The organism is Streptomyces sp. NPDC054786, from assembly GCF_053611685.1.
Genome location: NZ_JBSHAW010000023.1, coordinates 1 through 57168, shown reverse-complemented (window position 1 = coordinate 57168; position 57168 = coordinate 1). Strand labels below are relative to the sequence as shown.

Annotated in this window: 48 protein-coding genes (1 of these 48 only partly in view); 25 read left to right on the top strand and 23 right to left on the bottom strand. The window is 72.3% G+C overall.

The window, feature by feature from the left end:
* A protein-coding gene (locus ACWGI6_RS20375) for a DNA polymerase Y family protein (protein WP_453268813.1) crosses the window boundary here: on the top strand, nt 1–490 show its 3' portion. The gene continues 608 nt to the left of window position 1, outside the view; 490 of the gene's 1098 nt are visible here — the last part of the coding sequence; the start codon falls outside the window, past its left edge; it ends in the stop codon at nt 488–490.
* 23 nt (nt 491–513) lie between these two features.
* Here ACWGI6_RS20375 and ACWGI6_RS20370 read toward each other — a convergent pair whose 3' ends face one another.
* The gene (locus ACWGI6_RS20370; protein WP_453268812.1) at nt 514–1161 is read right to left on the bottom strand and encodes a pyridoxamine 5'-phosphate oxidase family protein; all 648 of its coding nucleotides are present in this window, start codon (nt 1159–1161) and stop codon (nt 514–516) included.
* Between the two features lie 297 nt (nt 1162–1458).
* On the opposite strand from ACWGI6_RS20370, the gene ACWGI6_RS20365 reads away from it, so the two are divergent.
* The gene (locus ACWGI6_RS20365) at nt 1459–2313 is read left to right on the top strand and encodes an esterase/lipase family protein (protein ID WP_453268811.1); all 855 of its coding nucleotides are present in this window, start codon (nt 1459–1461) and stop codon (nt 2311–2313) included.
* 70 nt (nt 2314–2383) lie between these two features.
* Here the strand turns inward: ACWGI6_RS20365 and ACWGI6_RS20360 are convergent, their stop codons facing one another.
* Nucleotides 2384–2971 carry a TetR/AcrR family transcriptional regulator gene (locus tag ACWGI6_RS20360; protein ID WP_453268810.1) on the bottom strand — a complete coding sequence of 196 codons (588 nt, stop codon included), beginning with the start codon at nt 2969–2971 and terminating at the stop codon, nt 2384–2386.
* 77 nt (nt 2972–3048) lie between these two features.
* Here ACWGI6_RS20360 and ACWGI6_RS20355 point away from each other — a divergent pair, with 77 nt between their 5' ends.
* Nucleotides 3049–3531, top strand: a complete 483-nt coding sequence (locus tag ACWGI6_RS20355) for an SRPBCC family protein (RefSeq protein WP_393907022.1) — start codon at nt 3049–3051, stop codon at nt 3529–3531.
* 306 nt (nt 3532–3837) lie between these two features.
* Here ACWGI6_RS20355 and ACWGI6_RS20350 read toward each other — a convergent pair whose 3' ends face one another.
* Nucleotides 3838–4845: a lytic polysaccharide monooxygenase gene (locus ACWGI6_RS20350; RefSeq protein WP_453268809.1), complete on the bottom strand. Its 1008-nt coding sequence runs from the start codon at nt 4843–4845 to the stop codon at nt 3838–3840.
* Nucleotides 4846–5305: 460 nt separating this feature from the next.
* Here ACWGI6_RS20350 and ACWGI6_RS20345 point away from each other — a divergent pair, with 460 nt between their 5' ends.
* Nucleotides 5306–6709 carry an MFS transporter gene (locus ACWGI6_RS20345; protein WP_453268808.1) on the top strand — a complete coding sequence of 468 codons (1404 nt, stop codon included), beginning with the start codon at nt 5306–5308 and terminating at the stop codon, nt 6707–6709.
* Nucleotides 6710–6773: 64 nt separating this feature from the next.
* Here ACWGI6_RS20345 and ACWGI6_RS20340 read toward each other — a convergent pair whose 3' ends face one another.
* Nucleotides 6774–9290: a SpoIIE family protein phosphatase gene (locus tag ACWGI6_RS20340; RefSeq protein WP_453268807.1), complete on the bottom strand. Its 2517-nt coding sequence runs from the start codon at nt 9288–9290 to the stop codon at nt 6774–6776.
* A gap of 195 nt (nt 9291–9485) precedes the next feature.
* On the opposite strand from ACWGI6_RS20340, the gene ACWGI6_RS20335 reads away from it, so the two are divergent.
* The 4 genes from ACWGI6_RS20335 (at nt 9486) to ACWGI6_RS20320 (ending at nt 13353) form a co-directional block, all read left to right on the top strand.
* The gene (locus ACWGI6_RS20335; protein ID WP_453268806.1) at nt 9486–10682 is read left to right on the top strand and encodes a methyltransferase domain-containing protein; all 1197 of its coding nucleotides are present in this window, start codon (nt 9486–9488) and stop codon (nt 10680–10682) included.
* Between the two features lie 437 nt (nt 10683–11119).
* Nucleotides 11120–11509, top strand: coding sequence for a GntR family transcriptional regulator (locus ACWGI6_RS20330; protein WP_393907017.1), 390 nt, complete (start codon nt 11120–11122; stop codon nt 11507–11509).
* Between the two features lie 35 nt (nt 11510–11544).
* Nucleotides 11545–12321 (top strand): dimethylargininase, encoded by a 777-nt coding sequence (gene ddaH, locus ACWGI6_RS20325; RefSeq protein WP_453268805.1) that lies wholly within the window; start codon nt 11545–11547, stop codon nt 12319–12321.
* Nucleotides 12322–12390: 69 nt separating this feature from the next.
* Nucleotides 12391–13353, top strand: a complete 963-nt coding sequence (locus ACWGI6_RS20320) for a pirin family protein (RefSeq protein WP_453268804.1) — start codon at nt 12391–12393, stop codon at nt 13351–13353.
* Between the two features lie 34 nt (nt 13354–13387).
* Here the strand turns inward: ACWGI6_RS20320 and ACWGI6_RS20315 are convergent, their stop codons facing one another.
* A complete protein-coding gene (locus ACWGI6_RS20315; RefSeq protein WP_453268803.1) occupies nt 13388–14500 on the bottom strand; it encodes a DUF5925 domain-containing protein in 1113 nt (370 codons plus the stop codon).
* Between the two features lie 127 nt (nt 14501–14627).
* Here ACWGI6_RS20315 and ACWGI6_RS20310 point away from each other — a divergent pair, with 127 nt between their 5' ends.
* The gene (locus ACWGI6_RS20310) at nt 14628–15974 is read left to right on the top strand and encodes a xylan 1,4-beta-xylosidase (RefSeq protein WP_453268802.1); all 1347 of its coding nucleotides are present in this window, start codon (nt 14628–14630) and stop codon (nt 15972–15974) included.
* Between the two features lie 132 nt (nt 15975–16106).
* Here ACWGI6_RS20310 and ACWGI6_RS20305 read toward each other — a convergent pair whose 3' ends face one another.
* The 6 genes from ACWGI6_RS20305 to ACWGI6_RS20280 form a co-directional block, all read right to left on the bottom strand.
* Nucleotides 16107–19610, bottom strand: a complete 3504-nt coding sequence (locus tag ACWGI6_RS20305; protein ID WP_453268801.1) for a lipopolysaccharide biosynthesis protein — start codon at nt 19608–19610, stop codon at nt 16107–16109.
* A gap of 72 nt (nt 19611–19682) precedes the next feature.
* The gene (locus ACWGI6_RS20300; RefSeq protein ID WP_453268800.1) at nt 19683–20486 is read right to left on the bottom strand and encodes a polysaccharide deacetylase family protein; all 804 of its coding nucleotides are present in this window, start codon (nt 20484–20486) and stop codon (nt 19683–19685) included.
* Complete coding sequence (locus ACWGI6_RS20295) at nt 20483–21565, bottom strand: glycosyltransferase family 2 protein (protein ID WP_453268799.1); 1083 nt, start codon at nt 21563–21565, stop codon at nt 20483–20485. The genes ACWGI6_RS20300 and ACWGI6_RS20295 overlap by 4 nt, the downstream gene beginning before the upstream one ends.
* Complete coding sequence (locus ACWGI6_RS20290) at nt 21562–22377, bottom strand: glycosyltransferase family 2 protein (RefSeq protein ID WP_453268798.1); 816 nt, start codon at nt 22375–22377, stop codon at nt 21562–21564. The genes ACWGI6_RS20295 and ACWGI6_RS20290 overlap by 4 nt, the downstream gene beginning before the upstream one ends.
* Before the next feature lie 476 nt (nt 22378–22853).
* Nucleotides 22854–23948 (bottom strand): GNAT family N-acetyltransferase, encoded by a 1095-nt coding sequence (locus ACWGI6_RS20285; protein ID WP_453268797.1) that lies wholly within the window; start codon nt 23946–23948, stop codon nt 22854–22856.
* Nucleotide 23949: 1 nt separating this feature from the next.
* A complete protein-coding gene (locus tag ACWGI6_RS20280; RefSeq protein ID WP_453268796.1) occupies nt 23950–24312 on the bottom strand; it encodes a hypothetical protein in 363 nt (120 codons plus the stop codon).
* 309 nt (nt 24313–24621) lie between these two features.
* Here ACWGI6_RS20280 and ACWGI6_RS20275 point away from each other — a divergent pair, with 309 nt between their 5' ends.
* From ACWGI6_RS20275 to ACWGI6_RS20265, 3 genes are all read left to right on the top strand, one after another.
* On the top strand, nt 24622–25332 hold the full coding sequence (locus tag ACWGI6_RS20275; protein ID WP_453268795.1) for a YoaK family protein: 711 nt from the start codon (nt 24622–24624) through the stop codon (nt 25330–25332).
* A 240-nt stretch (nt 25333–25572) separates the two neighbouring features.
* Nucleotides 25573–26379: an SGNH/GDSL hydrolase family protein gene (locus tag ACWGI6_RS20270; RefSeq protein ID WP_453268794.1), complete on the top strand. Its 807-nt coding sequence runs from the start codon at nt 25573–25575 to the stop codon at nt 26377–26379.
* 271 nt (nt 26380–26650) lie between these two features.
* Entirely contained in the window at nt 26651–26914 is a 264-nt protein-coding gene (locus ACWGI6_RS20265; RefSeq protein WP_453268793.1) for a hypothetical protein, read from the top strand.
* A gap of 302 nt (nt 26915–27216) precedes the next feature.
* Here the strand turns inward: ACWGI6_RS20265 and ACWGI6_RS20260 are convergent, their stop codons facing one another.
* Nucleotides 27217–28476, bottom strand: coding sequence for a type ISP restriction/modification enzyme (locus tag ACWGI6_RS20260; protein WP_453268792.1), 1260 nt, complete (start codon nt 28474–28476; stop codon nt 27217–27219).
* A 217-nt stretch (nt 28477–28693) separates the two neighbouring features.
* Here ACWGI6_RS20260 and ACWGI6_RS20255 point away from each other — a divergent pair, with 217 nt between their 5' ends.
* Nucleotides 28694–30085, top strand: a complete 1392-nt coding sequence (locus ACWGI6_RS20255; protein ID WP_453268791.1) for an MFS transporter — start codon at nt 28694–28696, stop codon at nt 30083–30085.
* Nucleotides 30086–30135: 50 nt separating this feature from the next.
* Here the strand turns inward: ACWGI6_RS20255 and ACWGI6_RS20250 are convergent, their stop codons facing one another.
* Both ACWGI6_RS20250 and hmgA read right to left on the bottom strand, forming a co-directional pair.
* Nucleotides 30136–30882, bottom strand: a complete 747-nt coding sequence (locus tag ACWGI6_RS20250) for a GntR family transcriptional regulator (RefSeq protein WP_453268790.1) — start codon at nt 30880–30882, stop codon at nt 30136–30138.
* Nucleotides 30883–30898: 16 nt separating this feature from the next.
* Nucleotides 30899–32224: a homogentisate 1,2-dioxygenase gene (gene hmgA, locus ACWGI6_RS20245; protein WP_453268789.1), complete on the bottom strand. Its 1326-nt coding sequence runs from the start codon at nt 32222–32224 to the stop codon at nt 30899–30901.
* Between the two features lie 139 nt (nt 32225–32363).
* On the opposite strand from hmgA, the gene ACWGI6_RS20240 reads away from it, so the two are divergent.
* From ACWGI6_RS20240 to ACWGI6_RS20215, 6 genes are all read left to right on the top strand, one after another.
* On the top strand, nt 32364–33047 hold the full coding sequence (locus ACWGI6_RS20240; protein ID WP_453268788.1) for a TetR family transcriptional regulator: 684 nt from the start codon (nt 32364–32366) through the stop codon (nt 33045–33047).
* A gap of 233 nt (nt 33048–33280) precedes the next feature.
* Complete coding sequence (locus ACWGI6_RS20235; RefSeq protein ID WP_453268787.1) at nt 33281–34729, top strand: CitMHS family transporter; 1449 nt, start codon at nt 33281–33283, stop codon at nt 34727–34729.
* Nucleotides 34730–36007 carry an MFS transporter gene (locus ACWGI6_RS20230; protein ID WP_453268786.1) on the top strand — a complete coding sequence of 426 codons (1278 nt, stop codon included), beginning with the start codon at nt 34730–34732 and terminating at the stop codon, nt 36005–36007.
* A 154-nt stretch (nt 36008–36161) separates the two neighbouring features.
* Nucleotides 36162–37556, top strand: coding sequence for an aldehyde dehydrogenase family protein (locus tag ACWGI6_RS20225; RefSeq protein ID WP_453268785.1), 1395 nt, complete (start codon nt 36162–36164; stop codon nt 37554–37556).
* Between the two features lie 148 nt (nt 37557–37704).
* On the top strand, nt 37705–38787 hold the full coding sequence (locus ACWGI6_RS20220; protein WP_453268784.1) for a Zn-dependent alcohol dehydrogenase: 1083 nt from the start codon (nt 37705–37707) through the stop codon (nt 38785–38787).
* 186 nt (nt 38788–38973) lie between these two features.
* Nucleotides 38974–40359 carry an MFS transporter gene (locus ACWGI6_RS20215; RefSeq protein ID WP_453268783.1) on the top strand — a complete coding sequence of 462 codons (1386 nt, stop codon included), beginning with the start codon at nt 38974–38976 and terminating at the stop codon, nt 40357–40359.
* Between the two features lie 70 nt (nt 40360–40429).
* On the opposite strand, the gene ACWGI6_RS20210 is transcribed toward ACWGI6_RS20215, so the two are convergent.
* Nucleotides 40430–41077: a TetR/AcrR family transcriptional regulator gene (locus ACWGI6_RS20210; protein ID WP_453268782.1), complete on the bottom strand. Its 648-nt coding sequence runs from the start codon at nt 41075–41077 to the stop codon at nt 40430–40432.
* 74 nt (nt 41078–41151) lie between these two features.
* Between ACWGI6_RS20210 and ACWGI6_RS20205 the strand changes: the two genes are divergently transcribed.
* Entirely contained in the window at nt 41152–42303 is a 1152-nt protein-coding gene (locus tag ACWGI6_RS20205; protein ID WP_453268781.1) for an acyl-CoA dehydrogenase family protein, read from the top strand.
* Nucleotides 42304–42425: 122 nt separating this feature from the next.
* Nucleotides 42426–43076, top strand: coding sequence for a TetR/AcrR family transcriptional regulator (locus tag ACWGI6_RS20200; RefSeq protein ID WP_453268780.1), 651 nt, complete (start codon nt 42426–42428; stop codon nt 43074–43076).
* An 82-nt stretch (nt 43077–43158) separates the two neighbouring features.
* Here ACWGI6_RS20200 and ACWGI6_RS20195 read toward each other — a convergent pair whose 3' ends face one another.
* The gene (locus ACWGI6_RS20195; protein ID WP_453268779.1) at nt 43159–43620 is read right to left on the bottom strand and encodes a MaoC family dehydratase; all 462 of its coding nucleotides are present in this window, start codon (nt 43618–43620) and stop codon (nt 43159–43161) included.
* A gap of 186 nt (nt 43621–43806) precedes the next feature.
* On the opposite strand from ACWGI6_RS20195, the gene soxR reads away from it, so the two are divergent.
* A complete protein-coding gene (gene soxR / locus ACWGI6_RS20190) occupies nt 43807–44364 on the top strand; it encodes a redox-sensitive transcriptional activator SoxR (protein WP_453268778.1) in 558 nt (185 codons plus the stop codon).
* 52 nt (nt 44365–44416) lie between these two features.
* On the opposite strand, the gene ACWGI6_RS20185 is transcribed toward soxR, so the two are convergent.
* The 5 genes from ACWGI6_RS20185 to ACWGI6_RS20165 form a co-directional block, all read right to left on the bottom strand.
* On the bottom strand, nt 44417–45859 hold the full coding sequence (locus ACWGI6_RS20185) for an amidase (RefSeq protein ID WP_453268777.1): 1443 nt from the start codon (nt 45857–45859) through the stop codon (nt 44417–44419).
* A 94-nt stretch (nt 45860–45953) separates the two neighbouring features.
* On the bottom strand, nt 45954–46067 hold the full coding sequence (locus ACWGI6_RS20180) for an MFS transporter small subunit (RefSeq protein WP_453268776.1): 114 nt from the start codon (nt 46065–46067) through the stop codon (nt 45954–45956).
* The gene (locus ACWGI6_RS20175; protein ID WP_453268775.1) at nt 46064–47443 is read right to left on the bottom strand and encodes an L-lactate MFS transporter; all 1380 of its coding nucleotides are present in this window, start codon (nt 47441–47443) and stop codon (nt 46064–46066) included. The genes ACWGI6_RS20180 and ACWGI6_RS20175 overlap by 4 nt, the downstream gene beginning before the upstream one ends.
* A gap of 22 nt (nt 47444–47465) precedes the next feature.
* On the bottom strand, nt 47466–48194 hold the full coding sequence (locus ACWGI6_RS20170; RefSeq protein WP_453268774.1) for a 3-keto-5-aminohexanoate cleavage protein: 729 nt from the start codon (nt 48192–48194) through the stop codon (nt 47466–47468).
* Between the two features lie 88 nt (nt 48195–48282).
* Nucleotides 48283–48897, bottom strand: coding sequence for a hypothetical protein (locus ACWGI6_RS20165; protein ID WP_453268773.1), 615 nt, complete (start codon nt 48895–48897; stop codon nt 48283–48285).
* Between the two features lie 280 nt (nt 48898–49177).
* Here ACWGI6_RS20165 and ACWGI6_RS20160 point away from each other — a divergent pair, with 280 nt between their 5' ends.
* Nucleotides 49178–52039 carry a penicillin acylase family protein gene (locus ACWGI6_RS20160; RefSeq protein WP_453268772.1) on the top strand — a complete coding sequence of 954 codons (2862 nt, stop codon included), beginning with the start codon at nt 49178–49180 and terminating at the stop codon, nt 52037–52039.
* Between the two features lie 315 nt (nt 52040–52354).
* Complete coding sequence (locus tag ACWGI6_RS20155; protein WP_453268771.1) at nt 52355–53377, top strand: LysR family transcriptional regulator; 1023 nt, start codon at nt 52355–52357, stop codon at nt 53375–53377.
* A 21-nt stretch (nt 53378–53398) separates the two neighbouring features.
* On the opposite strand, the gene ACWGI6_RS20150 is transcribed toward ACWGI6_RS20155, so the two are convergent.
* Both ACWGI6_RS20150 and ACWGI6_RS20145 read right to left on the bottom strand, forming a co-directional pair.
* Nucleotides 53399–54733 (bottom strand): MFS transporter, encoded by a 1335-nt coding sequence (locus tag ACWGI6_RS20150; RefSeq protein WP_453268770.1) that lies wholly within the window; start codon nt 54731–54733, stop codon nt 53399–53401.
* Nucleotides 54734–54836: 103 nt separating this feature from the next.
* A complete protein-coding gene (locus tag ACWGI6_RS20145) occupies nt 54837–56114 on the bottom strand; it encodes an exo-beta-N-acetylmuramidase NamZ family protein (protein WP_453268769.1) in 1278 nt (425 codons plus the stop codon).
* A gap of 173 nt (nt 56115–56287) precedes the next feature.
* On the opposite strand from ACWGI6_RS20145, the gene ACWGI6_RS20140 reads away from it, so the two are divergent.
* Entirely contained in the window at nt 56288–57058 is a 771-nt protein-coding gene (locus ACWGI6_RS20140; RefSeq protein WP_453268768.1) for an SDR family oxidoreductase, read from the top strand.
* Nucleotides 57059–57168: the final 110 nt, after the last annotated feature.

The following is a 57168-nucleotide window of genomic DNA, read 5'->3' as shown; positions in this document are numbered from 1 at the left end:
CTCGATGGGCGCGGAACACCGCTTCGTCCACGATGAGCTGGACCCGGCCAGGCGCCGCCGGGCGCTGCTCTCACTCGCCGACGAGCTCGGTGCCCGGATGCGCGCGAGCGGGCAGGTGGCCCGTGCGCTCACCCTCACCGTCCGCTACGCCGACCGCTCCACCACCACCCGCACCCGGCGGCTGGACGGGCCGACCGCGCACGGGCCCGCGCTGACCGGGGCGGCCTACGCGCTGCATGCCGCGCTCGGACTGCAGCGCGCGCGGGTACGGTCCGTGGCGCTGCGCGCGGAGGACCTGTGCCGTGCCGAACTCGCCGCGCGGCAGCTGACCTTCGACCCGTCCGACGACAAGGCGCACCGCATCGAGGCGGCCGTCGACCGGGCCAGGGCGCGCTTCGGTGCCGGGAGCGTACGGCCCGCGGCGACCCTCGGCCGTACACTCCCGCCCCCGGGCGCCAAGCCGCTCGGCCCCGGGGCCGCCCGGCCGTAACACCCAGGACCCGCGCCGCGGCCTCAGCCGTAGAGCTTCTCCGCATATCCCGGGCCGTAGTGCTGCTCCAGCTCCTCCAGCGGCTCGTCCTGCGCCTCGACACCCTTGACGATCCGGGCCCGCGAGGGCAGTGCGTCCGGCTGCCAGGTCTCCGGATTCCACAGCTCCGAGCGCAGGAACGCCTTGGAGCAGTGGTAGAAGACCTCCTCGACCGCCACCAGCAGCGCCAGCCGCGGGCGGTTGCCCTTGACGGTCAGCTCGTCGAAGAACGGGGCATCGCGCAGCAGCCGGGCGCGGCCGTTGATCCGCAGGGTGTCACCGCGCCCCGGGAGGAAGTAGTTCAGCCCGACCTGCGGATTGCCGAGGATGTTCACCATGCCGTCCAGGCGCTTGTTGCCGGGGCGGTCCGGGATCACGAGGGTGGTGTCGTCCAGGACATGGGTGAAGCCCGCGGGGTCGCCCTTGGGCGAGACATCGCACCGGCCCTGCGCATCCGCGGTGGCCATCACACAGAACGGTGAGTGGGCCAGCCACTGACGGTCGAGGTCGTGCAGCCGGTGCCGGGTCTTGTTCGCCGCATGGGAGCTGGGCTCCCCGATCAGCTCGCGCAGCTCCGCCTCCGAAGCGACCTCCACGACGCCGGTCACCTCCGTCGTATCTGCCGTCCCCATCGCTGTCCCCCTCATGTCACATCGCTGGTCAGGGCGTTGTCGACTGTACGGGACGGCTCCGGAGTCCGAGCCGGCCGCGACGTACACCACCGGGCGCAGGCACACAACCGGCGCTGCGCACCCCGGACGTCCGGTGAGGGTCATGTGTGGCTTCCTTCACCGTCACACCGCTGGTACACCGTGCTTACCCGGCCGTAACTTACTTGCCAGTCAACTGCATTGGCCCTTGCGATCCGGATCGCAGGTGAACGGCTCACCGAGCACTTCGGAGTCCCCTCACCCCGCAAGGAGCATCGTATGAAGCTGCGCTGGTCAAGAACGCTCACCCTCCTCCCCGCCCTCGCCCTGGCCCTCGGTGTCACCACCACCGCGCCCGCCGCCGCCGACGCCCCCACCGTCCGCAGCGGCTGGAACAACTACTCCTGCAAGCCCTCCGCCGACCACCCGCGGCCGGTGGTCCTGGTACACGGCACCCTGGGCAACGCCATCGACAACTGGCTCGGCCTCGCGCCCTACTTGGTGGCCCGCGGCTACTGCGTCTTCTCCCTGGACTACGGGCAGCTGCCCGGCGTCCCGTTCTTCCACGGGCTGGGGCCGGTCGACGCCTCCGCCCAGCAGCTCGCCGACTACGTCGACCGGGTGCTGGCCGCCACCGGCACCTCCAAGGTCGATCTCGTCGGCCACTCGCAGGGCGGCATGATGCCGCGGGTGTACATGAAGTTCCACGGCGGTGCGGGCAAGGTGAACGCGCTGGTCGGGCTGGCTCCCGACAACCACGGCACCGACCTGGACGGCCTGACCCGTCTGCTGCCCTACTTCCCCGGCGCCCAGCAGTACCTCGAAAAGCTGACCCCGGGACTGTCCGACCAGATGGTCGGGTCGGACATCCTCAACCGCCTCAACGACGGCGGCGACACCGTCCCCGGGGTGCACTACACCGTGATCTCGACCAAGTACGACGAGGTCGTCACCCCCTACCGGACCCAGTTCCTCAACGGCCCCGATGTGCGCAACGTCGTGCTCCAGGACCTGTGCGCCGCCGACATCTCCGAGCACGTGGCCATCGGCCTCGTCGACCGCGTCGCCTTCCACGAGACGGCCAACGCGCTCGACCCGGCGCACGCCACCCCGACCACCTGCGCGTCGGGCTGACCGGGAGCCGGTCCGGCCCGCCGCCCGCGCGGGGGCCGGACCGCGCTCCGTACGGGGCGGACGGCTTCCGTCAGCCGACGGCCAGCAGGGCGTCGGTGCACTGCTCCGCCAGATCCTCGGCGTGCGGGGGCAGCGGCGATCCGCCGCGCAGATGGCGGCGTACCAGCGACAGCGGGAGATCGATGACGGCGAGCGTCACCCGGTCCAGGCCCGGTCTGCCGTGCAGCCCCAGCGCCCCCGCGAGCGCCGCCACGGCCGCCCGTACCCGCATGTTCCCCTCCTCCGCGCGGAGCAGATGCTCGTCGGACCAGCCGTCCCGCCCGAAGTCATGGGCCCCGTACAGAAGCAGCGAGGCCTCCGCCGGGTGGGTGCGGCTCCACGCCACGATGTGCCGGGCGGCCGCCCGGCCCCCGGTGCGCGGGTCGTCCGACGATTCAAGGGCCTCGAAGTAGCCCTCCTGGAAGTCCTCGACGGTACGCAGCCACACCTCGGCGAGCAGTGCCGAGCGGCCGGCGAAGCGGTGGTAGAGCGAGCCGCTGGGTGCGCCGACGGCCGCCGCGACCGCGGACATGGTGACGCCCGAGGGACCCGACTCGGCTGCCAGCCGTACGGCGGCGTCGAGGAGCTGCGGCGTATCGAAGCGGGGTGGCCTGGCCATGTTCTAGAGGGTACTCTCCACTATATTGGAGATGTTCCTCTAGAACGAGGTGCTGACCAGGTACGGGAGGGGGCGCGATGGGCGTCTACAACGTGCACGAGAGGGTGCTGCCGGTGCCCCGGGCCGAGGCCGGGCTGCTGATCGACGGCCTGTCCGGCGACGCCGACCGGCTCTGGCCGCGCCGCGACTGGCCCCCGATGCTCTTCGACGGCCCGCTGGCGCCGGGCGCGGCCGGCGGCCACGGCCCGGTCCGCTACACCGTGGCGGCCCATGTCCCGGGCCAGTGGGTGCGCTTCACCTTCAGCGCACCGCGCGGCTTCCACGGCTTCCACGAATTCACCGTCCACCCGCTCGGCCCGGACCGCACCCTGCTGCGCCACACCCTCGCCATGCACGCCCGCGGCCCGGCCAGGCTCAGCTGGCCGCTGGCCTTCCGGCAGCTCCACGACGCGGCCCTGGAGGACAGCCTGGACCGCGCCGAACGCGCCTGCACGGGCACCGTCGCCCGGCCCGCCCGCTGGAGCCGCTACGTCCGGCTGCTGCGGCGGCTGACCGGCTGACCCGGTCTCGGCGGATCACCCGGCGTGGCGTCGGAAAGCAGCGCGCCGGGCCCGCGGGGTTCGGGGCGAAAGGCCGGCCCGGCGGCAGCGCACCGGCGCACACGCCGCACCACAGGGGAGTGCGGCGCGGGCAGCGGCAGCGGTGCGGCGGTCGGGCCGAAGCGGGGCGCTGCCGGACGGCCGGCGGCGCCCCGCGCGCCGGCCCTCGTCGGGAGCCGCTGCCGCCGAACGGCTCACAACAGGGCGACGCCGCCCCCGAGGCGAAGGAGGGGCGGCGTCGCTTACCGGAGGGCCGGGGCGGCGGAATCAGCCGCGGTGGCGGGCGGCCCTGCGGCGGGTGGTGGTGAACAGCACCCCGGCGCCCATGGCCAGGACGGCGGCGCCGCCGATGGCCATCGGGGCGGTGGAGCCGTCACCACCGGTCTCGGCCAGCTGCTGCCCGCCGACCGGCTTGCCGGCACCCTTGGGCTGCGCGGCGTTGCCGTCGCTCTTCGAACTGCCGCCCGGCGCAGGGGCATCGGCGCCCGCCGGCGCCACCGCATCGGTGTGGGTGCCCGCCGCGCTCCCCTTGTGGCCGTGCCGGCTCATGTCCATCGACGACTTGTCGGCGCCCGCCGCGAGCTGGGTGGTGGTCGGCGCCGAGGCGCTGGGCGCGGGCTTCGCCGCGGAACCCCCGCTGTCCTTCCCGAAGACGACGTCCGAGCAGGTGTAGAACGCCTCCGGGCTGTCCGACCGCTGCCAGATGCTGTAGATCAGATGGCGCCCGGACCGCGCGGGCACCTTGCCGTCGAAGACGTACTCCCCGTTGGTCAGCTTCGGGTCGGTGACCTTGGCGAACGGCTTCGACTCCAGGTCGGACCACTTCAACGGCTTGGCCGGGTCATAGCTGCTCTTGGTGAGGTACAGCTCGAAGGAACCCCGGTGGGGCGCGGTGGCCTTGTAGTGGAAGGTGTGGCCGCCCGCCTTCATCGCGGACGAGGGCCAGTCGGTGCGGGGCAGGTCCAGGCCCTTGTACTCGGGGCTGTTGGCGCTGCACAGCTTGCCGTCCGGGATGCGGGTCTTGGACCGGCCGCCCGCATTGCCGTCCCGTACGCCGTTCCAGTCGTAGAGCGCCTGGGCGCCGCCGGCCTGCACGGCCGCCTTGCACGCCGCGGACTTCGGGTTCTCCGGCCCCTCCGCGAAGCAGGCCGAGACCCGGCTGACGGGGTCCGTCATCGAACCGTGCGCGGCGGCCGGGCTCGCGGTGAGCACGGTGAGCACGAGCGGGCCGATACCGGCCAGCGCGATCCCGGTGGCCTTACGGCGAGCGGTCATCGTGGGGGTCTCCTTCATTCGTTGCGTCGAGCGGGGGCGCGAGGCAGCACAGTGGTGGGGGGTCGGGACACGGGCCACGGCGCCGTCCCCCGGTGAGCGGCGCCGACGGCCCGCAGCGCCGCCTTACGAGAAGCACGCTAGCCCCGCTGAACAGCGGATTTGCCCCTCGTGGACCGTTCCTGAGGATCTTTATGGCGGAGTTAAGGAGCGGCTAAGCGGGGCCACAGACAGGCGGGCAGGAAACGGGCATCAGGGGCTGGGAACGCTCCGTGAGTTGCTCGTGAGCGTCTGTGTGCGGTGCGTGCGTGCGGGTGCGTGCGCCTCGTGTGGCCCCCGGGTGGTGCCGCTCGACAGCACCAGCTGACCCTCGGCTGCCGCGTCCGGTTCTCGCGATGTGGGCAATATGTCCCTTGCGGTGGATTTTGCGGCTGGCCTCCGCGGCCGGGATGGAGCTGGGTACGTGACGAGTGCGGAGTCGGCCCGTGGAGGCGAGACTGCGCTGCCTCCTGAGACCGGGCAGCGGTCCTGGGCGCCTCTGGTGGCGGTGTGCGCCGGGTACTTCATCGTGATCCTGGATGTGACGATCATCAACGTCGCGGTGCCGGTGATCGGCCGGGAGCTGTCGGCGTCGCTCACCGGCATCCAATGGATCACCAACGGGTACACCATGATCCTCGCCGGACTCCTGCTGACCGGCGGCGCGCTGGGCGACCGGCTGGGCAACCGACGTGTCTTCTGCTCGGGCGTGGCGGTGTTCACGGTGGCCTCGGTCGCGTGCGCGATCGCGCCGGGTACCCCGTACCTGGTGGCCGCCCGGCTGGTGGAGGGGCTCGGCGCGGCATTGATCGTGCCCGGTTCACTGGCCCTGCTCCAGCAGGCGTACCCGGCACCGGCCGCACGCTCGCGGGCCTTCGGGCTGTGGGGTTCGATGGCGGGCGTCGCCGCCTCCGCCGGGCCGCTGCTGGGCGGACTGCTCGTCACCACGGTGGGCTGGCGGTGGGTGTTCCTCATCAATGTGCCCGTCGGCATCGCGTGCGTGACGCTGACGCTGCGGCATGTGACGCGATCGCCCAGGCGCACCGACCGGCCCCTGGACTGGCCGGCGCAGTGCGCGATCGTGGTGGCGGTCGTGCTGCTGACCGCCGCGCTCAACGAGGCCGGTCGGCGCGGCTGGACCGATCCTGCCGTCCTTGCCGCGGCGGGCCTGGCCGTGCTGGCCGCCGTTCTGTTCGCGGTGCGCGAGCGGCTGGCCCGGGCCCCCGCTCTTCCGCCGAGCCTGCTGCGCTCCCGGGCGATGAGCGGCGGAGCCCTCATCGGCGCGCTCTTCAACTTCGGCTTCTACGGCATGGTGTTCACCGCCAGCCTGTCCTTTCAGCGTCAGCGCGGCCTCAGCGCCCTGAGCACCGGGGCAGCGCTGTTCCCGGCGGTCGCGATGACCATGTTCGCCTCCGTCCTGTCCGGGCGACTGGCCCGCAGGACCGGCCATCGCCCGCTGGTGGTCTCCGGCATGCTCCTGGCAGCCCTGGGGCTGGCCGGATGGGCCGCGGGGCCCGACTCCCCCTACCCGCTGCTCGTGGCTCCGATGATGGCTGCGGGCTTCGGCACCTCCTTCGCCCTCACGGGCGCCACCGCCACCGTGATGGGCGCCGCCCCCGCCGGCTACTCGGGCACCGCCTCCGCGCTGTTCAACACCACCCGTCAGGTCGGCAGCGCCACCGGCGTGGCCCTGGGCGGCACCCTGCTGGCCACGGCGACGGACTTCAGCGCGGGGCTGAGAACCAGCATGGCCATCGGCGCGTGCGCGTACCTGACCGCGGCCGTCCTGGCGTGGCTGTGTGTGCCCGCGAAATCCGAGGGAGCGTGAGTCACGGTCGATCCGGGAGCCGTCGCGGCGGCCCCAACTCCCGGGCCCACCCCGGTGCGTGCGCTCAGCGGCCCTCGGCGCCGCTGAAGTCGGCCGGGTCGTCGAGGCCTTCGAGGAGCGCGTCCAGGTCGTTCGGCGGCCCGGCCCCGGGGGCGGTGCCGAGCGGCAGTTCGGCCCAGATGATCTTTCCTTGGGCGGTGTAGCGGGTGCCCCACCGCTGGGCGTAGCGGGCGATGAGGAACAGTCCGCGGCCCCCCTCGTCGGTGGTCCGCGCATGGCGGAGATGCGGCGAGGTGCTGCTGGCGTCCGAGACCTCGCAGATCAGCTCCCGCGCCCGGATCATCCGCAGGCCGATCGGTCCGGAGGCGTGCTGGAGGGCATTGGTGACCAGCTCACTGACGATCAGCTCGGTGGAGAAGCCGAGCTCCTCCAGACCCCACTCCCGCAGCCGGCCGGCCGCGGTCCTGCGGGCCTCGCCGACCGCGGACGGATCGGCGGGAATCTCCCACGTGGCCAGCTGTGTCCGGGGCAGTGCCCGGGTACGTGCCAGCAGCAGCGCCACATCGTCGACCGGCCGCCCGTCCGGCAGACCGCCGATCACCGTCTCGCAGATCTCCTCCAGCGGAGCCTGCGGATCGGCCAGCGCATGACGCAGCCTGGTGATCCCCTCGTCGAGATCGAGGGCCTTCCCCAGCAGCAGTCCGTTGGTGTACAGGGCCAGCAGACTCCCTTCCGGCAACGGCAGTTCGACGGATTCGAAGGGCATACCGCCCAGCCCCAGCGGCGGGCCGGTCGGCAGTTCCAGAAGCCGGCCGGTCCCCTCGGGACCGACGAGCAGCGGCGCGGGGTGACCGGCGCGGGCCAGGGTGCAGGAGCAGCTGACGGGGTCGTAGACCGCGTACAGGCAGGTGGCTCCGATGACCCCGTCGTCGGCGTTCGCGTCGTGGGCGACCCGGTTGAGCATGTCGTCCAGATGCGCCAGCACCTCTTCCGGAGACAGGTCCAGGTCCGCCAGCGCCTGCACCGCGGCGCGCAGCCGCCCCATCGTGGCCGCGGCATGCACCCCGTGACCGACCACATCACCGACCACCAGCGCGACCCGGGCCCCGGACAGCGGGATCACATCGAACCAGTCGCCGCCGACCCCGCTGAGCGAATCGGCCGGCAGATAACGGCAGGCGGCCTCCACCGCGCACTGCTCGGGCAGATCGCGTGGCAGCAGGCTGTGCTGGAGGGCGAGCGCGGTGGTGTGCTCACGGGTGTACTGGCGGGCGTTGTCGATGGATATCGCGGCGCGGGCGACGAATTCCTCGGCGAGCACCAGGTCGTCGGGCTGGAACGGTCCGGTGGGCTGCCAGCGGGCGAAGGCGGCCGCTCCCAGGAAGACGCCCCGCGCCCGGAGCGGCACCACCATCAGCGAGTGGAAGCCCAGATCCCGCAGATGCGCGGCCCGGACCGGGTCCTCGGCCGCCCAGCCGTCGTCGGCGAGATCCAGCGTCTGGAGCAGGGTGGAGTCGCCCTCGGTGAGGCTCAGGACGACGGGCGCCGACGGGGGATAGGCGGCCGGCTCCCCGACGGCGACCACCGCCTCGGGGCAGCCCTCGCGGACGGACTGCGCTCCCGCCCGGCGCATGGTGAGCAGATCCGCCACATCGAGCGGACCGGGCGCCGCCTCCTCCCCGGGGAGCAGCGCGTCGAGCAGATCGACGGTGACGAAGTCGGCAAGGTCCGGCACCGCCGCGTCGGCGAGTTCCTGGGCGGTCCGCCAGACGTCCAGCGAGCTGCCGATGCGTTCACCGGCCTTGTTGAGCAGCGTCATCCGCTGTCGGGCCCGATAACTTTCCGTGACATCGAGAACCATGTAGCAGACGCCGAGCACCTGACCGGCCTCGTCCTCCAGACGGAAGAACGACGTGGAGTAGGCGCGCTCCCGCTGCGGATCGGACTGCGGGCGTCCCAGGTATTCGTAGCCGACCGAGGGGATGCCGGTACGCAGCACCCGGCGTATCTCCGCCTCGATGGATTCCACGGCCAGGCCCGGCTGTACGTCCCCCAGGCGCTTCCCGAGGCGCTCCTCGCGGCTGGTGCCGCCCATCTGCTCCAGGGCGTCGTTCAGCCAGACGAACTGCAGATCGGCGTTCACCATGGCCACACCGATAGGCGACATGCCGAGAATGCCCTCCAGGAACGACCGGCTCGCCCCTGACCAGGGCGTCCGTGCCATCTCAGCGGCAAGGACGAGACGCGAGAAGTCCTTTTGGCCACCCATGATCGGCAGGACGCGGAACTCCAGGTCGAGCCGGTGCCCGTCCTTGTGACGCACGGCCTCCAGCCCGCTCCAGCCGTCCGCCGACGCCAGCCGGGCATCCCACCTGTCGTCCCGCTCCGAGCCGGCGCCCACACCGGCGAAGAGTTCCGCCAGGGGCTTGCCGACGGCCTCGGACACCGCATAGCCGAGAAGCCGCTCGGCGCCTTCGGTCCAGCTCTGCGCCACCCCTGCGCGATCGGCCATCACCACGGCCGTCCGTGTGAGGTCGAAGACCCCGTCTCCGGAGAGACGGCTGCTCTGGGAGGCACTCATCCGACCGGTCCAATGCCGGTCCCACCATGCGGCAGACGCTCATTCCAGGGCGGCGCCGTCGCATCCGACCGGCCCCTACAACGGTACTCCCTCACCCTGTCCGGGCGCTCTTCCCGGCGCCCGCCGCAGGCCGCCCGGCACGCGGCCGGAACGCGTCCCCCAGCCGTTGTCAGTGGCCGACGGCACCATGGGCGTATGAGTACCGACGCGCCCGCCGACCCGGCCCCTCAGCCCTCCGCCGCACCCCTCAACCTCCCTGCCGACCGGGGGGAATCGGCCCTGCCCACCGCCGACGCCGCCTACTGGGAAGCGGCCGCCGCCTCCTTCGACGACGAGCCCGACCACGGCCTGCGCGACCCCGCCGTCCGCTCCGCCTGGGCCGCCCGGCTGCGCTCCTGGCTCCCGTCCTCTCCCGCCGCCGTCCTCGACCTGGGATGCGGCACGGGAAGCCTGGCCCTGCTCGCCGCCGAGCAGGGCCACCGGGTCACGGGCGTCGACCGCTCGCCGCGCATGATCGCCCAGGCGCGCGGCAAGCCGGCGGGCCGGGACGCCGCGTTTCTCGTCGGGGAGGCCGCCGAACCACCCGTGGGGGAGCGGCGGTTCGATGTCGTGCTGGTGCGCCATGTCCTGTGGGCGCTGCCCGATCCTCCGGCCGCGCTGCGCCGCTGGGCCGGGCTGCTCGCTCCGGGCGGCCGGCTGGTGCTGGTCGAGGGCCGCTGGGGCGAGTCCGAGCCGATCGGTATCCCGGCCGCCGAACTCGCGTCCCTGGTCAGGCCGTTGGCGGCACGGACCTCCGTGGAGAGCCTCTCGCACGATCCGGCGCTGTGGGGCAAGGAGGTGGCCGACGAGCGGTATGTGCTGATCGCCGAGCTCCCGCGCCGGCACACCGAGGTGGTCGATGTCCACCTCGTCCTGCGCCGCGGCGAGGAGGTGCTGCTCGCCCGCCGGGCCGGTACCGGCTATGCGGACGGTCTGCTGCACGCCCCCTCGGGCCATGCGGAGGACGGCGAGGACGTCAGGGAGGCCGTGATCCGGGAGGCCGCGGAAGAGATCGGGCTGCGGCTGGCGCCCGAGGACCTGAGGGTCGCGCTCGTCATGCAGCACTGCGCCCCGCCCCCGGCGCGGCCCCGGATCGGCTGGTTCTTCGAGGCGGCGTACGGCGCGGGCGGCGAGCCGTGGAACCGCGAGCCGGACAAGTGCGCGGAGTTGGCGTGGTTCCGGCTGGACGCGCTGCCGGACGACATGGTCGCGTACTGCCGCGCCGGGCTGGACGGACTGCGCGCCGGCCACCGCTTCCTGCTCCACTGGCACCGGCCCGGCGACGCCGTCGCCCATGACCCGTCGGCCCCCTCCCGCGCGGTCCCTCTCGACGGGGCGTGCCCGAGCGGCTGAACGGGCGGGCACGGACGGCGCGTCAGTCCCCCCGTCAGCTCCCGCACGTACCGCCCTGTTCCGGTGAACGGCCGGTAGCCGCAGGCGTGGTGGCGGGCAGGCATCGCCGTCGGGCCACCGCGGAGGCCGCCGGCCTGCGGCTTCCGCGGAGGCCACCGCAGGCCCGACGGCGCGGCCTGCGGCATCCGCCCCTCCGCCGGCGTCGAGCCGGCCCTCGGGCGGAACGCCTGGCCGCGCACCACGGGCACCGCCCTCGCACCGTGACACCCCCCGAGGGATGACACCTCCCCGCACGGCGGACCCTCCTGACGCACAATGGGTGCGACAAAACCGCGCACCGACGGGTGTGAGCACGTCACGCATTCCCGGGGACGAGCCCCAGGGGTACGGGCCGTCGCGCACCGCCCGCCCACACCACCAGCACCAGGAGCGCCACCGTGTCCCCGCAGACCTTGACCATCACCATCGATCCGGCGGCGGCCGCCGCGCCGTTCGAGCAGGTACGCACCCAGATCGCGGACCAGGCCAGGGACGGCGGCCTCCCGGTCGGCTACAAACTCCCCACCGTCCGCGGCCTCGCCGACGACCTCGGCCTGGCCGCCAACACCGTCGCCAAGGCCTACCGCGCCCTGGAGACCGACGGCGTGATCGAAACCCGTGGCCGCAACGGAAGCTTCATCGCGGCGGCCGGCGAGGCCGCGGACAAGGAGGCCGCCGCGGCCGCCGAGAGCTACGCCCGCCGCGCGCTGCGCCTGGGCCTGGACCACCGTGCCGCCCTCGCCGCCGTCGAGGACGCCCTGCGCGCCACCTACCGCACCGACTCCTGACCACAGCTGCCGAGTTCACGCCCGAAAGGAGCCGCATGCCCAGCAAGCAGGCGCTCGTCCGCCGTCCCGGCCCCCGCATCGCCGAGGGGCTGGTCACCCATATCGAGCGGAGCCCGGTCGACCCCGCCCTCGCCCTGAGCCAGTGGGAGGCCTATGTCCAGGTGCTGCGCGAGCACGGCTGGCACACCATCGAGGTCGACCCCGCCGACGACTGCCCCGACGCGGTCTTCGTCGAGGACACCATGGTCGTGTTCCGCAATGTCGCGCTGCTCGCCCGCCCCGGCGCCGGCCCCCGCAGGGCCGAGGTGCCCGCCGCCCGTGCGGCCGTGGAGGCGCTGGGCTGCTCCGTCAACGAGATCCGGGCGCCCGGCACCCTGGACGGCGGCGACGTCCTGAAGATCGGCGACACCGTCTACGTCGGCCGCGGCGGCCGCACCAACGCCGACGGCGTACGCCAACTCCGCGCCGCCTTCGAGCCGTTGGGCGCCCGCGTGGTCGCGGTACCGGTGAGCCGGGTGCTGCACCTCAAGTCCGCGGTGACCGCACTCCCGGACGGCACCGTGGTCGGCCACCCGTCCCTGGTCGACGACCCGGCCGCGTTCCCCCGCTTCCTGCCCGTCCCCGAGGAGTCCGGCGCACATGTCGTGCTGCTCGGCGGCGGCAAGCTGCTGATGGCCGCCGGCGCACCCAGGAGCGCGGAGCTCTTCGCCGACCTGGGATATCAGCCGATCGGCGTGGACATCAGCGAGTTCGAGAAGCTGGAGGGCTGCGTGACCTGCCTGTCCGTACGGCTGCGCGAGCTGTATGCATGACGGGGCATCATCGCCCGGCACTCGTGTGCCTGCCCGGACCGCGCCCCCGGCCGTGCCTATCGTGGCGCCATGAGCAACCTCGAACTCAGACCCGCGCCTCATCCGTGCGGCGGCAACGGCCGTACGGGCCCGGTCCGCGACGTCCAGCCCGGCAAGCAGGTACCGCTCGGCGAGAGCACCGTCGTCCGCAGACTGCTGCCGAACCTCGGCCGGCGGATGGTCGGCGCCTGGTGCTTCGTCGACCACTACGGCCCCGACGACATCGTCGGGGAGCCCGGGATGCAGGTGCCGCCCCATCCGCACATGGGCCTGCAGACCGTCAGCTGGCTGCGCGAGGGGGAGGTGCTGCACCGCGACAGCCTCGGCAGCCTGCAGACCGTACGGCCGCGGGAGCTGGGCCTGATGACCTCGGGCCGGGCCATCGCCCACTCCGAGGAGTCGCCGCTCGGCCATGGCCCGCTCCTGCACGGCGCCCAGCTGTGGGTGGCGCTGCCCGGCGAACACCGCGACACCGCCCCGGCCTTCGAGCACCACACCGAGCTGCCGGTGATCACCGGTGGCGGTGGACTGTCCGCCACGGTCATCCTAGGCGAGCTGGCCGGCGTCACCTCGCCCGGCACCACCTACTCCCCGCTGGCCGGTGCCGACCTCACCCTCGCCGCCGGCGCGGACGCCCGGCTGCCGGTCGACCCCGACTTCGAGTACGCGGCGCTGGCCATCTCCGGCGAGAGCGAGGTCGACGGGGTCCGCCTCGCCCCCGGCGCCCTCCTCTACCTCGGCTGCGGCCGCAGCGAACTGCCCCTGCGCGCCGACTCCGACAGCAGTCTGATGCTGCTCGGCGGCGAGCCGTTCGAGGAGAAGATCCTCATGTGGTGGAACTTCGTGGGGCGATCGCAGGAGGACATCGAAGAGGCCCGCGACGCCTGGACGAAGGGCACCCGCTTCGGCGAAGTGGAAGGCTACGCCGGGGGGCGGCTCTCTGCCCCTGACCTTCCGCCGGTAGCGCTGAAGCCGCGGGGAAGGGTGGGCTGACCTGCGATGACGTGACGGAGACCGGAGGAGCGGGTCAGAGATACAGCCCCGCATCGGTACCCGAGTCCTGGGCCGGGACCGACGCGGGCCGGGTGCCGCGCCGCAGTGCGTACAGTTCGGCGAGCGAGGCGCCCTCGCGTCCGATGCCCTGTTCCGTGCCGAGCCACTGTACGGCTTCCGGGCGGGTCAGCGGCCCGACCTCGATACGGGCCAGACAGCGGCCGGGACGGACCACGGCCGGATGCATCCGCTCCAGATCCTCGTTCGTGGTCACCCCGACCAGGACGTTACGGCCCTGGCCCAGCAGTCCGTCCGTCAGATTGAGCAGCCGCGACAGCGCCTGGCCCGCGGCGTGCTTGGCCTCCCCGCGGATCAGCTCGTCGCAGTCCTCCAGGAGCAGCAGCCGCCAGCGGCCCTTGCCGGTGCTGTCGTCCTCGCCGATCGCGATGTCCATCAGATAGCCGACGTCGTTGAACAGCCGCTCCGGGTCCAGGACGCAGTCCACCTGACACCACTCGCGCCAGGAGCGGGCGAGCGTGCGCAGCGCGGAGGTCTTGCCCGTACCGGGCGGGCCGTGCAGCAACAGCAGCCGGCCGGCGATCTCCTCGGGCGCCACCTTCATCAGCCCGTCCATGGCCTCGGCCACCGGCGCGGTGTAGTTGGGCCGGATCTCCTCCCAGGTGCCGGCCGAGATCTGCCGGGTCGTACGGTGCGGTCCGCGGCGCGGGGAGAAGTACCAAAAGCCCATCGGGACGTTCTCCGGCTGCGGCTCCGGTTCGTCCTGCGCACCGTCAGTGACCTGTCCCAGCACCTTCTCGGCCAGCTCGTCGGTGACGGCGGTGACCGTCACATCGGCGCCGCGGTTCCAGCGGGAGACCAGCACGGTGAAACCGTCGCCCTCGGCGAGGGTGGCGCTGCGGTCCTCGTCCTTCGCCGAGCGCAGGATCCGGGCGCCCGGCGGCAGCAGCGTCAGACCCGACTTCACCCGGTCCACGGACCGGCTGCGGGCGTACGGCTGCTCTCCTTTGGCGAACCGCCCCAGGAAGAGCGCGTCGACGACATCGGAGGGCGAATCGCTGTCGTCCATGGTCAGCCGGAGCGGAAGGGACTCCTCGGCGGCGGACGGCTGGACATGATCGGCATACATGCCGCCATGATCTGTCACAGCGGCCCACCACGTACACGGATTATCCCGGCGTTTTCCCTGTACCAGAACAGAACTGTTACTCAGAAACTCGGGCGTAGTGGTTGGTTCGCTGGCTAATCTGCCCATTGTGCGACGTCATGGTGGGGAACGTCAGGGTCCGGGCTTCGCGATCGCGGCCGGGACGGCGGTGCTGGCCATACTGCTGGTCATCTGTTCCATTCCGGGGGACGAGGGAGGGGACGGGAAGCGGCCCGCGCGCCCGCGCGGCGCGGGGCCCGCCGCGGGCTGGGGGTTCACCCATACCCAGTTCAGTGCGGACCGCGGCACCGATCAGTCCACCGCACGGGCCGCCCGGCTGCTGTCCGCCCACCCGATGCCGCAGAACCAGCACCTGATGGGCTGGGGCGCGGACAACCCCGAACCGAGCCGGGGCCACTATGACTTCGCCGACCTGGACCGCCGTCTCGCACTGATCCGGCAGACCGGCGGCACCCCTGTGCTGACCCTGTGCTGCGCACCGGACTGGATGAAGGGCGGCAAGGCCGGCCGCACCGACTGGAGCACCCTGGAAAAGGCCCCGGAACCGGCGCATTACGCGGACTTCGCCGCGCTTGCCGGAAAGGTGGCCCAGCGCTATCCGGACGTCCGGCACTTCATCGTCTGGAACGAATTCAAGGGATTCTTCGACGACGCCAAGGGCCGCTGGAATTACGAGGGATACACCCGCCTGTACAACCTCGTTTACCGCGCGGTGAAGAAGGTGAACAGCGCCAATCAGGTGGGCGGGCCCTATCTGGTGATGGACAGTTATGTCCCGGGCGACGATACCTACGCCTCCGGCCTCAAGGGCCCCTGGGGCAGCATCGACCGGCGCACCCTCGACGCCCTCGCGTACTGGAACCGGCACAAGGCCGGCGCGGATTTCCTGGTCGTCGACGGCTCCAGCTACAGCAAGGACGACCGTTACGCCCCGGACCCGTTCACCGCTGCCCGGAAATTCGCCGACGTGGGGCGGTGGCTGCGCAAGGAGACCGGGCTGGCGCTGTGGTGGGCGGAGTGGTACGTCGAGATCGCGGACCGGAACGACGACCGGGCCGGCTGGAGCGAGCGCCGGCGCACCGCCACGCAGGCCACCGCCCTGATCGAGATGGCGGCCGGCGGTGCCACCAGCGGGTTCTACTGGAACCCGGAGAACGAGGGAGAGCGCTGCCCCGGATGCCTGTGGACCAGCACCGAACTGGACGACGGGGGAAAGGAGCTGCCCATGATGGACCTGCTGTCCCGGTTCTCCCGCGCCTTTCCGCCGGGGGAGCGGCCGCAGGACCTCGACACCGGCGCGACGACGGTGCGGGGGCTGGCCGACGACCGGACGGCACTGCTGGTCAACACCAGGGACCGCCGTGCCGTGGTGAAAGTGGACGGGAAGGATGTCGCCCTCGACGGATACGAGGTGCGGTGGATCGACCGCACCTGACCCGGTCGTGCCCCGTTCCCGGGCCGCTCCTGGCGTGCGGGCGCCCGGACCGCTCCCGATGACCTGACGGCGTCCGAACCCGTCCCTGCCCTGAGGGTGCCGAACCAAGCCTCGGCCCCCGCCCGTCGTCCCTCACGACATCGTCAGGAACCGCTGCACCAGCGACGCCAGAAACACCAGCAGCAGGGGCAGCGAGAACCAGAACAGCCCCTGGATCCAATGCAGTTGACGCACGCTCGGGACAACCGCCACCCGGAGCACCTCGCGGGCCGCCAGCACCACGGTCAGGGCGAGCGCCGCCAGCGCACCCAGCACCGACCACGGGGTCCAGGTCACCTGCGGCCCGGCCCGGCCCGGCCGGGGCGGCGGGACCTCGCCCGCCGGGCGCCGCGTCAGCTCGTACACCGCCGCCTGCGGGTTGGACAGGACCCGCCGCAGCTCGGGGCGCCGGTCCAGGGCCGCGCGCAGCCCCGCTTCCCAGTCCGTGCGGTACCCGGAGTCCAGCCGCAGCGACTCCGACTGGCCATGGTTGACGATGAGGTACGACTGCGGCCCCGCGTTCCGCAGGGCGGTCACGACCGGGCCCACCCGGTCCGGATCGCGGGGCGCCAGGGCCGGTTCGTACTGCACCCGCTCCATGTCCTTGGCGCCCCAGGGCATCGCCGGGGTGACGCTGTTGACGGGGTCGCTGCTCAGCCAGAGCAGCCGCACGGTCGGCCGGTCGTGCGCGTAGAGGTAGTCCATCGCCGCGACCTCGCCCGGCCGGATCCGCTCGAACGGCTCGTTGCCCCAGCGGGCGACGAGGAAGCCGATGGCCAGGATCAGGCCCGTCAGCAGCGCGGCGAGCGGCCCGAGACCGCGCCGGGTGCCGGTGTCGCGGGGGAACAGGGCCAGTGCCGCCAGCACACCGGCGCCGGGCAGCGCGAACAGAAAGACCCGCAGCGCCATTTCGCCGCCGTAGGACTGCATCCCGAACGCCAGGAAGGGCACGAAGGTCAGCACCGGCAGCGCGCGTTCGGCGAAGCCGGCCGCCCGCCGTCGCAGCACTCCCCAGCAGGCCAGCGCCAGTACCCCGCCCGCCAGCGCCACCCGGGTGTAGAGCACCAGCTTGTGCGTGGGGTCGCCGCCGCCGATCCGGTCCGTGACGGACGAGGAGACATTGCCGCCGATGCCGCCGAGCCCGCCGAACAGCTCGTCGAAGTGGCCCGACCAGTAGGGCTCGGCCAGGAACCCGACCCAGGCGACGACCAGTACGCCGAGCAGCAGCGGGAGGCCGTAGAGGCTGGAGCGGCGGGTGAGCACCAGGACGGTCAGCACACCGAGCATCACGAACGGGGTGAGCTGATGGCCCGCCACCGATGCCGCGAACAGCGCGATCAGCACGCCGAGCAGCGTCACCAGCTGACCGCGGCCGGCCGGTCGCACCTCCGCCTCGCCCGGCCGGCGGATACCCCACGTGGGCCGTGGCTCGCGGAACCACACCAGCAGGATCGCCACGAACGCGAGGTAGAGGAGGTAGGTGAACCCCTGCGGGGAGAAGTAGTCCTGGCCGACCCAGCCGCACAGCGCGAACAGCCAGACCGCGCACCACTTCGCCCGCCAGTTCGCCCGTACCGCCTGGAGGAGGAGGAACAGCGGTGCCAGGTAGAGGAGCTGCACGGTCAGCGGCCACCAGCGCAGCACCTCGGTGAAGTCGGTGACCCCGCAGGCCCCGGCGACGAACTGCACCGCGGCGAAGAAGCCGGGCCAGCTCCAGCGGGCGTCCAAGTCCGGGACCGCGGAGCCGGTTCTGCCGAGGTAGTCCAGGAAACCCAGATGCTGCCAGGCCGTCGGGAAGCGCGGCTCGCTCTCCAGTACGGCCGGCAGCGCATGCAGCGCCACCACCGTCAGCAGCAGCACCGCGGCGAGCAGCGCCCGTCGCTGCCGGGAGAGCCACAGCGCCGCGCCGAAGGCCGCCACCAGCAGCACCACCCCGGCGAGCGTCGCCGCGGGCAGCACCGAGATCAGCCCGAGGCCGTTCATCCGGTCCAGCGCGGCGTCGCCCATCCCGCGCAGCGGCAGCCAGAACAGCGCGAGCGCGGTGGCCAGCAGCGCCCAGACGGCGAGGTCGGGGCGGCTCCGGAGGCGCACGAGGAGTGCGCGGGACGGTCCGCCCCGGAGCAGGGAGCGGCGCACGGCGGTGGCCGCCGGTCCGCCCTGCGCCCCGTGCACCCGCACCGCATCCCCCAGGTCCCCGTGGACGGCCAGATCCGCCAGATCCCCGTCGGGGGCGAGCCCGCCCGCCGGTGTCCGGGCGGGCGGCGCGGACACCGCCCCGCGCAGTACCCGACTCAGCCGGACGCCCGCGATCGCGACGATCACCGTCAGGCTGGAGATCTCGGCGACACCGGCTCCGGTCAGCCCCATCCGCGGCAGCAGCACCAGTGTCAGCCCGAGTACCAGTACACACAACAGGCCCTGCAGCGCGGCCAGTCCGGACGTACGGCTCTGGGCGCGCAGCACAGCGAAGTGCACCTCCATCACGACCCGCAGCGCGGCCCCCACCGCGAACCAGCGCAGCAGCGGCGTCGCCGCCTCCGCGTACCCCGGGCCGAAGATCCCCAGCAGATGGGGTGCGCCGAGGAACAGGACGGCACAGACCGGGAGCATGATGCGGGCCATCCGCCGCAGCGCGGCCCGGGTGTGGTGGGCCAGCTGCGCCGGGTCGTGAGCCCCCTCGACGGTCAGCGAGGCCCCCATGTTGAGGGCGAGCAGATTGACCGTGCCACCGATGGTGGTGGTGATGTAGAAGTACGCGTTGTCGGCCGCGCTGACCTGCGAGGCCACCAGTACCGGCACGAGGTAGACCACGGCCAGCGAGAACAGCGACCCGGTGTAGTCGCCGGCCAGGAAGCGGCCCATCTCCTTGAGCGACGGCGGCCGGGCGGTGCGGTGTGTGGCCCGCACGTGCCGGGGCACCAGCCGCCGGAACACCAGCCAGCCCAGCGGAATCACCGATACCGCGATCGCCGCGGCCCACGAGGCGAAGACCCCGGCGGTGGGGAGCGCGGCGGCGAAGACCACCAGCAGCCCCAGCTTCACCGTGGAGAAGGAGAGATTGCCCACCGGTACCCACAGGGCACTGCGCAGCCCGGTCAGCACCCCATCCTGCAGGGTGAGCAACGACCAGGCGACCACGGCCAGAAGGAAGCCCAGGCCGTTCAGCGTCCCGTGCAGAAAGCGGTAGGAGGGCCCCCAGAGGTCGAGGGTGAGCAGAAAGACGGCCGCGGCGGCGGCGACCACGACCGAACTGCCCGCATAGGTCCGCAGCACCAGCCGGCCGGTGTGCCGCCCGGCGACCGGGATGAAGCGGGCCAGCGCACCGGTCAGCGTCACCGCCGTCAGCCCGGCCAGCAGCTTCATCGCGGCGATGGCCGCCGAGCCCTGGCCGACCGCGGACTCCGTGTAGTAACGGGCCGCGATCAGCCAGAACCCCAGGCCGAGCAGACCGGAGACGCCGGTGTTGAGCATCAGCGCATAGGCGTTGCGGAACAGCGGACTTCCGCCGCCCCGCCCCGGGAGGCGGAGCCTGCTGCCGTCGCCTCCCGGTGGCTCCGGTTCCGTGTGCTCCTCGGCCTTGGTGGTGGTGTCAGACACCGGCTCCGTTGCCCCTTCTTCCGCTTCTTCCGCTTCTTCCGCTTCTTCCGCCGCGGGCGTGCCGCGGTGTGCTCAGCCGCCCGGTGTGCACAGCCGGACCGCCTGCCGCGATCTGCGGACCACCGCGTACCCCTGGGTGAGCACCCGGTCCCGGGCGAAGGCGCGGACCAGGCCGCGGCCCTCGACGATCCGGGTGAACTCCTCGGCGTCCGTACGGCGCCGCACCGTCAGCCGCGTCAGGGCGTACGGCCCTTGACGGCGGGCCGCGAGCGCATTGCCCACCGCGAGCCCCTGCCGGAACCCCAGGGCGCGCACCGTCCGCCGTACCCGCCGGCTGGAGTGGCCGTACGGGTAGGCAAAGGACTCCGGCGGCGCCCCCACCTGCTCGGTGATGATCTCCTTGCAGCGCAGCACCTCGTGCCGCAGCCGCGCGTCACCGAGGCTGTCCAGCTGCGGATGGCTGTGGCTGTGCCCGCCGATCTCCACACCGGCCGCGGCCAGTTTCCGCACCTGGTCCCAGTCGAGCATGGTGTCCAGGGCGCCCCCGGTGTCGTACGGGCCGCGCAGCCACCCGGTCGACACGAAGAGGGTGGCCGGGAAGCCGTACCGGGCAAGGGCGGGCAGCGCGTGCCGGTACACGCCTTCGTAGCCGTCGTCGAAGGTGATCAGCACGGGCTTGGCCGGCAGTGGCCCGCCGCCCCGCCAGGCCGCCGCGAGTGCGGCGGTGGTCAGCGGGGTGAAGCCGCCGTCGGCCAGTACCGCGAGCTGCGCGGCGAAGGCCTCGGGCGGCACGGACAGCTCCCGTACGGCGGGCGTCGGGGCGTCGGTCACCGCGTGGTACATCAAAATCGGCACCGCGGGCGGGCGTTCGCTCATGCCGCCGCCCCCTCGGGCGCCGGGGCCGTTCCCGGGGACTCGGCGTCCGCCCGCCCCCCGACTCCCGTTCTTCCCACGGGCTTTCCACGGGTCCGTACGGTGCCCCACGCATAGCCGGCCGCCGCGGCCGCCACTCCGGCCAGGATCGCGCCCGCCCGGCCGGCGCCGCCCGGCCGTCGCAGCAGCGCGTCGCGGACGCCGCGCAGCACCCCCACGGGCAGCACCCGGGCCGCATACCGCCGCTCGGTCGCCAGCCCGTCCCGCGCGCCGACGCTGCGGGTCACCAGTGCCTTGGACAGGCCCTCGGCATACGCCCGGCTGCGGAAGTAGCCGAACCGCTCCCGTTCGGCAGGGACCCGGTGATGGATGACCGACCGGTCGTCGATCAGCAGCACGGCGTCCGGCAGGGAGCGGCTGATCCGGATGCACAGCTCGGTCTCCTCGCAGCCCAGCGGCCGCCGGCCGGCATCCCGGCCGATACCGACGGCGAACCCGCCGACGCGCTCGAACGCCACCTTGCGGAAGGACGCATTGCCGCCCAGGACATTGCGCACCCGCACCGTGCCCGGCGGCAGACCGCGGTACGTACAGCCCACCACCCAGTCGAACTCCTCGGGGAACCACACCGGCCGGCGGCCGGACGCCCAGACCGGCTCGGTGCGTCCGCCGACCGCCATCACCGCCGGATCCGCGTAGGCCGCCGCGAAGTGGCGCAGCCAGTCCCGCTCGGCCACCGCATCGTCGTCCAGAAAGGCGATGATCTCGCCGTCGGCCACGGCGATACCGGTGTTACGCCCTGCGGAGAGCCCGCGGGGGCCCGAATTGGCCATGATCCGCAAGGGAGTTGCGGGAGCACCGGAAGCGGATGCGCCCGCGTGAGCGCCCCTGAAGTGCTCCCTGAGCCGGGTCAGCAGGGCGGGGTGATGGTCCACCACCAGCAGCAGCTCATGGGCGGGACGGGACTGGTCGCCCACCGACGCCACCGCGGCGAGGATGTCGTCCCACCGGTCCTCGGTGTGGACGCAGATGACGACGGAGATCCGCGGTCCCGGGCCGGCCGCCGGTCTCGCCGCGCTCACCGGGTGTTCCCGGTGATCAGCGCCGGCCGGGCCGCCCGGTTTCTTCGGGAGCCCCGCTCGCGCAGGATCACTCTCAGCACCCGCAGCCCGTCCCGTACCGCCCGCAGATTGCTGACGCCGTGGATGCGGTTGTACTCGTGGCTGGGGATCTCCTGTACCCGCAGCCCGGCCTTGACCACCCGGATGTTCATCAGCGTCTCGACCTCGAACCCGGCGCAGTCCAGGGCTATTTCGTCCAGGCAGTGCCGCCAGAAGGCGTTGTACCCGTAGCAGAGATCGGTGTAGCGGGCGCCGAACTTGGTGTTGACCACGGCCGTGAGCACGCGGTTGCCGAGCTTGCGGACGGGCGTCATATCGTCCGTGCCGCCGCCGTTGGCGAACCGCGAGCCCTTGGCGAAGTCGGCCCCGGACACCAGTGCCGAGACATAGCTGAGGATCTCGCCGCCGTCGGCCGACCCGTCCGCGTCGATCATCACGATGATCTCGCCGGTGCAGGCCGCGAAACCGCTGATCAGCGCGTCCCCCTTGCCCTTGCCGCGCTGCGGTACGACGGTGACGCCCGGCCACAGGTCACGGGCGACCCGGACCGTGTCATCGGTGGAATTCCCGTCGACCAGGATCACTTCATGGATCCAGTCCGGCAGGGTCTTGAAGACATACGGGAGATTTTCCGCTTCATTCATCGCCGGAATGACGACACTGACCGGCGGAGCGATGGCCAGATGTGAGGAAACGGGACGGTAGACGGCCTGGTCCGGCAGCAGCGTCAGCGGCGGTTCTTCCGCATCGGCCGGGCGAAGGAACGAGCTCATCGGGTTTCTTGCCCTCTCGTCCGGTGGACCGCCCACCCCCGGGCGGTCCGTGTGGTTATCCGGGTCGAAAGGGGGGTTCACACCCCGGTCGCACGGCAGGGATCACCGTCCGAACAGGGCGAGCTGGCATACGTGTTTCCGGCTGCGCGGCTCGTGCCCCGGTCATCGGCAAGCAGTGATCAGCCGGCGAAGACCGAGCGCACGGGACCCCCCCACCGCGCACCGCACCGGTCGCTTCATCGTGTCGCTCGGGCTCTCCCCAAGAGCCGTCTTGCGATGATCGTCCGGTGCGGGTGGATGTGCGTCGGTATTGATGACTGGGACTGTAGGGCACGACCTTCCGCGTCAAATACCCTTTGCGGCAACTGACCGGGGCACTCGGGGGCACGCCCGTATTTATGCACCGGCGCACGCCCCGTTGCGCCGTCTTGAATGCGGGGAAAGACCGGGCGCGGACGGCTGCTGCCGGTGAGGTGTCATCGCCCCGACCGGATCCGGCCCACCCGCTTGAGCAGGCCGTCTGCGGACGCGAACAGCTCCGGCCTGGCCAGCACCGCATTGCGCAGCGCACGCACCGGCGCGCGCCGCGCCCGATGCCCCAGCGCCACCGGATGCCGCCGCATCACCCACCCCTCGGACACCACGAGTTCACGGGTCTTGAGGGAGTCCTTGTAATCCTTCGCACCGCGCCCCAGGTCGAGATACCCCATGGAGTCCGCGGCCGCCGCCTGCGCCATCCGCAGATGCAGCACCAGCCCGGGGGAGAACTTCGCGAACTCCGGGTCGTAGGCCGGGAACCAGCAGGCGAGTACGGACTCCGAACGCAGCCCGAAGTGCGCCGCGACCGGCCGCTCGCCCGCGTACAGCACCGACAGCAGCCCCGCGAACGAAGCGGTACGGGTGTGGAACAGCTGCTGCACCAGCCGGACGATCCAGGGGTGCGCAAAGCGGTCGCTGCGCCCCGTCCTGCGGTACTGCGCGGACTTCCACCGCATGAGCGTCCGCAGCGCCGCCGGGTCGCGCTCGTCGTGGACATAGCGCAGCGGCCCGATGTCCCGGCCGAGCTTGCGTTCCTTGGCGAGGGTGGTCCGGGCGAACTTCGGCGACCGGGCCCGCAGCCCCGTCAGATAGGCCTCGAAGCCCTGGTCCACGTCGATGACGGGCGAGGCGTGTCCGCTGAACGAGGCCGTCTCGAAAGGGTTCTGGCAGGCCACCAGGTGATCGAACTCCAGCACCGACAGCCCGCAGGCCCGCAGCAGCTCCCGGGCGTCCCACCGGAGCCCGGGCCGGTGCACCAGCCCCTGGGCATCCGAGATGCCCAGGCCGATCGCCCGCCCGGTACCGAGCGCCGAGCGCTGGAAGGGCAGAAACGCGGCCGGCCCGCCGTCCTGGTGGAGCACCGCGATCCGCACCCCGCTCCGGCAGTGGCCGACGGCCAGCGCGAACTCGGGGGAGAGGAACGGGTTCGCCAGCTGTGGCGCCCCCAGGGACCGCGCCCGGGACTGCAGGGCGGTCCAGGCACTCCGGTCGGCCGCGGTCAGTTCGCCGGGGCGGTACACCGTCACGTCCATGTCAGCCCGCCCGGCTTCCGGGTGCCCGGCCGGCCCGCTGTCGTACCGCGCCGACCAGCAACAGGGCGCCGCTGAGCGCCGCCACCGCGAGGACGCCGCCGCGCAGTGACCACAGATGCAGCGCGAGCATGGCCTGTGCCACCAGCAGATCGACGGCCAGCGCCCCGGCGCCGGCGGCGACCGCACGGCCGAGCGGATCCATCCGGCCGAGCACCGCGGCGAGCGCGGCGGCCGGCGCCATCAGCAGGAAGAAGAGCGTGAACGGCGCACGGAGGGGTGAGCCGATGTCGGCGAGCGCGAGGACGGCTCCCATGACGCCGATGCCGACCGCCGCCCCCGCGACCAGTGACGCGGTGGCGCTCATCGGCCGTTCATCGGGTGGCGGCCGGTCGTACGAGCCGTGACGAGCGATGGTCTTGGTGTGCATTGGCAGCTTTGCCCCCCATAAGCGCCGGATGCCGGGCCTCAATGTCGCGCAACGCTCGGAGCACCGTCAAGACACGAAGAAGACCGGAAACCTACGCAACCGTACGAGGGGTACGGGGTCCACGGGCCGGCTCTCGGACGGGGCGGGCCGCCCTCGGACGGCGCAATGGCGGCAGTGCGGGGCGGCCGTCCGGAGACTGGGGGGACGTGCCGCGAGGTGAGGTGCCCGCCGGAAGGAGCCGTGTCCGTGGAGCCGCCGAGCGGAGTCGCCCTGACGGTGATCATGGTGGGCCTGACCGTGGCCACCGGGGTGCTCGACGCCGTCAGCTTTCTGGCGCTCGGTCAGGTCTTCACCGCCACCCAGACCGGCAATCTGCTCTTCCTCGGCTTCGGTATCGCCGGGCAGGGCGGACTGCCGGTCCTGGCGACGGTGGTGTCGCTCGGCGCCTTCGTCCTGGGCGCGGCGCTCGGGGCCCGGATGGAGTCGGGGCTGGCCGCGCGGCAGCGCCAGTGGTTCCCGGTCGCGCTGGCCACGGAGGCGACGCTGCTGGTCGCCGCCGCGGCGGCCGCATGGGAGTCGGGACCGGCCCGGGCGCTGCCGCCTGGCCGGCGCTATGCCGTCATCGGGCTGATGGCGGTGGCGATGGGCATGCGCAATGTCACCGCCATACGGGCCGCCGCCCCCGACCTCACGACGACGGTGGAGACCCGGGCGATGACGGCCCTGGTCAGCGGGTCACCGGTGGGGCGCGACAAGAAACTGGGGTACGGGAGCCACGCCGGGGGCCGCCGGCTGTTCTCGGTCTCCGCGATGTTCGCCGGCGGCCTCCTCGGCGCCGGACTGCTCGGGCTGGGGACCCGTCCGACGCTGGTGATCCTGTTGGTGGCCGTCTTCATCGCGGCCACCGCCCTCCTCGTTCCCGGCCTCGCCCGCCGCCGACACCTCACCGAGGACTGACCGGCCGGCCGGACACCGGCCCTGGTGCGGAGGCCCCCCGTGCGCCGCCCGGCAGGGACCCCTGCGCTCGCCGTCGTCAGCCGTGCTGGAAGCGGCCGGCACGGGCGTGACGGGCCGTGAATATCCGTCCGGATCGGCATATTTGCCGTGAACTGCTGATGAGTTTTGGCATGGACACTTCCGGCTACCGGCGAGTTTTGCTACGACGAATGTGGCAGAGATCCTGCTAAGGGAGGTTCCATGAGACTGTCCCGATTCGCGGCCTTGACATCCGCCTTCTTCGTCACCTCGGCGCTCGCGCTCACCGGCGCGAGCGCCGCCGCGTCCGCTCAACTCCCCATCGCCACGGGCTATGTGGCCCTCGGCGACTCCTACTCCTCCGGTGTCGGAGCCGGCAGCTACGACGGCGCCAGCGGCTCCTGCAAGCGCAGCACCAAGGCCTACCCGGCCCTGTGGGCCGCCGCGCACTCCCCCTCCTCCTTCCAGTTCACCGCCTGTTCCGGCGCCCGAACGGGTGACGTTCTGAGCGGTCAGCTCGCCCCGCTCAACAGCTCCACCGGGCTGGTCAGCATCACCATCGGCGGCAACGACGCCGGTTTCGCCGACACCATGACGACCTGTGCGCTCCAGGGCGAGAGCGCCTGCCTGGCCAGGGTGGCCCAGGCCAGGGCCTACATCGACAACACCCTGCCCGGTCAGCTCGACGGGGTGTACAGCGCCATCTCCCAGAAGGCTCCGGCCGCACATGTGGTGGTCGTGGGCTATCCCCACTTCTACAAGATCGGCGGCAGCTGTATCGCCGGCCTCTCCGAGAAGTCCCGTACCGCGATCAACGGGGCCGCCGACGACATCAACGGCGTCACCGCCAAGCGGGCCGCCGACCACGGCTTCACCTTCGCCGACGTCAACGCGACGTTTTCCGGCCATGAGCTGTGCTCCGGCAGCGCCTGGCTGCACAGCGTGACCTTCCCCGTCCTGGAGTCCTACCACCCCACCGCCACCGGACAGTCCGGCGGCTATCTGCCGGTGTTCGCCTCCGCTGCGTAATCATCCGCTCGCCGGGCGCCGGGGAGAGGCAGCGAGATCCGGGTCTCTCCTTGTGCGTCCTGGCGGACCGTCAGGCGCTCCCCAGGGCTGTCGGCGCAGCCCGTTGACGCTCAACTCGCCCTGGTCCATGCGGTGTACGAGGCATTCCGTATGGTGTTCGTCAACGTCAAGGCGAGGCAGGTGAATCCGTTGACCGGTCTGCACGCGTGTCCTCCAAGAGAGATAGGGTTACCCTGCCCGGGCCGGGTGCCCTCGTAGGGTGGGGAGAGTCATGGAACAGATAACAGTGCGTAGCAGGGCGCGAGTCCCTGCCATCAACTGCGGGAGCAGTGCGTCCAGTGCGCGTCTCGACCGTCATCTCGCGGTGCTGGGTGGTCCCGCCGTCCCGCAGCGTGAGGCGGAGGGGGCGACGTCGCTGATGCAGGAGCTCACCGCACGTGATCGCTCGCGAACGAGGAACGGCCGCAGTGCCAGGGTGTCGCTGTTCGCGCCGCTGCGCAGGCTGCGGCGCTCGCTGTTCGGGGGTCACGGCTGATCCGCTTCTGAAGCGGCATCTCGGGCGATCACACCGTCCCGGCGCGGCACTGCGGCCCGATCGCTCATCAGGCCCGGTGCGCCGGCCGCTCGTCGGTGTGCTCGCCGGGGCGGGAGTCCTTGCCCCGGAGATGCCGTGCGGCACCCGCTCCACCGCCCGGCCCCGTCCCCGCCCGGCCGGCGCACCCCTCCCCACCACCCGTTGCTCTGCGACGGGTGGTTTTTTTGTCCATGGCGCCGCGGTGCCGGTCCCGCCCGGTGGAGGCCGACCCGGTGCCGGCGGTCCCGGCCCGACCGGGTCGCTCACAGCAGCGCGAACTGCCCCTCCGGGCCCTCCTCGTGGTGGTCGAGCACGGAGGCCGGGCGGTGTGCGGAGACCGGCGCCGGGACGATGCCGGCTGCCCGCAGTTCGCCCGCCGTCAGCTGCGGACCGTCCCCCGTGCTCCGCCGCAACTCCTCGCACTGCGGCTGGAGTTCGGACAACAGCGCCAAAACGGTGATCAGTTCCAGCAGCTCCGAGGTCCACTCCTGCGGCCAGTCCGTGGGGCGCAGCGCCGCCAGCGAACCGGCCTCGGGCACCTCCGTCCCCGCCGCGGCCGTGCCCGTGCGCTCGGCCAGCCACGTCTCCAGGACGCGTACGCCGCCCGCGAGGAAGTCCCAGGCGCCCGGCGGCACCGGTGAGATCCGGCCGCCGTCGAGCAGCAGCGCCTCCTCCTCCGGGTCGTAGGCGACGTCCTGGGGCAGCCCGCGGGCGGGGAGCGCGGAGCGTACGTAGGGGCGCCGGCCGCCCGGCATCCGGGGCCGCCCGCCGCCGTGCCCGCCGTCGGGCCCGCGTCCGTGGGCGCCCCGGGTGGTGAACCACAGCAGCCGCTCGCCGAGCGCGACGCCGCGGTCCCAGAGCTCCGGGTCGGTGGTGAGCGGCACCGTGCAGCCGTCGGGGGAGTGGTGGGCGCTCGCGGTGAGCCAGGCGAGCAGATCCGCCGGCCCGGCCGGGCGGTCCAGGCGCCGGCCGAGCAGAGCGAGCAGACCCGGGGCGAGATTGGGCTCCTGACCGCCGGGCCGCCGGTAGAGCGGACGGATCCGTCCCGGGCGGCCGGCCGGCGAACGGCCGTCGGGCAGCAGTGCGGAGCACACCACCGCGGGGCCGGGTGCCTGCGGCACGTACCCCCACTCGACCACGAAAAGCTGGCGTTCGTCCGCCACCCGCCACAGCTCCGGCCGCGCGCCGTCGATCAGCCGGTGATCGGGCAGCAGCCACTGCTGGTCGAACGGGCCGTGCACCACCCGCACCGGCTCGGGGCACGGCCCGTCCGCCCGGTACAGCCGCTCGGTCGCCGTGGCCTGGCCCGGCAGTTGGCCGACGGCGGAGTGCAGGGTACGGGCCCGGGACGGCCGGAACAGCCGCTCGCGGGCCGCCGCGTCCTCGGCCTTCACCAGCGCCGCCCAGCGGGCGCGCAGCGTGGCCGGATCCGGCGCCAGCACCCAGGAGCGGCCGAGCCGCAGCGGCGCCACGGACCACGGCATGAGATCGGACAGCCGTGGCGCGTCCTGCTTCGCCGTCACGCGGAGCCCCTCCCGGACCGTTCGGTTGACCCGGGCATGGTATCCACCGGCCCCGCGGCGATATCGAATCCGCAGGCCACGTTCACCGTCCCCGGCAGGTGTGCACGCGGTCTTCCACTTGCTGATCTTGAAGGAGTACGGTCCTCGCCGTACGCCCGACCACGCGGTGCGGACCTGGCTCCGTGCTGCGCCGGGACCTGCTCAGGGGAGGACCGCCATGACGGACACCACCTCCTCCACGCCTGAACGGCGCGGGGGGACTCCCGGCGGCATCCGGGCCGCGGCACGGCTGGACCGGCTGCCGCCGTCCCGGTGGCACCGCCGGATCACCCTCATCGTCGGCATCGGCGCCTTCTTCGACCTCTATGAGATCTTCCTCGGCGGGGTGCTGGCCGCGGTACTCGCCGAACAGTGGCACCTCGGGCACACCGCGAAATCCTGGGTGATCGCCGCGGGCTTCCTCGGGATGTTCGTCGGCGCGAATGTGTTGTCGGTGCTCGCCGACCGCTTCGGGCGGCGCCGGATGTTCATGATCAACCTGGCGGCGTACTCGTTCTTCTCGCTGCTGTGCGCCGCCGCGCCGAACCTGTCCTGGCTCCTTGCGCTGCGGTTTCTGTCCGGGCTCGGACTGGGCGCCGAACTCGTGCTGGTGGACACCTATCTCGCGGAGTTCCTGCCCCGGGCGGTACGCGGCCGCTATATCGCCTATGCGTACACCGTCGGGTTCCTCGGTGTTCCGGTCGCCGCGCTGCTCGGTGCCCGGCTGGTGGCCGCACATCAGCCGCTGGGCATCGACGGATGGCGCTGGCTGCTGGTCGCCGGTGCGCTGGGCGCCGCGTTCATCCAGTTGATGCGCCGCCAACTCCCGGAATCGCCACGATGGTTGACGGTGCTCGGGCGTGACGGGGAAGCCGAACGGATCGTGGCCGGGCTGGAGGAGCGGGTGGCCCGGGAGAGCGGCGGCAGCCTGCCGTCGGTACCGGAGGCGGAGACGGTCCCGGAGCGGAAGGTGCCGCTGGCCGCGATGTTCCGGGGCGACCACCGGCGGCGCACCGTCATGTGGTGGATCTTCCAGGTGCTGCAGACCGTCGGCTACTACGGCTTCGGGTCGCTGGCGCCGGTGGTGCTCACGGCGAAGGGCCACACCGTCACCGAGTCGCTGTCGTACGCGGCGCTGAGCTTCTGCGGCTATCCGGTCGGCTCCGCGCTGTCCATCCCGCTCATCGACCGGATCGAGCGCCGGACGCTGATCATCGCCTCGGCGCTCGGTATCGCCGGCTGCGGTCTGGTCTTCGGATTCGCCGCCGCCACCTGGGCCATCGTCACCTTCGGTTTTCTGCTGACGGTGTGCAGCAATGTGTTCTCCAACGCCTTCCACGTCTACCAGACCGAGATCTTCCCCACCGGCCTGCGCAGCAGCGCGATCGGCATCGCCTACTCACTGTCCCGGCTCACCTCGGTCGTGCTGCCGTTCGTCGCGCTGAGCGTGCTGAACGACCTCGGGGCGGCCGCGGTGTTCACCGGCTCGGCGGCGCTGATGCTGCTGCTGTGCCTGGACGTGGCGCTGCTGGGTCCGCGCAGTACGGGGCGGAGCCTGGAGCGGATCTGAGGCTCGGGGGCGTCGTGGCCCGGTTCCGGTGCCGGTGCCGGCGGGCCGGGTCAGTGCGCGTCCAGCGTGACCGTGAACGAGAAGCGGTCGCCGCGGTAGTGGATCCGCGCGACATCGACCGCGCGGCCGTCCTCGTCGTAGGTGATGCCCGTGTAGTGCAGGATCGGGCTGAGCAGCGGAACCTGCAGCAGCCGGGCGGTCTCCGGATCGGCCAGCCGCGCCTCGACGGTGTCGGTGATCCGGCTGATCCGTACGCCCACCGCGTCCCGCAGCACCTTCGTCATCGGCCAGCGCAGCAGATCCGCCGGATCGATCCGCGCGGCGGCATCGGGGCGTACGTAGTTGTGTGCGTGGTTGGTCGGCTCGCCGGTCTCGTCGCTGCGCAGCCGGCGGAATCCGGCCACCTCGGCGATGTCCGGGAAATACTCGGACAGTTCGGACGGCACCGCGGTGAGTCCGTGCTCCAGCAGCTCGGTGCGCATCCCGGACTGCTGGGCCACGATCGCGTCCACGGAGCCCAGCAGCCGCACCGGCGCACCGCGCTGGGCGCTCGGCTCGATGAAGGTGCCACGGCGCCGGTGCCGGCTGATCAGGCCCTCCGCCTCCAGCTCCTTGAGGGCCTGGCGCATGGTCAGCACGCTCACGCCGTAGTGCGCGGCGAGCGCGTCCTCGGTGGGCAGCCGCAGCGGAGCCTCGGGGGAGCGGCCCAGTATGGAGGCGCGCAACGACTGCGAGACCTGGTACCACAGCGGCAGCTTGCGGTTGAGGGCGAGCGAGTCGGGAGCGAAGGTGGTCACGAAGCGTTCCCCGGTGTCACAGGCGGAAATGGCGCTGAAGACCCTGCCACACGTCGTCGTAGCCGCGCTGCAGATGGCCGGCGTCCCTGGCCTGCTCGGTCAGCGTCAGCGGCCAGCGGGTCTCGAACATGAAGGCCAGCCCGTCGTCGATCTTCTGCGGCCGCAGCTCGGCGGCGCTCGCCCGGTCGAAGGTCTCCCGGTCGGGACCGTGCGCCGACATCATGTTGTGCAGGGAGCCGCCACCCGGGACGAAACCCTCGGCCTTGGCGTCGTAGGCGCCCTCGATCAGCCCCATGTACTCGGTCATCACATTGCGGTGGAAGTACGGCGGCCGGAAGGTGTCCTCGCCGACCAGCCAGCGCGGCGCGAAGGCGACGAAGTCCACGCTTGCCAGCCCCGCGGTGTCGGAGGGGGAGGTGAGGACGGTGAAGATCGACGGGTCGGGGTGGTCGTAGCTGATCGAGCCGATGACATTGAAGCGGCGCAGGTCGTAGACGTACGGGACATGGTTGCCGTGCCAGGCGACGACATCCAGCGGCGAGTGGTCGTAGGTGGCCGTCCAGAGGTTGCCGCAGAACTTGCCCACGACCTCGACGGGGCCCTCGACGTCCTCGTAGGCGGCGACCGGAGCGCGGAAGTCCCGGGCGTTGGCCAGGCCGTTGGCGCCGATCGGGCCCAGGTCGGGGAGTTGGAAGGGCCGGCCGTAGTTCTCGCAGACATAGCCGCGGGCGGTGCCGTCCAGCAGCTCGACGCGGAAGCGGACGCCGCGCGGGATCAAGGCCACCTCGCCCGGTTCGGCGTGCAGCAGGCCGAGTTCGGTGCGCAGCAGCAGCCCGCCGTGCTCCGGGACGACCAGCAGCTCACCGTCCGCATTGCCGAACACCCGCCGCTCCATGGAGGTGTTGGCGTAATACAGGTGGACGGCCATGCCGGTGCGCTGGGTGGCGTCGCCGTTGCCGCCCAGCGTCCACAGTCCGTCCAGGAAGTCGGCCGGGCCGGCGGGCTCGGGCAGGGGGTTCCAGCGCAGCCGGTTGGGGTCGGGGGTGCAGTCGGTGAACGGCGCCGAGCGCAGGGCGCGCCGCTCGGCGCGGACGAACGGCGGATGCGCGGCCGACGGGCGGATGCGGTAGAGCCAGGAGCGGTGGTTGTGGTCGCGCGGTTCGGTGAACGCGGACCCGCTGAGCTGCTCGGCATACAGGCCGAGCGGTGCGCGCTGGGGGGAGTTGCGGCCCACCGGCAGCGCGCCGGGGACGGCCTCCGAGCTGTGCTCGTTGCCGAAGCCGGTGGTGTACACCAGCCCCTCGGCCGTCTTCCTCGCCTGCTCGTTGCCCGTGCCTGCCATCGCGCGCTCCCGCCGCTCAAGGAATCCTATGCAAGACCTTAGGATTGCCGTGGAGGGCCGTCAACGGAGACTCCCGGCCGCGTCGGCCGGATCGCGGCGACGGCGCCCCGTCCGTCCGGACGGCGGGCAGGATGGTCGCGTGCAGCAGCCGAACCCCCGCCCCGCCACACCGCCGGCCCCTCTGCGCCGTGCGCCCGTCCAGCAGCGCAGCGCCCAGCGCCTGGCCAGAATCCTCGACGCCTGCGCCGAAGTCCTGGAGGAGACCGGATACGAGGAGCTGAGCACCCGGGCCGTGGCCGGCCGCGCCGGTGTCCCGATCGGCTCCGTCTACCGCTTCTTCCCCAACAAGCGCGCCATGGCCGAGGCCCTCGCCCGGCGCAATCTCGACGCCTACGCGGACCGCATCACCGCCCGGCTGACCGCCCCGGCCGACCGGCCGCTCCAGTGGCGCCACGCGATGGATGTGGTGGTCGACGAATACCTCGCCATGAAACGGACGGTGCCGGGCTTCGCCCTGGTGGAGTTCACCGTCCCCGCCCCGCGCGAATCCCGGCAGGCCAATTACGAGGTCGCCGACCGGCTGCGTGCCCTCTTCGCCGGCCCGCTCGGTCTGGACACCGCCGACGAGCGGCTGCGCACCGCCTTCCTGGTCGGCGTCGAGACGGCCGACGCGCTGCTCCAGCTCGCCTTCCGCACCGACCCGGCCGGCGATCCCGCCATCGTCACGGAGACCAAGGAGCTGCTCCGGGCCTATCTGGCGCGCTATTTGGACGGGGCGGGCGCGGGGGGGGGTGAGAGCCGGGCGGATGCGGGCGACGGGTGAGAGCCGGGCCGGCGGCGTGCCGGGCTGACCGGGCCGACCGGTGCCGAACGCACCGCGGTGCTCAACGGACTGCCGGTTGTGCTCACGCCCGTCCGATGGGATCCGTATTGACCTGGGGTTTTGCTCGTATTGCTCGCGCGTCAAGACCTTGTTAACAAAAGTTTGCCGGCCCTAACGTCGCCTGAACTGCCACCCCCCGGCAGATGTTCAAGGGCGAACGTGAGGTACCCCTAATGCTGACAATCCTCGGATTTGTCATGATCGCCGCCTTCCTGGTGCTGATCATGATGAAGAAGATGTCACCGATGGCCGCGCTGGTGCTCATCCCCGCGCTGTTCTGCATCCTGGTCGGACAGGGCGCGCACCTGGGCGACTACGTCCTCAAGGGCATCGGCGACCTGGCCCCCACGGCCGCGATGCTGATGTTCGCCATCATCTACTTCGGGGTGATGATCGACGTCGGTCTCTTCGACCCGGTCGTCCGCGGCATCCTGAAGTTCTGCAAGGCCGACCCGGTGCGGGTGGTGATCGGCACGGCGCTGCTCGCCGCGATCGTCTCGCTCGACGGCGACGGCTCCACCACCTTCATGATCACCGTCTCGGCGCTCTACCCGCTCTACAAGCGGCTGAAGATGAGCCTCGTCGTCATGACCGGTGTCGCCGCCACCGCCAACGGCGTGATGAACACCCTCCCCTGGGGCGGGCCGACCGCCCGCGCCGCCACCGCACTCAAGCTCGACGCCGGCGACATCTTCATCCCGATGATCCCCGCCCTGGCCGTCGGCCTGGTCGCGGTCTTCGCCCTCGCGTACGTCCTCGGCCGGCGCGAGCGCAAGCGGCTCGGCCTGCTGACCCTCGGCGACACCCGGGTGGTGACCGAGGCAGCGGACGAGAAGGAGAGCGAGCTGGTCCTGGTCGGCGCGGGCGGCAAGGGCGCCACCCCCGACGGTACCCAGCGCGGCACCGGCGGTGCGGGCACCGGCTCCGACGCCGACCGTGACGCGGCCACCGGCTCCGGCGACCACGCCGACGACGACGGCCTCCAGGTCCTCGACCCGCAGCGTGCCACCCTGCGCCCCAAGCTCTACTGGTTCAACGCCGCGCTCACCGTCGCGCTGCTCACCCTGCTGATCGTGCAGGCCATGCCGATCCCGGTCCTCTTCCTCCTCGGTGCGGCGCTCGCCCTCACCGTCAACTTCCCGCACATGAAGGACCAGAAGGCCCGCGTCGCCGCGCACGCCGAGAACGTGCTCAACGTCTCCGGGATGGTCTTCGCCGCCGCCGTCTTCACCGGCGTGCTCACCGGCACCGGCATGGTCGAGCACATGGCGCGCTGGCTGGTCAGCGGCATCCCCGACGCGCTCGGCCCGCACATGGGCATCGTCACCGGCATCCTGAGCATCCCGCTGACCTACTTCATGTCCAACGACGGCTTCTACTTCGGCATCGTGCCGATCCTCGCCGAGGCCGGCGCCGCCCACGGGGTGACCCCCATCGAGATCGCCCGTGCCTCCCTCGTCGGCCAGGCCCTGCACATGTCCAGCCCCCTGGTCCCCGCCGTCTACGTCCTGGTCGGCATGGCCAAGGTCGAGTTCGGCGACCACACCAAGTTCACCGTCAAGTGGGCCGCGCTGACCTCGCTGGTGGTCCTGTGCGCCGGTGTGCTCTTCGGCATCTTCTAGATGACCGGCCCCGATACCGCGAGGCCCGGCAGGAGTTGGCTGCTGCGCCTGGTCCTCACCTTCTCCTTCGCCCAAGGAGCGGTGAGCATGGCCAGGCCGGCCGTCTCCTACCGGGCCCTCGCCCTGGGCGCCGACGAACGCGCCATCGGCGTGATCACCGCCGTCTACGCACTGCTGCCGCTGCTCGTCGCCGTCCCGCTCGGCCGCCGTACCGACCACGGCCGCTGCGCCCCGCTGCTGGTCGCCGGGGTGGCGCTGATCAGCGGTGGCTGTGTGCTCAGCGGGCTGGCCGGTTCGCTGCCCGTGATGGCCGCCTGGAGCGGGGTGATGGGGCTGGGGCACCTCTGTTTCGTCATCGGCGCCCAGTCGATCGTCGCCCGGCGCAGCGCCCCCGAGGACCGCGACCGCAACTTCGGCCACTTCACCATCGGCGCCTCCCTGGGCCAGCTGATCGGCCCGGCCGCCGCCGGGCTCGTGATCTCCGAGCGCGACGGCCACATGGCCCCGACGAGCGCCACCGCCCTGCTCGTCTCCGGCGCCGTCGCCGCCGTCTCCTACGTCTCGCTCTGGCGCCTCGAACAGCGCACCCGCGCCGTGGCGCCGGGTGCCGCGGACCGTACGGCCGGGCCACCGGTCCCGGTGCGCGCCATTCTGCGCACCAGAGGCGTCCCGGCCGGCATCCTCGTGAGCCTGGCCGTGCTCTCGGCGACCGACATCCTCACCGCCTACCTCCCCGTCATCGGCGAGGACCGCGCCATCGCCCCCACCACCATCGGCCTGCTGCTCAGCCTGCGGGCCGCGGCCACCATCGCCTGCCGGCTGGTGATGACGCCGATGATCCGGTGGCTGGGACGCACCGCGCTGATGGCCGGCAGCTGTGCGCTGGCCGGTCTGCTGTGCGGCGGTCTGGTGCTGCCGGTCCCGGTGGTGGCGCTGGCGGCGATGCTCCTCGCGCTCGGCTTCTGTCTCGGCGTCGGCCAGCCGCTGTCGATGACGACGGTCGTCCAGGCCGCCCCCGACCGGGCCCGCAGTACGGCGCTGGCGCTCCGCCTGACCGGCAACCGGCTCGGCCAGGTCGCCGCCCCGGCCGGCGCCGGACTGCTGGCCGGCCTGGCGGGCACCGCCGCGCCCTTCGTCCTGCTCGGGGCGCTGCTGCTGGCCTCCGCCGGGCCGGCCGCCCGCACCGGGTCGGCGCGGGGCGGTGCGGGCGAGCCGTCAACGGGCCCGGGGAACGGGCGGTCGCCGCGGGCCACGGCACGGCGGGATACGTCGGCGTGAGCGAGGAAACGGGCACGCTGCCGCCCGGCGGCGCCGCGCTCCAGGGGCGTGGCGACCGTCACCCCACAGGTGCGGGGGGTCCCTGGCGCCCGCAAAACTACCGGCGCTAGTTTGGGGGTGGGATGACCCGTAGCCGGCCCGGGAGGACCACGACGTGAAGCAGCACGACGCGATGTACATCGACGGAAGCTGGCGGCCCGCCGCGGGCAGCGGCACGATCGAGGTCGTCAACCCGGCCGACGGGCAGGTCATCGCCGCCGTCCCGGCCGGCTCGGCCCAGGACGTGGACGCCGCGGTGCGCGCCGCCCGCGCGGCGCTGCCGGGCTGGGCCGCCACCCCGCCCCAGGAGCGCGCGGCCCGGCTGGCCGCGCTGCGTGACCAACTCGCCGCGCGCGCCAAGGAGATCGCCGAGACCGTCACCGCCGAACTCGGCTCGCCGCTCGCCTTCAGCAGGATGGTGCACGCCGGGGTGCCGGTCGCGGTCTGCGGCTCGTACGCCGAACTGGCCGGCACGTACTCCTTCGAGGAGAAGATCGGCAACTCCACCGTGCTGCACGAACCGGTGGGCGTGGTGGGCGCGATCACGCCCTGGAACTACCCGCTGCACCAGGTCGTCGCCAAGGTTGCCCCGGCGCTCGCGGCCGGCTGCACGGTGGTGCTCAAGCCCGCCGAGGACACCCCGCTGGTCGCCCAGCTGTTCGCCGAGTGCGTCGACGCTGCCGGGGTACCCGCCGGTGTCTTCAACCTCGTCACCGGACTCGGCCCGGTCGCCGGGCAGGCGCTCGCCGAGCACGAGGGCGTCGATCTGGTCTCCTTCACCGGCTCGACGGCCGTCGGCAAGCGGATCGGTGCGCTGGCGGGCGCCGCGGTCAAGCGGGTGGCGCTGGAGCTGGGCGGCAAGTCCGCCAACGTCATCCTGCCCAGCGCCGATCTGCCCAAGGCGGTCGCGGTCGGCGTCGCCAACGTCATGGCCAACTCCGGTCAGACCTGCAGCGCATGGACCCGGATGCTGGTCCACAAGGACCGCTACGCCGAGGCCGTCGAGCTGGCGACCGCAGCGGCCGCCAAGTACGTCCCCGGGGAGCGGGTCGGCCCGCTGGTCAGCGCCAAGCAGCGGGACCGGGTGCGCGGCTACATCGAGCAGGGCATCGCCGAGGGTGCCAGGGTCGTGGCGGGCGGCCCGGAGGCGCCCGCCGGGACGGGCTACCACGTCGCGCCGACCGTCTTCGCCGACGTCACCCCCGAGATGACCATCGCCCAGGAGGAGATCTTCGGCCCGGTGCTGTCGATCCTGAAGTACGAGGACGTGGACGACGCCGTCCGGATCGCCAACGACACCGTCTACGGCCTGGCCGGCGCGGTCTGGGCGGGCGACGAGGCCGAGGCGGCCGCCTTCGCCCGCCGTCTGGACACCGGGCAGGTCGACATCAACGGGGGCCGGTTCAACCCCCTTGCCCCGTTCGGCGGCTACAAGCAGTCCGGCGTCGGCCGCGAGCTGGGCCCGCACGGTCTGAGCGAATATCTGCAGACCAAGTCGCTGCAGTTCTGACCCGGCGGGCGGCGGGGACGGCCGGTACCGCACCCCGCCGCGACCCGCTCCCCTTCCCGGCCGGGCCCGGCCAGTCCTGCCGGCCCGGCCAGTCGCGCCAGCCCCGCCCGTCCCGCCAGCCCCGCCCTCCGCACCGAGGAGTTCTCCCGTGGTCCGCGCCGCCGTACTGTCCGCCGTCAACGCCCCCTTGCAGGTCACCGAGATCAACCTGCCCGAGCCCGGCCCCGGCCAGGTCCGTATCCGGCTCGCCGCCGCCGGCGTCTGCCACTCCGATCTGTCCCTGTCCAACGGCACCCTGCGCCAGCCCGCCCCGGCCGTCCTCGGGCACGAGGGCGCGGGCACCGTCACCGCGGTCGGCCCCGGCGTGACCGAGGTGGCCCCCGGCGACCAGGTCGTCCTCAACTGGGCGCCGTCCTGCGGCGACTGCCACTTCTGCGGGCTGGCCGAGCCCTGGCTGTGCGCCCGCTCGGGCAGCGCCGCGGACGCTCCGTACGCCACGCTCGCCGCCGACGCCACCGAGCTCTACCCCGGCCTGGGCACCGCCGCGTTCGCCGAGGAGACCGTGGTGCCCGCGCGGGCCGCGCTGCCGCTGCCGGACGGCGTGCCGCTCGCCGACGCGGCGCTGCTCGGCTGCGCGGTGCTCACCGGCTGGGGCGCCGTGCACCACAGTGCCCGGGTGCGGGCCGGGGAGTCGGTCGCGGTCTTCGGCGTCGGCGGGGTGGGCCTGGCCACGCTGCAGGCGGCGCGGATCGCGGGCGCGGGCACGATCGTGGCCGTGGATGTCTCGCCGGAGAAGGAGGAGTTGGCCCGCGCGGCCGGCGCCACGGAGTTCGTGGTGGCGGGTGAGGACACCGCCAAGCGCATCCGCAAGCTCACCGGCGGCATCGGCGCCGATGTCGCGGTGGAGTGTGTGGGCCGCGCCGACACCATCCGTACGGCCTGGTCGGCGACCCGGCGCGGCGGCCGTACGACGGTCGTCGGCATCGGCGGGCAGGACCAGCAGGTGACCTTTTCCGCCCTGGAGATCTTCTACTTCGGCCGGACCCTCTCCGGCTGCGTCTACGGCAACAGCGACCCCGCCCGCGACCTCCCCGTCATCGCGGAACACGTCCGCTCCGGCGCGCTCGACCTCTCCGCCCTGGTCACCGAGCGGATCAGCCTCGACGGCATCCCGGCCGCCTTCGACGCGATGCTGGCAGGCAAGGGCGGGCGCGCGCTGGTCGTGTTCTAGACGGCGGGGCAGGGCGGGGAGAGCCGGGCCGGGGCGCGGGAGGCGACGTCCCGGCCCCGCGCGCATCCGGGCGTCGGAAACTCGTGCTGCGCGGTCCGTTGACGGCGTACCGGCCGGTCGGTACGGTCGCCCGACATCACGGCGCCGCCCCCCTCCCCTTCCCGCACCCCCTCGGAGTGTGCACGCATGGACACGGCCCCCTCCGCGCCTCACGGCGACACCGCCCCGCCCTCCTCCCGCAGCCGCCGCACGGTCGCCACCGCCGCGGCCCTCGCCTCCGCCGTCGAGTGGTACGACTACTTCGTCTTCGGTATCGCCGCGGCCCTCGTGCTCGGCCCGGCCTTCTTCCCCTCGGGCAGCCAGGCCGCCGGCGTCCTCGCCTCCTTCGCGACCTTCGCGGTGGGCTTTCTGGCCCGCCCCGTCGGCGGTCTGATCGCCGGCCACCTCGGCGACCGGCGCGGCCGCAAACCCATGCTGGTGCTCGCGCTGACGGTGATGGGGCTGGCCACCACCGCCATCGGCCTGCTGCCCTCCTACGACACCATCGGGCTGGCCGCGCCGGTCCTGCTCGTCGTCCTGCGCCTGCTGCAGGGCCTCGCGGTCGGTGCCCAGTGGGGCGGCGCGATGCTGATGGCCACCGAGTACGCCCCCGAGGGCAAGCGCGGCCTCTACGGCTCGCTGGTGCAACTCGGCGTCCCGCTCGGCGTGATGACCGCCAACACCGCCTTCCTGCTGGCCGGCGCGGTCACCGACGAGCGGTCCTTCGGCGCCTGGGGCTGGCGGCTCCCGTTCCTCGTCGGCGTACTGGTGCTGGTCCTCGCCCGCTATATCCACACCCATGTCGAGGAGACCCCCGAGTTCCGGGCCGCGGAAGAGAAGCTGGCGGCGACGGAACGGGCCGCCGAGGCGCGCCGTTCACCGGTGCGTACGATCCTGCGGCACCATCTCGGCACGGTCTTGCTGGCCGGCGGCTCGTTCGCGGTGAACACCGCCACCTTCTACATCCTGATCACCGGCGTCCTGGACTACGCCACCCGCGAGCTGGAGATGCGGCGCACCTCCGTGCTGGCCGTCTCCCTGCTGGTCAGCCTCACCCAACTCGTCCTGATTCCGGCCGCCGCCGCGCTGTCCGACCGGATCGGCCGGCTGCGGGTCTACGCCGCCGGCGCCGTCGGGCTGCTGCTCTGGGCGGTGCCGATGTTCCTGCTCATCGATACCGCTTCGCTGCTGTGGCTGGCCGTCGGCACCTTCGTCGGCAGCTGTTTCCTCAGCATCATGTACGGCCCGCAGGCCGCGCTGTTCGCCGAGCTGTTCACCGCCGAGATGCGCTACACCGGCGCCTCGCTCGGCTACCAGATCAGCGCCATCCTGGGCGGCGGACTCGCGCCGTTCCTGATGGTGCTGCTGCTGGAGGCGAGCGGCACCTCGATGGCGGTGTCCGGGTACATCATGGCGCTGTCCGTCATCGCGCTGGCGTCCATCTGGCTGCTCACCCGCCGCGCCGCGGCGGCCCGACCGGACGGACGGGCCGAGCCGGGCGGCGGGCCGAAGGCGGCGCCCGTGCAGGGGTGACCGCAGGCGGCTCCCCGGCGGCCGGTCTCCGCGCGGCGGCGGCCGTGCGCCGGGGAGCCGCGCTGTGCGGTCAGCCGCCGTTCGGCGGTACGAGTTCCGGGTGCTGCAGCGCCAGTCCGTCCACCAGTGCCCGCAGCCCGGTCTCGAACGCGCCCTCGTCCACCTGGCGTTGATGCTCCGCCAGGAGGTGGGCCTGGCCCAGGTGCGGGTAGTCGGCGGGGTCGTAGGCGCCCGGATCGTCGACGAAGCCGCGGGCGAACGAGCCCAGCGCGGAGCCGGCCACGAAGTAACGGACCATCGCACAGATCCTGGTGGCCTGGGCGGGCGGCCAGCCCGCCTCGACCATCCCGCCGAACGCCGCGTCGGCCATCTTCAGTCCGGCCGGGCGGCGGCCGGGTCCCTGGGCGAGGAACGGCACGATGTGCGGATGTGCGGCGAGCGCCGCGCGGTAGGAGCGGGCCCAGTCGAGCAGCCCGGCGCGCCAGTCCGCACCCGCCTCGAAGGCCGACACATCGACCTTGGCGATGACCGTGTCGGCCACCGCGTCGAGGATCTCGTCCTTGGTCGTGAAGTGGTTGTAGAGGGACGGCCCGCTCACGCCCAGCTCCGCCGCCAGCCGCCGGGTGGAGAGCGCCGGCAGCCCCTCGGAGTCGATGAGCGCCAGCGCCGTGGAGACGATGCGCTCGCGGCTCAGAAGGGGCTTGCGGGGTCGGGCCATGACGCACATAGTAGAGCCTGCCCACCAAAAACTAGCAGTGCTAATTAACTGTGCTCGTCCACAAGGGGCCCGAGATGAACCTGGAGCTCAGCGCGGAGCAGACCGCGGTACGGCAGCTCGCCAAGGACTTCGCCGACCGTGAGATCACCCCGTATGCCACCGCCTGGGACCGTGCGGAACAGGTCGACCGCGGCATCGTGAAGAAGCTCGGCGACCTCGGCTTCCTCGGGCTCACCGTCCCCGAGGAGTACGGCGGCTCCGGCGGCGACCACTTCTCCTACGTCCTGGTCACCGAGGAGTTGGGCCGCGCCGACTCCTCGGTCCGCGGCATCGTCTCGGTCTCCCTGGGTCTGGTGGCCAAGACCCTCGCCGCATGGGGCGACGAGGAACAGAAGCGGGAGTGGCTGCCGCGGCTCACCTCCGGCGAGGCGGTCGGCTGCTTCGGCCTGACCGAGCCGGGCACCGGATCCGACGCGGCCAACCTCGCCACCCGGGCGGTGCGCGACGGGGACGACTACGTCATCGACGGCGCCAAGATGTTCATCACCAACGGCACCTGGGCCGATGTCGTGCTGCTCTTCGCCCGCACCGGCGGCGCCCCGGGACACCACGGCATCAGCGCCTTCCTCGTACCGGCGGACAGCCCCGGTCTGGAGCGCCGCGAGATCCACGGCAAGCTGGGGCTGCGCGGCCAGGCCACCGCGGAGCTGGTCCTGGACGGCGTGCGGGTCCCGGCCGCCGCCATGCTCGGCCCCGAGGGCAAGGGGTTCTCGGTCGCGATGTCCGCGCTGGCCAAGGGCCGGATGTCGGTGGCCGCCGGCTGTGTGGGCATCGCCCAGGCCGCCCTGGACGCCGCGCTCGGCTACGCGGGCGAGCGCGAGCAGTTCGGCAAGCCCCTCGCCCGGCACCAGCTGGTGCAGGAGCTGATCAGCGATATCGCCGTGGATGTCGACGCGGCGCGCCTGCTGACCTGGCGGGTCGCCGATCTGATCGAGCGCGGCGAACCGTTCGTCACCGCCGCCTCGAAGGCCAAGCTGTTCGCCTCCGAAGCCGCGGTGCGCGCCGCCAACAACGCCCTCCAGGTCTTCGGCGGCTATGGCTATATCGACGAGTACCCGGTCGGCAAGCTGCTGCGGGACGCCCGGGTGATGACCCTGTACGAGGGCACCAGCCAGATACAGAAGCTGGTCATCGGCCGTGCGTTGACCGGGGTCTCCGCTTTCTGAGGGGCCGGTCCGCGGGTATCCCGGCCGCCTGCCGTCAGACCCTAAGCGCTTGCTCAGCGGCGCGATATGGTGTTCGATCCGTCAGGGGAGGGTCCCTGGCGGATCGAGGAGCGGGGTACACGATGGGTGCGGCGGCGGAGCGGGCCGAAGAGGAGAACGAGGAGTGGGCCGGGGTGACCCCGGACGCCGCACGGCGCCTGGTCAGCGCCGCCGTCGAGGCATTCGCCGAGCGTGGCTATCACGCCACCACCACCCGTGACATCGCGGGCCGGGCCGGTATGAGCCCGGCTGCCCTCTATATCCACTACAAGACCAAGGAAGAGCTGCTCTACCGCATCAGCGGCATCGGCCACGAAAAGGCGCTGCGCATCATGGGCGCAGCCGCCGAGGCCGAGGGCAGCGCCACCGAGCGCCTGCGCGACGGCGTACGGACCTTCGCCCGCTGGCACGCGGAGCACCACACCACCGCCCGGGTCATCCAGTACGAACTCCAGGCGCTGAGCCCCGAGCACTACACCGAGATCACCGGCCTGCGCCGCCGGACGGACCGACTGCTGCGGCAGATCATCCAGGACGGCGCGGACAGCGGCGAGTTCCACGCCGACGATGTGCCGGGCACCACCCTCGCGGTGCTGTCGCTGTGCGTGGACGTCGCCCGCTGGTTCACGGCCCAGGGCCCGCGCACGCCCGACGAGGTCGGCACCCTCTATGCCGACCTCGTGCTGCGCATGGTGGGTGCACCGGTGGACCGGGCCACCTCCCGCGAGAGGTAGACCGGCCCGGCTTCCCCGGACGGGCGGGCCGGGCCGTCAGGACCTTGATGTCCGGGCGGCCTGCGGCCCGGCCGTCGCCCGCCTACAGGTAGAAGCGGCTGACCGACTCCGCGACGCAGACCGGCTTGTCGCCGCCCTCGCGCTCGATCGTCACGACCGTGGCCAGCTGGACGCCGCCGGACACCTCGGTCACCTCGGCGATCCTGGCCGTGGCGCGCAGCCGTGAGCCGATCGGGACGGTGGCGGGGAAGCGCACCTTGTTGGTGCCGTAGTTGATGCCCATCTTCACGTTGTCGACCCGCATCAGCTGCGGTACGAAGGCGGGCAGCAGCGACAGCGTGAGATAGCCGTGCGCGATGGTGGTGCCGAAGGGGCCGGCCGCGGCCTTCTCCTGGTCCACATGGATCCACTGGTGATCGCCGGTGGCCTCGGCGAACAGGTCGATCCGCTTCTGGTCGATCTCCAGCCAGTCGGTGGTGCCCAGCTCCTCACCGACTGCGTCCCGCAGTTCGTCGAGCGATCCGAACACTCGGGGCTGTGCCATTTTTGTCCGCCTCCTCGGGATCCATCCGCCGCTGACGTGCACCGGCCGACGCTTACTAAGCGCTTGCTCAGCATGCTGAGTGCGGGTACCCGCTGTCAACGGCTGAGCGGCCCCCGGTGCGGGTCCGCGGAGTACGCCTGACTCGGGCGACGACGGGACTTTGCGGACACGCCCTAGGGTTGAACCGTGCCCCAGCTTCCGTACAAGGTTCATGAGCTCACCGTCGGCCAGCTCTCCGCGCGCAGCGGTGCCGCGGTCTCCGCGCTGCACTTCTACGAGTCCAAGGGGCTGATCAGCAGCACCCGGACGGCGGGCAACCAGCGGCGCTACACCCGTGACACGCTGCGCCGGGTCGCGTTCGTGCGGGCGGCGCAGCGGGTGGGGATCCCGCTCGCGGTGATCCGTGACGCGCTGGCGGAACTGCCCGACGAGCGCACTCCCAACCGCGCCGACTGGGCCCGGCTCTCCGAGGTCTGGCGCTCCGAACTGGACGAGCGGATCGGCCAACTCGTCGAACTGCGCGACCGGTTGACGGGCTGCATCGGCTGCGGCTGCCTCTCGCTGGAGACCTGCGCGCTGTCCAACCCGTACGACAACCTCGGCGAGCAGGGCCCCGGTGCACGGCGGCTGCGGGTCGACCGGAGCGCCACGGACCCGGAAGGGGCCCGGGAGCGTGCCTGCGGCGACCAGCGGCACCCCGCGGCCCAGCTGGGCGCACAGGGGTGCGGTACGGACGAGCCGTGAGCGCGGGTGCGCCCGCCCCGGGGAGGGACGGGCGCACCCGCTCCGGTTTCCGTCACCACATGGACGGTGTGCGGCCCGCCCACGGGCGGGCCCGCTCCAGCTGCGCCGACAGCGCGATCAAGGTGGCCTCGTCGCCGTACCGCCCGGCCAGCATCACCCCTATCGGCAGGCCCTCGGCGTTCCACTGCAGCGGGACGCTCACCGCGGGCTGGCCCGTGGCGTTGTAGAGCGCGGTGAACGGCGTGAACGCGCCGATGGCGGAGAACTCGGCCTGGGGGTCGGCGTCGTTGCGCAGCCCGCCGACCGGGGCCGGAGGCGCGGCCACCGTCGGCGAGAGGATCACGTCATAGCCGGTGCCCGGCGGCATCAGGCCGTCCGCGATGGACTGGGCGAGGATCCGGAACGCGTACATGGAGCGCGCGAAGTCCGTGCCGGAGACCTCCGCGCCGCGGGCACGCAGATGGCGGGTGAGCGGCATCAGCAGCTCCTCGCCCTCCGGCGGCACGGGGCGGCTCGCCGCCAGCACCGACCAGACGCGGGTGAACGCGAGGAGGATGCCGTCGTCGGACGGCAGGGACAACTCCTCGACCTCATGGCCGAGCCCGGTCAGCAGCGCGGCGGTGTCCGTGGTGGCGGTGCGGCAGTCGGGGTGGACCTCGACGCCGGGGACGGGCGCCTCGGTGAGGCAGGCGATCCGCAGCCGTCCCGGGTCCCGGCCGGCGTGCGCGGCGAAGGTCTCCCCGGGTGGCAGCGACGGGGCCGCGAACGGGTCGCCGGGCATGGCACCCGCCAGGACGTCCAGCAGGGTGGCCGCGTCGGCGACCGTACGGGCCAGTGGGCCCGAGGTGGCCAGGCCGGAGATGTCGTGCAGGAGCGGGCCGCCGCTGACCCGGCCGCGGCTGGGCTTGATGCCGAACAGCCCGCAGACGGAGGCCGGGATGCGGATCGAGCCGCCGCCGTCGCTGGCGTGCGCGACCGGCGCCAGACCGCCGGCCACGGCCGCCGCCGCGCCGCCGCTGGAGCCGCCCGCCGAGCGCGCCGGGTCCCACGGGGTGCGGGCGGGTGGCGCCAGGCCGTTCTCGGTGTAGCAAGGCAGCCCGAATTCGGGGGTGTTGGTCTTGCCGAGCAGGATCGTGCCGCCCGCCCGCAGCTTGTGGACGACATGGTCGTCGACGGTGGGCACATGCTCGGCCAGCGCCCGGGAACCCATCGTGCAGCGCACCCCGGCGACCTGATTGAGGTCCTTCACGGGGACGGGCACGCCGTGCAGCGGCGGGAGCGCCCGGCCCTCGCGGCGGGCGGCGGTGGCCTCGCTCTCGGCGTCCGAGGCCTGTTTGCGGGCGATCTCCGGGGTGCGGGTGAGGAACGCGCCGAGTGAGTCGTCGAGCCGCTCGATCCGCGTCAGATAGTGCTCGGTGAGTTCCACGGGGGAGAGCTCACCCGACCGGATTCCCTCGGCCTGTTCGAGCGCGGTCAGATCGTGCAGTTCGGCCATGGACGTCCACCCTCTCCAAACGGTGCCCGTACGGCCCTGGTGCCGTACGGGCGGGAGGGCCGACGCCGGCCCGGCGCGATGCCGGTGGGGGCGGTCAGCCCATGAACAGTTGTTTCAGTTTGAGGGTCAGCTCGTAAAGGCCGTATATGAACGGGATGCCCACCCAGAGCCAGACGAGGACGAACAGGAGGGCGCGGTGGGTGGTCACTGCTCAGCTCCCTTCGGGGCGGCGGGTTCGGCCGCGGACTGCCCGCCGGGCGCGGGCGGTTGATGGTGCCGGGGGTGCACGGGGCGGACCAGTTCGTTGGCGACGAAGCCCACCACCAGCAGGCCGATCATGATGAAGAACGAGGTGCTGTAGAGGTCCGGGCCGCTGCGGCCGGCGGACTTCTCCCCGTCGGCGATGGCGTTGACGATCAGCGGGCCGAGGACGCCGGCCGTGGACCAGGCCGTCAGCAGCCGGCCGTGGATCGCGCCGACCTGGTAACTGCCGAACAGATCCTTCAAATACGCCGGGATGGTGGCGAATCCGCCGCCGTAGAAGGAAAGGATCACCATCGCGCAGGCGATGAACAGCGGTTTGGAGGAGTCGCCGGCCAGCGCGATCAGCAGATACATCAGGGCGCCGGCGCCGAGGTAGAGCCGGTAGATGTTCTTGCGGCCGACCAGGTCGGAGGTGGAGGACCAGACGATCCGGCCGAGCATGTTGGCCAGCGAGAGCATGCCGACGAATCCGGCCGCCGCCGGGGCGCTCACCGGCGCCGCGGTGTGCGCGAAGAAGTCGGAGATCATCGGGGCGGCCTTCTCCAGGATGCCGATGCCCGCCGTGACATTCATGCAGAGGATGACCCACAGGCACCAGAACTGCGGGGTACGCAGCGCGCTGCGGGCCGAGACCTGTGCGGTGGTGACGAGCGGGCGGGCCGCCGAGGCCCCCGCGGGCGGTGCGGCGGGCGGCTGCCAGTCGTCGGCGGGGACCCGCACCAGCAGCACCCCGAGGGTCATGAAGACGGCGTAGACCAGGCCCATGACCAGGAAGGTCTGCGCGATGCCGGAGGCGTCCGAGCCGAAGGAGCCGAGGAGTTGGGCGGACCAGGGGGAGGCGATCAGGGCGCCCCCGCCGAAGCCCATGATGGCGATGCCGGTGGCCATCCCGGGCCGGTCGGGGAACCACTTGATGAGGGTGGAGACCGGGGAGATGTAGCCGATGCCCAGGCCGATGCCGCCGATGACGCCGTAACCGAGGACGACCAGCCAATACTGGCCGGTGGCCGCGCCGAGGGCGGCGACCAGGAACCCGGTGACGAAGCAGACCGCCGAGACGCACATCGCCCAGCGGGGACCGTTGCGTTCGACGAGGGTGCCGCCGAATGCGGCGGACAGGCCCAGCATCACGATGGCGAGCTGGAAGGGGAGCGCGGAGGCCGTCCCGGTCAGCTGGAGGGAGGACTCCAGGGGCGGCTTGAACACGCTCCAGGCGTAGGCCTGTCCGATGGCGAGATGGATGGACAGGGCGGCGGGCGGGACGAGCCATCGGCTCCATCCCGGAGGGGCGACGGTGCGGGAACGGGCGAGCGCGCGCATGCGGCGGAACGTACCTCGCACGTCACCGTCCCGGAAGACCATGTGCCGAAGCCGTTGCGGCGGCGACCAGTTGGGCGTTGGAGGCGGCCGGCCGGCCGTCGGGCAGCAGGAGGGTGTCCTCGATGCCGATCCGGGTGGCCAGGCCCAGTTCGCCGGCCAGTCGCAGCACCGGCCAGGCCCCGCCGTCCTCCCCGTGCAGCAGCACCGGGCGGCCGGGCGCGGCGCCGGCCACGGCGGTCAGCAGGGCGCGCGCGGTGGCCGGTGCGGTCCCGGCGCCGGTGTCGGTCACCTCGGCCAGCACCCGCAGCACCCGGGAGGCGAGCGGCGAGCGGGCGAACCGCTCCGCGCCGTCCGTGCCCGACCAGAGGCCGGCCTCGATGCCGATGCCACGCTCCAGCAGGGCCGCGGCGACGGCCTCGGCGCCCGGCTCGTGCCAGTTCACCGAGGCGTGGTCGGGCAGCGCCGTCCACGATCTGATCCGCTCCGCCCGGCGTACGGGATCCGGCTCGGCCCAGGCGCCGGTCGTCACCCCGACCGGGACCGCCACCACCGCCCGGATCGCCTCCAGGGCGGCGGCCACTACGCGCGGCGCAAGCGAATCCCGGCCGCACGGGGTCTTGGGATGGACGTGGACCTCCTCGGCACCGGCCGCCACCGCCTGGCGCGCGGCATCGGCGAGGGCGGCCGGCGACATCGGCACCGCTCCGGAATCGGCCGCTGTCCGGGCGCCGTTGAGACAGACCTGAAGCATGTTCCGATGATGACAGCAGGGTCTGACAGCGGCCCTGATCCCGTCCGTTTCGGGTGTGCGGCGGCGCCCGGCCGCTCCCCGGTGCCGGTCAGGCCGCCGCGAACGCCCCCGGCCCGTGCACCCGGCCCGCTGCGGTCAGCGCCTCGTGCGTCAGCACGGACACCGGGGCCAGCACCCCGCACTGCCGGCAGGCCGGCCCGGGTGCCGGGGCGTCCACCGACTCCGGGAGCCAGGCGAAGCGGGTGCCGCCGCACACCGGGCAGTCCCGGCGCGGCAGCCCCGTCTCCATCGCCACGATCATGTTGCGCAGCACCACCGCGAGGCGGGCCGCGGGGTGCCGTTGCGGTGACTCGCACGGCACGATGTCACAGCCGCCCCAGGTCCGCCGGTGCCATTCGTCGATGGCGCCGGGCTGCCGGATGCCGTCGTGCTTCTCCTTGCGGCGCCGGGCGGCGAACTCCTCCTCGTACGCGAGCCAGAGAGCACGGGCCTCTTCCAGCTCGGTCAGTGCGGCTACCAGCCGCTCCGGATCCGGATCGCGGTCCTGGGTCGCGATACCGGCCCGGGTGCACAGATGGTGCCAGGTCGCCCGGTGCCCGTAAGGGGCGAAGCGTTCAAGGCACTTGCGCAGGGCGGTGCGTCGCTGAGCCGCGACGAGTCGTGGATTGCGGACCTGTTCTGCGAGGGCTCTGAAACCGGCCATTTCATCCCACCTCCGTGGGGAGGATCCGACTGGACGGGGATGGGACGTAGCCGATCACCGACTGGATCCATCGAACTTTCTTGCGGTTTCGGGGGTGCGCTCCGGAGCCCTGTTCCGGGGTGGCGTTCCGGAGCGGCGCGGCGGCCCCGGCGGAATCTCCGGCGGAAGAGCAAAAGTTGACTGTTGTTCATCTTCCGGCCGTGGATAACCGCCGGTAACGTCCCGCCCACCCTTCCCCAAGCTCTTCACGAGCAGGGGGGACCCCCATCGAGGAGCAGGAATGCGACGACGTACCGGAAGGCTCAGGGCTGCCGCCGCGGCGGCCCTGTTCGCCTTGGGTGCCACGCTCTTGGCACCGCCCCCCACCGCGGCCGTGGCCGCCGCACCGTCCCCCACTCTCGACTTCGCTCGAGCGGGAGGTGCCCCCATCGCCAACGACTACTGCCAGGGCCGGTGCGCCGACATCCTGCCGCCCGGCGCCACCGGCAACGCCACCCTGATGGAGATCCTCGGCAACAAGCTGTTCGGCACCCACCCCGAGCACTCCACCGACCAACTCGCCCCGTACGGCGCGCTGGCGAGCGGCTATCAGTCGCTCACCGACGACACCCTCAACCGGTTCTTCAACGACGCTTCCTTCGGCGTGCCCCAGGACCAGGTCGGCAAGGTCACCACGCCCCGCAGCGACGTGACCATCACCCGGGACAAGAAGACCGGTGTGCCGCACATCAAGGGCACCACCCGCTACGGCACCGAATACGGCGCCGGTTACGCCGCGGGCCAGGACCGGCTCTGGCTGATGGACCTGTTCCGTCACATCGGCCGCGGCGAGCTGACCTCCTTCGCCGGCGGGGCGCTCGCCAACCAGGGCCTGGAGCAGCAGTTCTGGCCGCAGGCGCCGTACACCGAAGCCGATCTGCAGGCCCAGGTCGACAACATCCGCGACGCCAACGGCGAGCGCGGCAAACTGGCCATGGATGACGCCCAGGCCTATGTCGACGGCATCAACGCCTATCGCGAACAGTCCAAGAACGGCCGCTACTTCCCCGGCGAGTACGTCCTCACCGGCCATGTCGACGCCATTACGAACGCCGGTGAGATCCAGCCCTTCAAGCTCACCGACCTGATAGCCCTCGCCTCCGTGGTCGGTGGTCTCTTCGGCAACGGCGGAGGCGGCGAGGTCCCCTCCGCCCTCGCGCTGCTCTCCGCCCAGCAGAAGTACGGCGTCGAGAAGGGCACCGAGGTCTGGGAGTCCTTCCGGGAGCGCAATGACCCCGAGGCCGCCAAGACGCTGCACGACGGCAGCAGCTTCCCGTACGCCGTCAAACCGGCCAGAGCCAAGGGCGCGGCGCTGCCCGACCGCGGCTCGGTCACCCCGGAGCCGCTGGTCTTCGACCGCACCGGCGCGGCCACCGTCAAGAGCGGGACGCCGCCCCGGGACCCGGTCAAGGCCCCGAAGAAGTACCGGAAGCTGGAAGGTCTCTTCAAGGACGGGGTGCTGCCCAAGGGGAGCTTCGACCCCACCCAGCACCGAGGGATGTCCAACGCCCTGCTGGTCTCCGGCAAGCACACCGCGAGTGGCCACCCCGTCGCCGTCTTCGGCCCGCAGACCGGCTACTTCGCGCCCCAGCTGCTGATGCTCCAGGAGATCCAGGGGCCCGGTATCAGCGCCCGCGGCGCCACCTTCGCGGGCGTCGGGATGTACATCCAGCTCGGCCGCGGCCAGGACTATGCCTGGAGCGCCACCTCCGCCGGCCAGGACATCACCGACACCTACGCCGTGGAGCTGTGCAACGCGGACGGCTCCGCGCCCACCAAGGACTCCACCTCCTACCGCTACCGCGGCTCCTGCGTCCCCATGGAGAAACTGGAGCGCACCAACTCCTGGAAGCCCACCGTCGCTGACCCGACGGCGGCCGGCTCCTACCGGATGCAGGTCTTCCGGACGAAGTACGGGACCGTCACCCACCGCGCTACCGTCGACGGCAAGCCCGTCGCCTACACCGCGCAGCGCTCCACCTACCGCCACGAGGCCGACTCGATCATCGGCTTCCAGATGTTCAACGACCCGTCCTACGTACGCGACGCCAAGACGTTCCAGAAGGCCGCCGAGCACATCGGCTACGCCTTCAACTGGTTCTACGCCGACTCCCGTGACATCGCGTTCTACAACAGCGGCCTCAACCCGGTCCGCAACCCCGACGTCGATCCCTCACTGCCCGTCAAGGCGGACGACGCCTACGAGTGGAAGGGCTACGACCCGGCCACCAACACCACCGACTACACCCCGCCCGACCAGCATCCGCAGTCGGTGGACCAGGACTACTACATCTCGTGGAACAACAAGCAGGCCAAGGACTATGACTCGGCCGGCTTCGGCAACGGCTCGGTGCACCGCGGCAATCTGCTGGACGACCGGGTGCGCGCACTGACCAAGGACGGCGGGGTGACCCGGGCGTCGCTGACCCGCGCCATGTCCGAGGCCGCCGTCACCGATCTGCGCGGCGAGGACGTGCTGCCCGAACTCCTGCGGGTCCTCAACAGCAAGCCCGTCACCGACCCGAAGCTGAAGACCGCGGTCCAGCAGCTGGAGGCCTGGCGCGCGGACGGCGCGCAGCGCCGGGAGACCGCCGCGGGCTCACACACCTACACCCACCCGGACGCCGTACGCCTCATGGACGCCTGGTGGCCGCTGATGACCGAGGCCGTCTTCAAGCCGGGCCTCGGCGGCGACCTCTATGACGCACTGCGGGCCAATCTCGCCATCGACGAATCCCCGTCGGCCGGTCACGGCCCGACCGGGGCGCATGCCGGATCGGCTTTCCAGTACGGCTGGTGGAGCTACGCGGACAAGGATCTGCGGGCGGTGCTCGGCGACAAGGTGGCGGGCCCGCTCGCGCAGCCGTACTGCGGCAACGGTGAACTGGCCGCCTGCCGCGACACCTTGCTGGCCACGCTCCAGCAGGCGAGCGGGAAGACGGCCGAGCAGGTCTACCCGGGCGACGACAGCTGCAAGGCCGGCGACCAGTGGTGTGCGGATGCGATCATCCACCGCGCGGTGGGCGGCCTGACCCACGACACCATCAGCTGGCAGAACCGGCCGACCTATCAGCAGGTGGTGGAATTCCCGGCTCACCGGTAGCGGAACCGGGCGGACCGGTTCCGCGGTGGGACCGGCGGACCGGACGCCTCATGTGACCGGCGGACCGGACGCCACGGAACGGGCGGACCGTACGTACCCACAGCAGGCCCCGGGCGCGCGCCCGGGGCCTGTGCGCAGTCCTTTCCGGAGGCGGTAATTCCGGGCGGGGCACGGCCTTTTCGGGGACAACGCGTATGCATCCGGCCAATTCCGGAATAAATCCCAGATGGTTCCGGCCGTCCTCGGGGCGGGATTTCCCCAGGGGTTATGCTGCACAGTCCTGAATTCCGGGGATGGGAAAGCGAGTAGGGGCGGATGGCCTTGTCAGGTCCGCAGCAGTACCCGAAGGAGCTGCTGGATACCACCATGGACCAGCTGCGCACGCTGATCGTCGTCCACGAGGCGGGGACCGCGCTGGGCGCCGCGCGCCGGCTGGGCCGCGAGCAGTCCAGCGTGCAAAAGCAGCTGGACACCATGAACCGCACCTTCGCCACACTGTGCGGCGAGGAGCTGGTCCTCAAGCAAGGACGGGGAAGGGACGCCCTGTTCACGGCGACCGGCGAGGCGCTGGTCGGGATGGCGCGGCGCACGCTGGGGGAGTGGTCGGACGGTGTGTACGACGCCCGCCGCCGGCTCGGCCGGACGCTGTCCGTCGGCACCACCCGCTACACCCTCGGCTTTCTGCTGGACGCGGTGGAACGCGTCACCGAGGACTACGAGCGCGACGACGTCGATCTGAAGGTCACCCATGTCCGCACCGGCGATCTCTTCGCCAAATTGCGCTCCAAGGAACTCGACCTGGTCTGCGGCAGCGTCGTGGTCACCGAAAGCGACGAAGCGGAACTGCTGGCTCCGTACGAGGTCATGGAATGGCGGCGCAGCGGGCTCTCCCTGCTGACGAACCTGCCGCAGGAACGGCTCCCCGGCACCTCCTTCCGCGCCCGCGACCTGTCCCGGCTGCCGCTGGTCATCTCGGCGCGCGGTCTGATCGGCCGGTTCCTGACCTCCTGGTACGGCCCCGAATACCGGCAGAAGCTGACCGTCGCGGCCGAGATCGAGGCCGCGCACTACGGCTTCGAACTGCTGCGGTCGGGAGTGGTGAGCGGGGCGATGCTGGTTACCCGCGGCATCGGAGAGGCAGCCGCTGACGGCCGCCTCCCGGAGGCCGGCGGGCTGCGCACGCTGGAGATCGTCGGGGAGGTGGGCCCCCGGACCGAGGTGCTCGTCGGCGTCTTCACCCGCCGCGGGGAGCGGGACTCCTACACCCCAGGACACCCCCTCAACCTCCTGTGGAACGCGCTCTCCCGGGAGAGCGGCCGATGGTGGCTGAGCTCGTGAGCGCGCAGCGCCACCGGCTCCTCAGACCAGTTCCCGCTCCCGGGTCTCCGGCAGCGCCAGTACGCACAGCAGTGAGATGACCGCCATCGCGCTGACGTACCAGCCCACCGAGGCCGAGCCGTACACCGCCTGGAGCCGGGTGGCGACCAGCGGAGCCACCGCGCCGCCCAGGACGCCGCCCAGGTTGTAGGCCAGCGAGGCGCCCGAGTACCGCACCGTCGCGCCGAACAGCTCCGGCAGGTAGGCGCCCATCGGGCCGTACACCACCCCCATGCAGAACAGCGCACCACCGATGCCGAGGGCGATCAGCACCGGCTGTCCGGTGTCCAGCAGCGGGAAGAGCACCAGCCCCCACACCACCGCAAGGCCGCTCCCGGCGAGGATCAGCTTGCGGCGCCCGGCGCTGTCGGAGCGGGTGGCGGCGAGCCAGGTGCCGGCCGCCAGGAAGAGGCAGGCGACGAGGGAGAGCCCCAGCATGGTGTTGCGGGAGATACCGAGGGCGGCCGTGGCGTAGGAGAGGCAGTAGGTCGTGGCGGTGTAGAAGAGGCCGTACGCGACGATCATGCCGCCCGCACCCAGCAGGAGTTCGCGCGGGTGCCGGCGCAGCACCTCGACGGCGGGGACCTTGCCGGCCTCCTGGGCGTCCAGCACCTTTGCGAAGACCGGCGTCTCACTGATCTTCAGCCGTACGAACAGCCCCACACCGACCAGCAGGAACGACAGCAGGAACGGCACCCGCCAGCCCCACGAGCGGAACGCCGCATCATCGAGCACGGCCGACAGCAGCCAGAACACCCCGGTCGCCGCGAAGAACCCCACGGACGGGCCGAGTTGTGGGAAGGCCGCATACAGCCCACGGCGCTTGCGCGGCGCATGCTCGACGGCGAGCAGCGCGGCCCCACCCCATTCACCGCCCAGGCCGATGCCCTGCAGGAAGCGCAGCACGAGCAGCAGCAGCGGCGCCCAGACGCCCCAGGTGCCGTAGCCCGGGAGCAGCCCGACGCACGCCGTCGACAGCCCCATCAGCAGCAGCGAGGCGACCAGGACCGACTTACGGCCCACCCGGTCGCCGAAATGGCCGAAGATCACCGACCCGAGGGGCCGCGCGGCGAACGCCACCGCGTAGGTGGAGAAGGACGCGAGGGTGGCGTTGACCGGGTTGAGCGTCGGGAAGAACGCCTGGTTGAGGACGAGCGCGGCGGCCGTCCCGTAGATGTAGAAGTCGTAGAACTCGATGGCCGTCCCGATGAACGAGGCAACCGCCACCCGGCGCAGGCTCTCGCCGCCGTCGCCCTGTCCGGCCGTCTTCGCCGGCGAGGGCGCTGATGTCTGTGCTGCTGTCGCGTCGCTGCTCACCAGCGCACTTTCCGGCTCGGTGTAGGAGCCAGTCAATAGGCGAAATGGCCTGTCTCGGTTCCTGAGACCGAGACAGGCCCGGGCCGGTACCGGCCCAACACCCTTACGGGTAGCGCAGATACCGCCGCCGGACGGCACGGAAGCGGGCGAGGTGCTCCTGCCAGGCGGCGACGATCTCGTCCGGCCCGGCGCCCGCGTCGATCATCTTCCGTACGGTCGACGAACCGGTCAGCCGGTCGATGCCGTTGTCCGGCCGCCAGGCGAAGCCGCTCCAGACCCGCTTCGCGGTCACCAGGAGGCCGATGCCGGTGCGTACCGGGTCGAACGCCTCGCGGTCATGGACGTGCAGCTGGACGCCGCCGATCGTCTTGCCCTGGAACTTGGAGAAGGTGGGGGCGAAGTAGGCCTCCCTGAAGTGGACGCCGGGCAGGCCCAGTTCCGTGGCGGCAGCGGCCCACCGCCGGTCGATGCCGTCCGCGCCCAGCAGCTCGAAGGGGCGGGTGGTGCCGCGCCCCTCGGAGAGGTTGGTGCCCTCGAAGAGGCAGGTGCCGGAGTAGACCAGGGCGGTGTCGGGCGTGGGCATGTTGGGGCTCGGCGGCACCCAGGGCAGGCCGGTGGCGTCGTAGAAGTCGGTGCGCCGCCAGCCGGTCATCCGGACGGTCTCCAGCTCCACCGGGTGCCCGGCCGTCTGCGGCACGAACTCGCCGTTGAACAGCAGCGCCAGCTCCGTCACCGTCATCCCGTGCGCCTGCGCGATCGGCTCCCGGCCGACGAACGAGGCATACGCCTTGTCGAGCACCGGGCCGGTGGCCGAGCGGCCGGTGACCGGATTGGGCCGGTCGAGGACCAGAAAGCGCTTGCCGGCGAGCGCCGCCGCGACCATGCAGTCGTACAGCGTCCAGATGTAGGTGTAGAAGCGCGCGCCCACGTCCTGGATGTCGAAGACGACGGTGTCCACACCGGAGGCGCTGAAGATGTCGGCGAGTTCCCTGCCGCTCTTGTTGTACGTGTCGTAGACCGGCAGTCCGGTGGCCGGATCGTCGTAGCGGCCCTCGGAGCCGCCGGCCTGTGCGGTGCCGCGGAAGCCGTGCTCGGGGCCGAAGACGGCGGTCAGCCGCACCCGGTCGTCGGCGTGCATCACATCCACGATGTGCCGCAGATCCTGGGTGACGCCGGTGGGGTTGGTGACGATGCCGGCCTTGCGGCCGTCCAGGAGGCGGTAGCCGTCGGCGGAGAGCCGGTCGAAGCCGGTGTGCACCCGCCGCCCGCCGCCGTGCGCCGGCCGTGCCGCCCGGGCGGGTCCCGTGCCCGCGGCCAGGGTCGCACCGGCCGCTCCGGTCGCCGCCAGCCGCCCGAGCAGAACGCGTCTCGACAGAGCCATCCGCACACCTCCGTGATCAGGGAAACGACCGGGTCCGTGTCGTGTGCACGCTAACGCGCTCGGGGGTGTGGCGGAACGGACTTGGCCGGTACGGCATCGGGCTCTTCCGCCAGGACATACCGACTGGTTAGTCTGCCTGTCAGCCGAATCGACGCGACCGAGGGAGACCCAGCGTGGAAGCCGTACGGGGCAAGACCGTTGTCGTGACCGGGGCGGGCGGGGGGATCGGCGCCGCGTTGGCCCGCCGGTTCGCCGCCGAGGGCGCCCGGGTCGTGGTCAACGATCTGGACGAGGCCAAGGCGGCGAAGACCGCCGGGGAGATCGGGGCGATCGCTCTCGCCGGCGACGCCTCCGCCGTCGTCCCGGCCGCGCGGGAAGCGCTCGGCGGCGGCATCGACATCTTCTGCGCCAACGCCGGGGTCGGCACCGGCGGCGGGCCCGAGGCGTCCGACGAGGACTGGACGCTGGCCTGGGACGTCAACGTCATGGCACACGTCCGGGCCGCGCGCGAGCTGGTGCCGGAGTGGCTGGAGCGCGGCAGCGGGCGCTTCATCTCCACGGTGTCCGCCGCGGGCCTGCTCACCATGGTCGCCGCGGCCCCGTACAGCGTCACCAAGCACGGCGCCTACGCCTTCGCCGAGTGGCTCTCGCTGACCTACCGGCACCGCGGCATCGACGTCCACGCCATCTGCCCGCAGGGCGTCCGCACCGACATGCTGGCCGCCACCGGTGCCGCCGGGGACCTCGTGCTGACGCCGACGGCCGTGGAACCCGAGGACGTCGCCGAGGCGCTCTTCGCGGCGATGGCGGAGGGCCGCTTCCTCGTCCTGCCGCACCCGGAGGTCGCGGACTACTACACCGCGCGGGCGGCGGACCCCGACCGCTGGCTCGGCGGTATGAACCACCTCCAGCGGAAGTTGGAGCAGGCCGAGGGCCGCTCCTAGGGCGTGGCCGCACCGTCCCGCCGGGGCCGCGAGCCCCGCCGGGCGGGGGGGCCCCCCCCCGGCCGACCCGGGGGGCCGGCCCGGCCCGGCCCCCGGCGGTACCCCCCGGC

What these genes read in the sequence shown, in the direction of transcription:
- ACWGI6_RS20235 (WP_453268787.1), top strand. Translation starts at nt 33,281, where the DNA reads ATGCTGACAATCCTCGGATTTGTCATGATCGCCGCCTTCCTGGTGCTG.
- ACWGI6_RS20280 (WP_453268796.1), bottom strand. Translation starts at nt 24,312, where the DNA reads ATGAGCGCCACCGCGTCACTGGTCGCGGGGGCGGCGGTCGGCATCGGC.
- ACWGI6_RS20255 (WP_453268791.1), top strand. Translation starts at nt 28,694, where the DNA reads ATGACGGACACCACCTCCTCCACGCCTGAACGGCGCGGGGGGACTCCC.
- ACWGI6_RS20165 (WP_453268773.1), bottom strand. Translation starts at nt 48,897, where the DNA reads ATGGCCGGTTTCAGAGCCCTCGCAGAACAGGTCCGCAATCCACGACTC.
- ACWGI6_RS20155 (WP_453268771.1), top strand. Translation starts at nt 52,355, where the DNA reads ATGGCCTTGTCAGGTCCGCAGCAGTACCCGAAGGAGCTGCTGGATACC.
- hmgA (WP_453268789.1), bottom strand. Translation starts at nt 32,224, where the DNA reads ATGGCAGGCACGGGCAACGAGCAGGCGAGGAAGACGGCCGAGGGGCTG.
- ACWGI6_RS20185 (WP_453268777.1), bottom strand. Translation starts at nt 45,859, where the DNA reads ATGGCCGAACTGCACGATCTGACCGCGCTCGAACAGGCCGAGGGAATC.
- ACWGI6_RS20210 (WP_453268782.1), bottom strand. Translation starts at nt 41,077, where the DNA reads ATGGCCCGACCCCGCAAGCCCCTTCTGAGCCGCGAGCGCATCGTCTCC.
- ACWGI6_RS20215 (WP_453268783.1), top strand. Translation starts at nt 38,974, where the DNA reads ATGGACACGGCCCCCTCCGCGCCTCACGGCGACACCGCCCCGCCCTCC.
- ACWGI6_RS20265 (WP_453268793.1), top strand. Translation starts at nt 26,651, where the DNA reads ATGGAACAGATAACAGTGCGTAGCAGGGCGCGAGTCCCTGCCATCAAC.
- ACWGI6_RS20175 (WP_453268775.1), bottom strand. Translation starts at nt 47,443, where the DNA reads ATGCGCGCGCTCGCCCGTTCCCGCACCGTCGCCCCTCCGGGATGGAGC.
- ACWGI6_RS20370 (WP_453268812.1), bottom strand. Translation starts at nt 1,161, where the DNA reads ATGGGGACGGCAGATACGACGGAGGTGACCGGCGTCGTGGAGGTCGCT.
- ACWGI6_RS20200 (WP_453268780.1), top strand. Translation starts at nt 42,426, where the DNA reads ATGGGTGCGGCGGCGGAGCGGGCCGAAGAGGAGAACGAGGAGTGGGCC.
- ACWGI6_RS20160 (WP_453268772.1), top strand. Translation starts at nt 49,178, where the DNA reads ATGCGACGACGTACCGGAAGGCTCAGGGCTGCCGCCGCGGCGGCCCTG.
- ACWGI6_RS20285 (WP_453268797.1), bottom strand. Translation starts at nt 23,948, where the DNA reads ATGGACGTGACGGTGTACCGCCCCGGCGAACTGACCGCGGCCGACCGG.
- ACWGI6_RS20315 (WP_453268803.1), bottom strand. Translation starts at nt 14,500, where the DNA reads ATGTATGCCGATCATGTCCAGCCGTCCGCCGCCGAGGAGTCCCTTCCG.
- ACWGI6_RS20335 (WP_453268806.1), top strand. Translation starts at nt 9,486, where the DNA reads ATGAGTACCGACGCGCCCGCCGACCCGGCCCCTCAGCCCTCCGCCGCA.
- ACWGI6_RS20170 (WP_453268774.1), bottom strand. Translation starts at nt 48,194, where the DNA reads ATGCTTCAGGTCTGTCTCAACGGCGCCCGGACAGCGGCCGATTCCGGA.
- ACWGI6_RS20340 (WP_453268807.1), bottom strand. Translation starts at nt 9,290, where the DNA reads ATGAGTGCCTCCCAGAGCAGCCGTCTCTCCGGAGACGGGGTCTTCGAC.
- ddaH (WP_453268805.1), top strand. Translation starts at nt 11,545, where the DNA reads ATGCCCAGCAAGCAGGCGCTCGTCCGCCGTCCCGGCCCCCGCATCGCC.
- ACWGI6_RS20360 (WP_453268810.1), bottom strand. Translation starts at nt 2,971, where the DNA reads ATGGCCAGGCCACCCCGCTTCGATACGCCGCAGCTCCTCGACGCCGCC.
- ACWGI6_RS20290 (WP_453268798.1), bottom strand. Translation starts at nt 22,377, where the DNA reads ATGAGCTCGTTCCTTCGCCCGGCCGATGCGGAAGAACCGCCGCTGACG.
- ACWGI6_RS20230 (WP_453268786.1), top strand. Translation starts at nt 34,730, where the DNA reads ATGACCGGCCCCGATACCGCGAGGCCCGGCAGGAGTTGGCTGCTGCGC.
- ACWGI6_RS20365 (WP_453268811.1), top strand. Translation starts at nt 1,459, where the DNA reads ATGAAGCTGCGCTGGTCAAGAACGCTCACCCTCCTCCCCGCCCTCGCC.
- ACWGI6_RS20300 (WP_453268800.1), bottom strand. Translation starts at nt 20,486, where the DNA reads ATGAGCGAACGCCCGCCCGCGGTGCCGATTTTGATGTACCACGCGGTG.
- ACWGI6_RS20320 (WP_453268804.1), top strand. Translation starts at nt 12,391, where the DNA reads ATGAGCAACCTCGAACTCAGACCCGCGCCTCATCCGTGCGGCGGCAAC.
- ACWGI6_RS20350 (WP_453268809.1), bottom strand. Translation starts at nt 4,845, where the DNA reads ATGACCGCTCGCCGTAAGGCCACCGGGATCGCGCTGGCCGGTATCGGC.
- ACWGI6_RS20195 (WP_453268779.1), bottom strand. Translation starts at nt 43,620, where the DNA reads ATGGCACAGCCCCGAGTGTTCGGATCGCTCGACGAACTGCGGGACGCA.
- ACWGI6_RS20205 (WP_453268781.1), top strand. Translation starts at nt 41,152, where the DNA reads ATGAACCTGGAGCTCAGCGCGGAGCAGACCGCGGTACGGCAGCTCGCC.
- ACWGI6_RS20355 (WP_393907022.1), top strand. Translation starts at nt 3,049, where the DNA reads ATGGGCGTCTACAACGTGCACGAGAGGGTGCTGCCGGTGCCCCGGGCC.
- ACWGI6_RS20145 (WP_453268769.1), bottom strand. Translation starts at nt 56,114, where the DNA reads ATGGCTCTGTCGAGACGCGTTCTGCTCGGGCGGCTGGCGGCGACCGGA.
- ACWGI6_RS20270 (WP_453268794.1), top strand. Translation starts at nt 25,573, where the DNA reads ATGAGACTGTCCCGATTCGCGGCCTTGACATCCGCCTTCTTCGTCACC.